The 43,385-nt window shown below is 38.7% G+C and carries 2 protein-coding genes; both read right to left on the bottom strand.

Annotated elements, in window-relative coordinates:
* The coding region (locus tag Q0W26_RS00330; protein WP_298521341.1) for an Ig-like domain repeat protein at window positions 1-26,904 on the bottom strand (26,904 nt) is incomplete at its 3' end.
* Between the two features lie 962 nt (window positions 26,905-27,866).
* On the bottom strand, window positions 27,867-42,836 hold the full coding sequence (locus tag Q0W26_RS00325; protein ID WP_298521340.1) for an Ig-like domain repeat protein: 14,970 nt from the start codon (window positions 42,834-42,836) through the stop codon (window positions 27,867-27,869).
* Window positions 42,837-43,385: the final 549 nt, after the last annotated feature.

The following is a 43,385-nucleotide window of genomic DNA, read 5'->3' as shown; positions in this document are numbered from 1 at the left end:
GAATGAATCGCTTGCAGAGGATTCACCATATTTCTCATCACCAGTGTATGTTGCGGTTACGTCATGGTTTCCGCCTGCAATATCAGGTATGACTAATTGTCCTTTACCGTCAGTGATGTTTACGTAGTATCCTACACCATCCACATCAACCAGAACTTGTCCGGTAGCGTCCTTAGGTGCTGTCACATCAATCACCACATCATCGCCATCTGTGGTAATGTTTAGAGACACATCAGGTGTGACCTTGTCAACATTGAAGTTGGCTGTTGTGTGGTTTGCAGCGTAATTGGCATCACCTGCATAGTCGACTGTTACTGTCTTAGGACCGCTGGTCAGGTTGTCGATAGTGAATGTTGCTTCACCATCCTTGATTGGAGCGGTGTATGTTACGCCATCGATTGTGACTGTCACATTACCTTCAGCGTCCTTAGGCAGGGTTACTTTTACAGTTGCCTTCTCGCCGACTTTACTGTCATCTACAGTGACGGATATTGGAGCGTCCTCTTTAGGAGCTGTTGCAGATCCGTCTGTAGTTGCACCTGTGTGGTTTTCATCACCGGAGTAGGTGACTTCAATGTCATTGACGCCAGGAGTTGCGTTTGTCAATGTTACTGTGGCCACGCCGTCTTTGACCTGTGCAGTGTATGTGTCGTTTCCGACTTTGACTGTCACTTCACCGGTTGCGCCTTCAGGAACAACAACTGTGACAGTGCCATTTCCTTGATCAACTACCTTGATGTCCTCAGGAGCGACGACCGCTTTGGATACTTCAAACTCAGCAGCAGTAGTGCTTGAGTTATACTTGTCGTCACCAGAGTAAGTCACATCAACAGTGTGGTTTCCTGCTTTGAGGTCAGGAACAATGACTGTTGCTTTACCGCCTGTTACATTGGCTGTGTAATCTTTGCCGTCAACTGTGACAGTTACAGTGCCTGTTGCATCTTCAGGAACAGTCACTTCAACAACAGCCTTATCGCCGTAGGTAATGTCATCGACATTGACTGACACGCTTGAAGGAAGATCGGATACTTTGAATGAATCGCTTGCAGAGGATTCACCATATTTCTCATCACCAGTGTATGTTGCGATTACGTCATGGTTTCCGCCTGCGACATCAGGTAGGACTAATTGTCCTTTACCATCAGTAAGGTTTACATAGTATCCTACACCATCAACATCAATTAAAACTTGTCCGGTTGCATCGCCAGGGGCAGCTACATCAATTGTTACATCATCACCATCAGTCTTAATGTCAATTTCAACTTTTGGAGTTACTTTGGATACTGCAATTGCAGAGGTTGTGTGGTTTGCGACGTAGTTGCCGTCACCTGCATAGTCGACTGCAATTGTTTTAGTGCCATTGGTTAAGTTTTCAATTTCAAATTTAGCTTTGCCGCCGGTAATGTTGTCTGTGGTGTATTTCACACCATCGATTTCGATTGTTACAGTACCAGTAGCGTTTGCAGGAACGTTTACAGTTATGATTGCCTTATCTCCAACATTGATGTTTTCAACATCCACGCTTATTGGAGTTATGGATTTTTCAGTTGATACTTTAGCGGTTGTTGTGGCATCGGTATGGTTATCGTCACCGGAGTATGAAACCTCGATTTCGTGAGTTCCAGGAGTCAATTTGTCCAGTGTGAATACTGCGGTACCGTTTTCGATTGTAGCGTTGTATGTGTCATTGCCGACTTTGACTGAGATTTCACCGGTCATGTCGGATGGAACGACCACTACAACAGTGCCGTTTGTTTGATCAACAACCTTGATGTCATCAGGTGAGACAGTTGCTTTAGCCACTTCGAATTTGGATGAATTGGTGCTTGGAGCGTATTTGTCATCACCATTGTAAGTTACATCAATTGTGTAATTGCCCACAGCCAATTTAGGAATGGTTAATGTTCCGTTTCCTCCACTGACTGGGACTGTGTAAGTTTTACCGTCGACTACAACAGTGATATTTCCTGTTGCATCTTCAGGAACTGTGAATTTAATTACTTCGTTGTCTCCAACAGTTATGCGCTCTGAGGTTATGTTGACTGCTGAATTGTTTCTTGTTACTTTGAACCTGTCGGATGCTGATTTTGCAGTGTAGTTTTCATCACCAAGATATGTTACGTTAATGTCATATTCATCAGCAGGCAAGCTGTCAAGTTCAAGTTTTGCAATGCCATCAGTTACGTTAGCGTAGTAGTGGTTGTCTCCTATGTCGATTAACACTTGACCGGTAGCGTCTTTAGGAACTTCTACAGTGATTGTCTGTTTGCCTCCGACAGTATTATTGTCTATTGTTACGTTCATGTCAGCTTCAAGTTTGCTTACTTCCACATTGACTTGAGTCCAGTTGCCGGTCAGGTTGCCGTCACCATCATATACGACAGTTATTGTGTGGTTTCCGCTTGCCAGTTTAGGAGTTGTGAAGTTGGCTTTGCCGTCTTTCAGCTCGGCAGTGTAGTTTTTACCGTCAATGCTGATTATGACGTTTCCGGTTGCGTTTTCATTGTCGACTGTAATGTTGATTACCTGGGTTTCGCCAACAGTGATTGATGTGTCAGCCTCAACGTTGAGTGTTGTATTTGCTTTAACGACATTGAAGTCATCGGTTGCTGTGTATTTGTTGTAGTTGTCTGCGCCATTGTATGTTACCTCAACAACATGGTTTCCGGCATTCAGATTGCTTACATCAACGGTTGCTTTGCCGTCGTATGGAGTAAGTCCTCTGGAAGCCATCAGTACTGCTCTGTATCCGTTTGCCAAGGTGAGTTCAACTACTTTGACTTCACCATCGATTATGACAGTCACGTTTCCAGGAGCGTTTGAGGTAATTACAATTTGTTCCACATCACCGTAAACGATGTCTTTGGTTGTGACAGTGATTATAGGATCTGCTTTGGCCACACTGACATCGACTGTAGCGGAAGTTGCGTTATGGTCATCGTTTCCTTCGTATACAGCTTCGATTGTGTAGTTGCCTGCATCTAAAGGAACTTCAAAGACAACTTTGCCGTTTTCTAAAGCTTTGGTTTCAACAGGAGTGCCGTCCACTTTAATGGTTACTTTACCTTCAGCGTCAATGAACACTGTTACAGGCACATATTCACCGTATGTAACGTTTCCGGCTACGACATTCATTTCAACAGCGGATTTTCCGACTGTGAAGTTGGCTGAATCTGTGCTGGATGTGAATACTCTGTCTCCGTTGTAGGTTACAGTGACTGTTTTGTTTCCGGTAGTCAATCCTGGAACGATTACGCTGAATTTACCGTCAACAACACCGACAGTCTGTTTGTATTCGCTTCCAATTTCGATTGTCACATTACCTGTTGCATTTGTGATTACAGTAATGTTGACTGCTGCAGCATCACCATATGTGATGTTTGCAACTTCAACTTTGATTGAAGATGTTAATTTTGATACGTTGAATGTAGCTGTACCAGTTGATTCATTGTATTTTTCATCACCCAAGTATTTTACTTGTACAGAGTATGTTTTATTTGTAAGGTTGTCAAGTTTCAATGTAGCATATTTGCCGTTGATTGCAACATAATAGTCTTTGCCATCAACAGTGATTACTACTTGACCAGTAGCACCATCAATTACGTTGACTTTTATGGTTTCGCTTTGATCGGCTGTGATGTCAGTCACGTTGACTGTCACTTCTGACTGCAGTTTGACAACTTTGAATTCTTTGGTATCTTTTGAACCGGTGTAGTTTTCATTGCCTTGCAGGACAGCGCTGACAGTGTAGTTGCCTGCAGCAAGACCACCAGTGATTGTTACCTTATTGCTGCTGACTGTGTATTCTTTGCCGTTGATTGTTACAGTCAAATCAGTTGAGTTTTCAGTAGTCAATGTGATAACGATATCTTCACCGACATTATATACTGATTTTACATCAATTGAAACACTGGTTGCGGCCTGTTTAACTTTGAATGTAGTTGAGTTGACAGCATCTGTGTAGTTTTCATTGCCTGCCAGTTTAGCGATAATTGTGTATTCGCCGGCTGTGATGCTTTCAATTACAACCTGTTTATTGACTACCTCATATGATTTGCCGTTGATTGTTACATTGATAGCGCCATCAGAGCCAGTAGTTGTTAAATTGATTGTGATTTTGTCATTGTAGAGGTAGAAGTCATCAACACCAATGACAACAGTTGAGTTTGCTTTGTTTACAGTGAATTTAGTTGTTGCTGTTGCGTCGAAGTTATAGTCATCTGTTGAAGTGAACTCGACTGCTGCAACTTTGCTTCCTGCAGACAGGCCGATTAAATCAACACTTCCGACACCGTTGCTTACAGTTGTGTCGAACACATCGGTTCCAACAGTGATTTTTACAGTACCGTTTGCCTTATTGTCCACATTAATAACTGCAACAGCCTTATTAGGATATGTGACATCATCAATTGAAACCACAATTGCAGGAGTTACTTTTGTGACATTGAATTTGACATTGTCCAGGGTTAACTTATTGTAATTGTCGTCTCCGTAGAATACGACTTCTGCAGTATATTCATCTGCAGTCAATTGAGCTGCATTGATTAATGTTTTGACGCTTCCGTTGTAGAGTACTTTATCTCCCACTTTGATTGAAACGTTTCCTTTGAAGTCGTCTGTGACATTTATTGCAAAGACAGTGTTATCTTCAACTGTGACGTTGAGTGCAGTCACATCAGCGACCAATATGGCAGCGCCTATGTTGAATGCTTTATCGTCATCATCACCATCGTATTTGTCATTTCCTGCAAATACCACTCTGACATTATGATCACCGCTACTTAATCCGGAAGCGTTGAATCCACCTTTTCCGTTAACAATAGCAACATCATATACTTTACCATCAACAGTCAGTTTGACAGTTGTGTTGATGCTGGCATCCAATTCGACTGTGATTACAGCATCGTTTCCGTAAGTTACAGGAGTTTTGACAGTTACAGTGACTTGAGAAGCAAGTCTGCTGACAGTGAACTGTTTTTGAGCAGATGATTTGTTGTTGTACTTATCATTTCCTGTGAATGTTGCAACAACTTTCAGGGTAGCGTTGTTGACCGGAGTGAAGTCATAAGTAGCAACATTAGCATCTGAAACATGTACAGTGTAGTTTGCACCATTGATTGTGAATACAACATCACCGGTCACTTTCTGATTCAAGTTGGCAGTGAAAGTCACAGGAGTGCCGACAACAATATCAGCAGGACTTGTACCATCAGCAACCTCAATAGTTAAATCGTTTCTGACAACATCAAATACAGTGAAGTTGTATGAAGCAGCGTAATTAGCATCACCAGTCAGGTTAGCAACAACAGTGTAAGTGCCGGCAGCCAAACCACCAGTGATTGTAACCTTATTGCCACTGACAGTCTGAGGCACACCATTAATTGTGACATTAACAGCACCAGTTGAATTTACAGGAGTTAAAGTGATTACAATATCCTCACCAACTTTATAAACATCATTAACAGCAATGCTGATTCCGGAAGATGCTTTAATGATATCAAATGTTGCCCTAGCAGTTGATCCACGATAGTTAGCAGATTCAGCAACAGTGGCAACAACTTCATATTTATCAGTCACATTAGCAGTGAAAGTAACCCTATTACCGGTTACAGTGTAATCCTTATTATTGATTTTGACAGTAGCAGTACCGTTGACCGGAGTTAAAACAACAGTCACAGTATCACCAATGACATAAACATTATCTACAGTGATTCCAACACTGGAATTGGCCTTACCAACATTGTAAGTAGCATCAACACCAGCATTATCAGCATATTTACTGTCATGACCATAAGTTACAGTGACATGTTTTCCAGCGACAGGTGACTCTTCAGCATCTAAAACAATAGTTGCTTTACCGTTTTCAACTTTAGCTGTTTTAGTGCCGATGGTAATGTTACCGTCAGCATCGCTAGGCATATATACAGTCACAACTGATTTGCCACCAACAACAGTGTCAGTAGCGGTAACCTGGAAGTCATAGACAGATACTTTATTTACATAAACTTTATGAGCAGTATCCTGGCTTTCGGAGTATTTGTCATCGCCAAGATATTTTACAGTAATTGGATAAGTGTTATTGAGTAATCCGGAAACATAAACCTTAGCCTTGGAATCAACAAGACCAACACTCTGGGTTTCACCATTAACAGTTACGTTGACAACACCAGTAGCACCATCAGTAACGGTAATGCTGATTACAGCCACCTTACCAACTTCAATAGTTACATCACCAGATACGACAGTTGAAGCAAGCCTGCTGACAGTGAACTGTTTTTGAGCAGATGATTTGTTGTTGTACTTATCATTTCCTGTGAAAGTTGCAACAACTTTCAGGGTAGCGTTGTTGACCGGAGTGTAGTCATAAGTAGCAACATTAGCATTTGAAATGTGCACTGTGTAGTTTGCACCGTTGATTGTGAATATCACATCACCGGTTACTGATTCATTCAGGTTGGCTGTGAATGTTACAGGAGTGCCCACAACAATTGTTGCAGGAGATGTAGTGTCATCAACGCTGATTGTTAAGTTATTTTTGATAACTTTGAATGAAGCAGTTGTAGTGTATCCAGTGTAGTTTTCATTACCAGCTAACTCCGCGGTTATAGTGTAATCACCTTCACCTAAAACAGGTGAGATTTCTAGTGAAGTGGAGAGTGTGGTATAGTAGTTACCATTAATATAAATTTTTATATCTCCAGTGGAGTTAGTTCTAATAAATTTAATGTCAATGCCTTCGCCAACCACATAGATTGCTTTATTTCCAGTGACTGTGATAAGTGAATTGTTTGGATATACAATGAATTTAACAATAGCTGAAGTTACATTATTGTTGTAATCATCATTTGTGAAGAATTTAACTGTAGCATTCTTAAAGCCTGCAGATAATCCAGTTAATTTGACACTGGCAACACCGTTCTCTACATTTCCAGTGAATGTTTTTTTGCCGTCAACTGTGACATTGACTCTGCCGTTTGCATTATTTCCAATGACAATATTGGCAACAGCATCCTTAGGATAAGTTACATCACCTATTGTTACATTAATTGAAGGGGTGACCCTTGTTACATTGAATTTAACGGTTACTGATTTATTGTTATAATTATCATCACCGTAGAATGTTACGTTTGCAGTGTATGAGCCGGTTTCGAACTTGCCTATGTTGATTAATGGGATTGCAGTATCGTTGTATCTGACATCACCGGATATGTTAACTGATACGTTACCTGTGAAGTCTGAAGGAACAGATATGACAATACCGACATCTTCTTTGACGGTTACGTTCAATCCGACTGCACTTGCGGTTAAATCTGCAGGAACAACATCGAATGAAACTGAACCGTTGCTGCTTTGTACATATTTATCGTCACCTGCATATGTTACAGTTACTGGGTAGTGTCCGACATTTAGGCCAGTAGCATTGAATTTGCCTTGGCCGTTGACAATGGCAACTGTGTAGTCCTTACCTGCGACGTTGAGAACAACATAATCGTTGATTGCAGGATTCATAGTAACAGTGATTGTTGCAACATCTTTATAAGTTACAGTGCTTGCAACGCTGACTCCAATTGATGTGGCAATCTTATTGACTTTCAAGGTTACCCTATTGGATGTGCTTTGAACGTATTTATCATCACCGGCGAATACTGCATTGATAATGTAAGTGTCGTTTGCAAGGCCGCTTAATGTGAATTTTCCTTTACCGTTGACAAGACCAACTGTGTGGTTTGATCCGTTGACTTTGACAGTGACAATAGCATTGATTTGAAGAAGAGCATTAGTCTTATTGCGTAACTCAATCATTACAGTAGCATTATCACCAACATTTATGGAATCCTTATCGATGCTGATGACTACGTTTGTAATAACCTTATTGACTTTTAGAATTACTTCATCGGCAGTGCTGCTTTCATATTTACCGTCACCATCGAATACTGCATTAATATGATAAGTGTCATTTGATAAATTGCTTGCAACATAAATTCCAGTGCCGCCTACAACAGCAACATTATAATCTGATATGTGATTATCACTATCACTCTTAACTGTTAATCTTACAGTTCCAGTAATGTCTGGAGACATAGTAACTGTAATTGTTGCATCATCGCCTGCAACAAGAGGAGAATAAACACTGATGCGTACAGTTGTTGCGGTTTTTGTCATTTCAAATGTTTCTGTATTATTTTCTTTAGTATTATATTTATCATTGCCTAAGTAAGTAGCATGGACATAATATGTGCCGTTTCCTAAACCTGTGATATTAACTGATCCTTTACCGTCATTTCCGAGTTTGATAGTGTAATTTGTACCGTTGACATTAACATTTACATAACCGGTTACACCATTTCCTAAATCAACAGCAACAGTAGCATTATTTCCAACAGCAGCACCTGTTGCTACAACATCAAACTTGGTTGGGTCATATTTATTTACTGTGAATTGCTCAGTAGTTGAATTAAATACATATTTGTAGTTTCCACCATAAGTTGCAACAACAGTCTTATCACCATAAGTTATGGAATTAACAGTGAATGTAGCAACGCCATTAGCATCAGTTGTGGATTCTTGTTTTGCACCGTTGATTTCAAGGGTTACTTTTTCACCAGCACCAACGCCGGTTAAAGTTACTGTGATTGCGACATTGTCTCCAACTTTAATGTTATTCTTATTATCAACAGTAATTACCATTGGTCTTTCATGTTTGACTACATTGAATACGCCATAAGCGGTCTTATTCAGGTATTTATCATCACTGAAGTAAGCAGTAATATTGTATCTGCCGGCAGTTAAACTGATAACATCATTGAATACTGCTTTACCGCTGCCTGCAACAATAGATGCAGTGTAATTAGTATCATCTACTTCTAAAATGACTTCACCTGTAGCGTCTTTAGGAACATTCACAACAACATTAAGTCCTTCATCGACTTTAATGTCAACAGCAGTGATGTTCATTTCATATTTGTCTGTCTTAGCAACATCAAATGAGGATTCCTTGTGAGCTACAGTGTAGTTGGTATCACCTGCATAGTCAACAACAATAGCATAAGTCTTATTGACCAATTTAGCAGTTGTTACTTCTACTTTACCGTCAGTTATCTTCTTATTAAATGCAACTCCATCAATTGAACCGGTTAAGTTACCTGTAGCAGTGGAGTTAATGTAGAATGTTACAGTAGTTATCTGATCAATTTCAACATCTCCAACTTCAATTGTGATTGTTGGAGTTGCCTGTTTGACTTCAAATTCTTGAGTAGTACCGGTAACGATTGCAGCATATTTGTCGTCACCTGAGTAAGCGGTTGTGATTGTGTATGTGCCTGCAGCCAATCCGTCGACAATCCAATTGACTTTGCCTTCAACAATAGGCAATCTAACTGATTCGCCGTTTTCGATTCCAACAGTGATGTATCCTGTTGCATCAGCATTATTAATGGTTACAGTGACATTAACTTTATCGCCATATTTGATTGCTGTCATGTCCTTGACGGTTATGCCTAATCCGGCGTTTACTTTAGATACTGTGAATGTTTCACCATTGTTAATGCTTTGTTTGAATTTGTCATCACCTGAGTATGTGGCATGGACATAGTAGGTTCCGTTTCCTAGTCCTCTGATTACAAGATCAGGGTAATTGATACCTGAGGAAATAATTGAGACATAGTAAGTTCCATTTATATTAAGGTATACATATCCGGTAGCGCCTGCAGGAACTTCTACATGGATAGTCACTTCACCGCCAACATCAGCATTACTTGGAGTGATGTGTACAAATGAATCATGTTTGTCTACATTGAATGTGGCAGTAGTTGCATTATCATAATATCTATTAGTGCCGTTGTATAATGCTGTAACTGTCTTATCTCCATAAGTTACGGAAGGAACAGTGAATGTAGCGATGCCCTGAGCGTTTGTAACATTATCATAGGTTTGACCGTTAATCTCAATAGCCACTTTCTCACCGGCACCTGCACCAGGTAGGGTTACGTTAATTACGACATTATCGCCGACTTTAATATTGTCTTTATTTTCGACTGTAATAGTCAGTGGCATGTCATGTTTTGTTACTTCAAATGCTACTGTCTTATTGGCAGCATAGTAAGCATCATTTTCTGTGGTTTTGGCCACGATTGTGTAAATTCCTGCATTTCCTACATTGTATGATATAATTCCATTAGTTATTCTCTGTTTTACTCCGTTAATCCAGACGGTTAAATTATATCCTGCAGAACTTGCTTGGATGCTTATTGTGTCTCCGACTTTAACATTGTCCGGAACAATGATTGTGATTTCAGGAGTCTGTTTAGCAATGACTTTGAAAGCAGTAGTTGTGTTGTTGGAGGCCTTATGCTCATTGTCACCTTGGTAGAATGCCCTTGCGATGTAACTTTCATTGATTGGCAATGCGATTTCTAGGACAGCGACACCATTGCTGTTGATGTCAACAGTGTAGTTGTAGCCGTTGACTTCGATTAAGACTTTACCTGAAGTTACATTTTCCATTGTGACTGTGATTGTTGTTTTTTGACCGACAACAGCTTCTCCAGGAGTTGCAACAACAGTTAAACCTGTAGAGATTTTGTCAACATCCAGAGTAGCTGCACCATATGCAAATGTGTAGTTTTCATTTTCGTTGAATACCGCAAAGACGGAATTGCTTCCTATTGTTAAATGTCCTTTAATAGTGGCAACACCAGCATTATTGGTGGTATTGGAATACCATGTTCCTCCAACGTATACTGACACAGTTAAACCTTCAACATGAGGGTTAAGAGTGACAATTACATCTGCTCCGTTATTTTGAATAGTTAAAGATGTAGAGTTCTTGATAACATTAAATGAAGTGTCAATTTCAACATCATTATTAAATGAATCTGTAGCAGTGAATTTGACAGTTACTTTTTTGTTTCCTCCAGCCAGTTGAACTAATGGAACTGTAGCCTGACCGTTAGTCATTTGAGCAGTACCTATAAGTGTGGTGCCCATATACACATTAACAGTACCGTTGGCTTTGTTTGAAACTGTGACTTGAGCAGATGCTGCATTAGGATAAGTCACATCAGCAATAGTTACTGCTATGGTAGGAGTGAGTCTTGAAACAGTGAAGTTAACTTTAATAGTTTTCTCATTATAGTTTCCATCGCCATAAAATGTTACATTGGCCTTGTAGTTTCCAGGGGCCAATTTGCCTGTATTGATTATAGTTTTTACAACATCATCATAAATGACGGATGAAATGTTGATCATTACTTTTCCTTTGAAGTCTTTGGTGGTCATGTCCACAATGAACTGTGTGCTGTCATTTACTGTTATGTTGTTGGCTATGACGTTTACGGATAAATCTGCAGGAGTTATTTTGAAGTAGGTATGATTTGAACTTACGTTGAAAGTGCTGTCACCATAATAGGTTACATTAATTCTATATATTCCTGCATTCATGTCTTTAAGTGTAAATATTGCTCTTCCAGTAATATTATCGACTTTTGCAATGTCCATGAATACAACAGTTCCTGTTACATTGTTTATTACATCAATAGTTACATATCCGGTTTGGTTTTTGCCGACTTTAACAGTGACTTCAACAGGGTTTCCGTATGTTTTGTTCTCAGCAGTCACATTTACTGTAGAATTCTCCTTGCCGACATTGACAAGGTATTTTGTCCTTACGGAGGTGTAATTAGCATCACCGTTATAGATTGCTATAATACCGTTAGTGCCTATTTTCAATTTATCTGCGGTTAATGTTGCGGTTCTGCCTACGAGGTCAATTGTGTATTCAGCACCAGGCAGGTAGAATGTGACATTACCTGTTGCATTTCCGGTAACTGTGGCAACAACATCTCCATTGACTACGGATATGGAAATTGCAGGAGTTGCCTTAGCGATTTGAGGACGGAATATCTGGGTCTTGTTTGCATGGTTTGCATCGCCTGCAGTTACGTTTGCGCTGTGGGTTCCTGCGGAAAGATTATTCAGGGTTAAATTGGCAACATGGTTTGTGACATTAACCACATAAACTTTGCCGTCGATTCTTATTGTCACGTTTTTGGCCATTACATCGGAAGGCAATTTAATAGTAATTGTGGTATTTTCACCATAAGGATGCTCATCAGTGGTTATGTTCATCTTCCAGTCTTCAGCAGGTTTTACTGTGAATTCTGTTCCGTTGAAATCTTGAGGACCATATGATGCGTCACCTGCGTAAGTTACATTAACAACATGTTTTCCACTGACCAATCCGCTTATATTTGTCAGCACCGCAGTACCTTCAACAATACTTACATTTTCATATTTATGATCATCAACCCAAACGGTTACGTTTCCGGTAGCGTCAGTTGGGAGTTTTACCCTGACTGTAGCGTTTTCATGATAGAATATGTCATCGACTTTCACATCCATCACATATGTGGATTTCTTATTGACAGTGAATGTGATTTTGGTAGAGTTACTGTTATAGAAACTACTGTTAGAGTAATATGTTACAGGAATGTCAGTATAAGTTTTAGCGGCCAATCCGGTAATGTTAATCCTTGCGATTCCATCATGGACATATGCTACATAGAGTTCTTCTCCAATACGTACTGCAACGAAACCTGGTGCGGTTTTGTTAACAGTTACGTTAATCATTAAAGTATCTCCGAATTCAATTGGAGTGGTTACGTTTGCAGAGATGTTTGTCTTGAATTTCAGCACATTGAAATTGGAGAAATTCAATTTGTAATCGTAATATGTACCATTATTGAACATCACTGAAAGTGTGTATTCACCGGTAGCGTTTATCATGTTCTTATACATTTCAGGAGTTATATGAATTACTTTAGAACCATCCTTCTCAAGTTTGTTATCAGGTATGGTCACATCCCTACCGTTGATTCTTATGTATATGAATCCGTTTTCAGTATTTGTAGCATTGGAAGTTACATAACAAATCAAGGTTTGGTTATAGTAGATGTCTGCAGCCTCAATTGCAATCCAGATTTGACGTGCATCCAGCACAACTAAAGTTGAATTTGCAATGCCGAAGTGGTAATCATCACCATCGAATGTTGCGGTAACTGTGTAGGTTCCTGTATGCATATGATTCAATGTGACATTTGCATAAGCTGTAATCCAATGTTTATTGTCTGTTGAAATACATAAGATATTGCCATAATAATCTTTACCGCCAATTACAAAGTGGACTTTGTCGTCCTGATTAATAGTGTAGTTACTGTTAACTCCACCATATGGAATGGTTATTTTAGCTGTAAATGTAATGTTTTCATCTTTTTCTTCACTTCTTGTTATTTCCATGTTAGTGCGCATTTTAACTTTCAGAGTTCCATTGCGGTATGTACATTTAGCCAAACCTGTATCGTTTCCACTGAGCAGGAATACGTCCTGAATATATGCAGGAAGAGGAAGTCTGTTATAGGTCAGATTATATTTTACACCGGAGTCATATTCAGGGTGATTGTTGTAAGTACCTAATGAACGTACAGAAATTATTGTATTGTGATTGTCATCTGTAATGTTTGCAAAGAACATGAAAGTTTTATTCCATTCCACTTCATATGTATCATTATCGAGCATGTCGAGATAGGTTTGAGTCATGATTGTACCGTTGTTGAATACGACATAACTGAAGTTGTTTTTCTCAAGATACATTACACCGTCGTTCCATACAGCATAATCGATAGGATTATATTTGGAATCATAATCTCTTTCCAGATATGTCATGTTCCTGTTTGGATTTTTACCTGTAATGTTGTTTTCAGTTAAGTATACGGTAGAATACTTGTATGCCCAGATTGCATCCATGCCGTCAAATGTGCTGTTGACAACAGTGGAAGTTCCGTTGTGGATGTATAAAGATGCGCCCCAGTCACTATATGCCTCATAATCTGTAAATGTACTGTTGTCTATTGTGACATTACCATCAATGTAGATTGTTCCACCATTTGCTTTAGTTGCACGGGTGTTATTGAATTTTGAGTCTTTAACTGTGATATTATCAATGCCGACTAAATTAATTGCACCACCATTGAATAAAGCTTCAGATTTTATAAAGGTACAATTGTCAACTGTACCGTTAGTGGAATTAATCCATGAGATTGAACCACCACTTCTAATTGAGAATGAATCATTGAATAATGTGTTGTAGAATCCTGAATTGTTACAGTTCAAGAGATATACTGCACCGTCAGCGTGGGATTCTGTTTTGTAGAATGTTGTGTTTGATATTGTAAGATTATCTGAATTAATCCAGTATATTGCACCACCTTGACCAAAGTCCTTATCTTCAGGAGTGATGTATCCAATTGCCGCACTGTTGTCGAAGTAACAGTCGGCAATTGTTGCGTTGTTTGCATGGTCACCAAGAATTGATCCACCGCGTTGTAAGGTAATTGCATATGAGAAGTTGGATTTGGTAATGTTCATGTTATCTGAAGCAATGTATAATGCACCGGCCACTACAGCATAGGAAAGGCCGAATGTGGAATTGTAAATAGTACCGTTAGCTCCAAGCCAGTCAATAACTCCTCCTCTACCTCCTAAAACATCAACTACATAATTTAAATTAAAGGTAGAGTTAATTACTTTACAGTTTGGACTGTTTTTGTTTACATATATTGCTCCACCACTCTTATAAGCAGAGTTGTTGTAGAATGTGTAATTTCTGATTGTTATTTCATTAACATCAAGCCATGCAAGAGCAGCACCTGCAATTCCTGCATAGTTTGAATTGAATGTGTTGTTTCCACCATAACCGTGTTCGGCACCGGCTTCCCTACATAAAGCAGCACCATATTCACCGGCGTAGTTGGATTCGAATAATGTATTTAAAAGACCCATATAACTTGCATTACAGTCAATAGCACCACCATTTTTAGTAGCCCTATTTTCTTTAAATATTACATTGACGATTTTACTGCTGCTTGAAATATGGTTCAAGTAAATACCTCCACCGTAAACAGCGGAGTTGTTTGTAAAGTTGGAGTAATATACTTCTCCGGAATATGCAAGCCAGTTAATAGCACCACCATGATCTCTTGCAGTGTTGTTTTCGAAAACGGTGTACCAGATTACGTTACTTGTACCTTCACCGCCCACATAGATTGCACCACCAGAGTCACCGGCAAGGTTATTGTAGAAGCGAGTGTCATTTAAAGTCACTCCGGAACCGGTAATGACAATTGCACCACCATCCACATTTGCCCAGTTATCGTCAAATGTTACATTTGATATGTTTGTATTACCTGAGGATTTACCTGCAAATATAGCACCACCATAGAATGCATGGTTGTCTGTGAAGTTGGAGTTGACAATGGTAGCATTATCTCCAACAACATAGATTGCACCACCATGTCCACCAGTATCATTGGTTATGTAATTTCCTTTGAAGGATGAATGATTGATTATACAATTGTCACTGTCATCGGAAACATAAATTGCTGCCCCACCTTCATTTGCAGTATTGTTTATGAAATAGTAGTAGTTGATGTTAATGTTGTCAACACCCATCCATGCAAGAGCTGCACCTGCGATTCCGGCATGGTTTGCTATGAAAGTGTTGTTGGTACCATGACCACTGGTTGCGCCTTTTTCTCTGCATAAAGCAGCACCATATTCACCTGCATAGTTGGATTCAAATGTAATGTTGTAAATTCCAATGTTGGATGCGTTACATTCCATAGCTCCACCGTTTTTGGTAGCATTGTTGAATTTGAATGTTGAATTGATAATATTTGTATTATTTGATACGCCATTCAAGTAAATAGCACCACCATAGATAGCACGGTTATTGGTGAAGTTAGTTCCTATAATTTCACCTTCATATGCTTTCCAGTAGATAGCACCACCATGATCAGTAGCATTGTTTCCTTCAAAAATAGATTCATGAACCTTATTAGCTGTTCCAACACCACCAACATACAGTGCACTACCGTTAACAGCAGTGTTATTATAGAATTGAGAGTCATCAATGTGTACTCCTGAAGCATGTAAGTTGATAGCTCCACCTATTTCATAAGCAATGTTGGATGTGAATACTGAACGATTAATATTTGTATGTCCTTCATAAGAACCTACATACAATGCACCACCTTTATTTGCAGTGTTATTTGTGAAGTTGGATCCTGTAATTGTAGCGTTGGCTGCAAGACAACTGACAGCTCCACCAACACCCATATTCTCTTTACCTGCTTCCTCACTAGAACTATAGAATACAGTATCCACACCAATCACAGTTGTATTAATCAGTGAAGTATCGGTAGTTACTACAAGACTGAAACTCATAAGTTCGCCATCCCATGCTGTCCAATAGAATTTATTACCATCCCAAGTGGATGTTGCATTAGTTACATAGTTATTTTCAAAGTTTGAAGTAATAATTGAACAGTTATGACTGGATCGACTTACATAAATTGCTCCACCACATACCTCAGCAGAGTTATTGATAAATGTGTAATTTGTAATTGTAATATTTACTGAACCCATCCATCCAAGAGCGGCACCTGCAACATATGCATGGTTATTTATGAAAGTGTTGTTTGCACCGGAACCTCCTTTTGCATTAACTTCCCTACATAAAGCGGAACCGAATTGAGCGTAATTGGAATCGAAGGTAGTGTTGGATAAATACATTTTAGAGGCATTACAATCAATAGCACCACCTGTGAACTTAGCATGGTTATCTGTGAAACTACAATTTAGAATTGTACTTTCAGCGGAATCACCGCCCAAGTATAAACCTCCACCATAATCGGCGCAATTGCTAGTTATGTTAGAGTCATAAATATAACTTGAGGAAGCTTCCCAATAAATCGCTCCACCAACACCATCTTTAGCTTTATTTCCTTCGAAAACAGATGAGTATACATAATTAAGATTGCCTGCACCACCTACATACAATGCACCACCATAAGTAGCATTATTATCATAGAAATCAGATGCATTAATGGTAACTTTGGATGCTTCAATACTGACAGCACCTCCTTTAGTGCCTGCAGTGTTTATGCGGAAAGTGGATTCTGATATGTTGATTTCTTCTGAACCGTGACCTACATAAATTGCACCCCCATCATGCGCATGGTTGTCAATGAATGTGGAATTTAAAACTGTACCGTTACCAGCATACCATTCAATAGCACCACCATGACCTGTAAGCACACCATATTCATTAGTTACATTATTTCCCTGGAAGTAAGAATTATTAACTACACAGTTACCACTGCCTTTACCTACATAGATGGCTCCACCACTATTGCCTGCAACATTATCAATGAAAATGTAATGATTAATGTTAATACTTTCTGCACTTATCCAAGCAAGAGCTGATCCATTGGTTTTAGCCCTATTTGAAGTGAAATTATTATAGTTTCCGAATCCACCTGTAGCGGTTATTTCCCTACATAAAGCGGCACCGGTATCGGCAGTGTTTTTATCGAATAAAGTATTGGTAAGATTCATTTTTGGAGCATAACAATCGATAGCACCACCGAAGGTATCTGCATCATTTTGTCTGAATTTACAGTCTGAAATCTTATAATTTGAAGCGGATTCATTTAGATATAATGCTCCACCCCTTTCAGCATAATTATCAACAAAGGAACAATTATTTACAGCACCATTTGCACCGGACCAGTAAATGGCTCCTCCATTATATACTCCATCATTATATTTGCCGCTTGCATTACCATTAACAAATCTTACATTAACAAAAGTAACATTGGAACCAGTGATGTTAAATATTCTTGAATATCCTTTTGCATCAAGAGCCCAACCATTACCATAAATTATTAATGGCCTATCAAGAGAGGTAATGTTCATACAACTGTCATCAGATTTTGCATATGGAATATCTTCCCACCTAGTAAATGTATATGAATCCTCTAAATACACCACATATACATCACCTGGAGATTGTGATTGTTCGGTGATATTGCCCATAATTTGTTTTTGAAGAAGTTTGAATTCACCGATTAGACTGCCCTCAGCAGTTGCAGTTGTGTAATTTTCTTTATACATATAATTTGTATCATTAAATCCGACATTAATCCTATAGGTTTGCTCATCCATCAAACCTTCAAAATTCACGTATACATAGTCATAAACTGCATTATAATGGTCATAATAGGTAGTTGAATTTACGACTATTTGTCTTATAAACGTATTATCAGTTGCATTAGTTAAATTAACAACCCAATTAATTTTAGTTTCAGGTCTTGAATCTTTTGGACGATTTAAAATAACTCTAATGGTTGGAACCAAAGTATTTGGAATCGCTTGAACAATCAATGGATAATCATTATTGTTTTCAAATAAAGAATTTTTAATGAACTGAACTCCTGAATCAATAACATTGGTTCTTCCTGCTGAGGTGGTCTGTCCAAGGTTATCGAAGTTATTATAATCTCTATATTTCTTAGCAGCAGTTACATATAAAATAGCTCCACCATTATAACGAGCAGTGTTATTAATAAAATCATCATGATTAATTGTAAGAGTTAAAGATGAACCATTGTGATATACTGCACCTCCATCTTTACCAGCATATGAATTTTTAAATGTGGAATCCTTAATAGTTGTTGATAAATCATCTTTAACATAAACAGCCCCACCATTTCCTGATGCATTATTTCCATCAAAGTTACAAGAATTAATATCATAATATGGATTTGCAACATAGATTGCCCCACCATCACTGTTAGCAACGTTTTTGATGAAAGTAGAATATGAAATAGTAATATGTGCACTACCAGAACCAGCAGATCCAGCATAGATTGCACCACCATACTTAGCATGATTTAGAGTGAAATTTGAATATGTTATTTTTCCTCCACTAACTGAAGTATTAGTATATATTGCACCACCCATCTCTTTAGCAGAGTTGTTTGTGAAATTATTTTTGGTAATTGTAACACTATTTGCGCCAACATAAATTGCACCACCATTAGTTGCATTGTTATTTGTGAAATTACAATTTTTAACTGTAGTACTCTCTTTAGGAATATAAATAGCCCCACCATTAGTTGCATTGTTATTTATAAATACCATGTCACTAATTGTTACAGAGGCTTTATCCCAATATAATGCTCCACCACTTGTTGCATTATTATTTATGAAAGTTAAATTATCGTATACAATATTACCAAGAGTGTATATTCCTCCACCCAAAGAGGCGTTACCATCAGAAATTGTAACATTATACAACCTAAGAGTTATAGGATTTGCACCGGTATAAGAACCTGACCATATGCTTCCACCATTTTCTGTAGCATTATTGCCTATAAAAGTACAATTTCTAAAGTAATTATTATCATTTTTACTAGGTCTAATCATGGATACTGCTCCACCTTTATCTGCAGTATTGTTTATAAACCTAACATCAGTAAAGTAAATATTACCAACTTGTTTAACTAATACGGCACCCCCACCACAGTCATAATCAGCTGAGTTATATTCACCTTTAGCACTGTTATTTATAAAAGTACAATTAAACACATGAACATCAATAGGAGACAGGAACACATTAGTATTTTTATCGTTAGCTATATATAGCGCACCACTATCCTTTTGAGACCAGCAATTCTCAAATGTACACCTACTAATTGTAACATTATTGGATCTCATGTAAACAGCTCCGCCCTGAGTCCAAGTAGTCATTGTACTTGTAACATAATTTGAATCAAAAGTACAGTTGTCAAGTATACAATGTTTATTTGTATCCCATAAAACCGCACCACCGTCAGCCTTATCCTTAGTAGCAATCACAGAATTATTTATGAATTTGGAATCTCTGATAACACCATAAGATCCTTTTTCTGACCAGTAAACGGCCCCTCCACCTTTAGTACCTTGATCACCATATCCACAAGCAGTGTTGTTTATGAATATACAACCCACAACACTATTCTTTGTTGCACCGAACCAGTAAAGAGCCCCTCCATTATAATATGCATAATTATTTGTAAAGTTTGAATATTTAACCATAGAATATGATCCAGTGGAGAAAATAGCGCCACCATCTGAAGCGGAATAACCATTATCAAAGGAAGAATTTTCAACATTACCATAATTACCTTCTAAGTAAATTGCTCCACCTTTATATGAACCATAATTTTCAAATTTAGATCCTGAAATATTAGCATAAATACCTTTAATATATATTGCGCCTCCATGGTTCACATCCTTAATATACTTGGAGCCGGAAATAGCATAAGTCTTATTAAATGTTGAATTAATAATAGATGCATGTTCACCATAAATATAAATTGCTCCACCCATATTGGAAGCATTGTTCATGTTGAAGTTGGAGCCTGAAACGACAGCATTCTTAGCTTCAATATATATTGCTCCACCATTGGTATTTGAGGTGCGTGTGAAATTGGAGTCAATTACTTTTGAATCGTCCCCTTTAATATAAATTGCACCACCTTCCTTTTTAGAGTTGGAAGAATCGAAATTAGATTGATTGATGATAGTGTTTTTACCCTCAACATAAATGGATCCACCATAACCATTACTTGAACGAGTGATATTTGAGTTAATGCCTGAAATTACAGTATTTTTACCACCAATGTAAATTGCACCACCGTCTCCGGTTAACACAATGTCGATTGTGAAGTTACAGTCTTTAATCTCTGCTAAATCACCTTCAACATCGATAGCACCACCATTGTTTGTAGCATTATTCAATTTAAATGATGATTTTTCAATAGTTGCATTAGTACCATTTACATAGATTGCACCACCACTAGTAACTACTGAACTCATACTGAATGATGAACCGTTAATTACGGCATTAGGTCCTTCAACATAAATAATTCCTCCAATAGTAGCATGAGATTTTGTGAAATTAGAATCTAAAATCTTGGTATTGTTACCACGTACAAAAATAGATCCCCCAGCTTGGGAAACATTATTCATTTCGAAAACTGATTTTGAAATTGTAGCATTAGTACCGTTCACATATATGGCTCCACCATCAACTAAACGAGTACTGGAAATATCCTTACCACCAACACACCTACCAAAGTAAGACTCTGAAATGTTTGCATTTGCACCTTGAATATATATTGCACCACCTGATGAAGTTGTGGAGTTAGCCATTGTAATGTTGGATTTCAGGATAGTAGCGTTTTCACCTGCGATATACATTGCTCCTCCTGCAACAGCATAGCTACGTTTAGTGGAAATATTATTAATTGTCACATTATGACCTTGGACATAAATAATTCCACCTTCTTTACCGTTGGCCATATCGAAAGTACAATTTATTATATCTGAATTATTACCGAATACATAAATTGAACCTCCACCAGTGGTATATGCTTTGCCCTCTTCCACTACAGTATGGGAAACGTTGTTTCTTTCAAAGTAGGATTCTGAAATGGTAACATTGTTACCGGTAGCAAAGATTGCACCACCAGCGATTAAAGCACCGGATTGGGTGAAACTGGATTTTGTGATTGTAACATTATTACCGTTAAGGGAAATTGTACCACCGTTTGAGTGTGAACCGTTGAAGCTTATTCCGTGGTTGTTGAAACATGTAATGTTATATACATAACCGTTGTCACCTTTCCAGTTAATTGCACCACCATCGTCTCCGGCAGTGTTGTGTCTGAAAGTGGAATTGTATATTTCACAGTTCAATCCCTGTACATATAATGCTCCACCGTCTTCGGTAGCATTACATTTTTCAAAAGTACAGTTGGTAAGTGTAGCGCGGTCCCCGACTATTTCGATTGCACCAGCATTATTCGGAGCGGAACATCTGTCAAACAGGGTGTTGGTAATGTTTACATCATCACCGGCCAGGAATATTGCACCACCATCTGTTTTGCTGATATTTGCACCTTCAGTGGTATTTGCATATGATCTTCCTAAAATGAATTGAGAGTCGGAAATTGTAATGTTTGAACCGACAAGACAGATTGTACCCCCTCTAGTTGAGGAATTGAATCTGCCTAAACCTGTGTTGTTATAGAATATTGAATTATAAATTGAACAGTAATCTGCACCACGGTCGTAGTTGATTGCACCACCGTCATCGTAAACTGTGTTGTTGTCGAATCTGCAGTCCCTGATTGTGTTGTTAGTGGAACCTTTATCGAAGTTGATTGCACCACCATTACGGCGAGCAAGGTTGTCTGTGAAGTTGGAGGATAAGATTTTACAGTTTGTAGCATTTACATCAAATGCAATTGCACCACCGTGACCTGTTAAATCTTCAAGGTCTTCAGTGGAATTTTGTGTAATTTTTGATTCCCAGGTGTTGCTTGCAGTACCTTTTGCATAGTTATGTTCAAATTTACATAATTCGAATGTAACATTGGTGTTGTCCTGCAAGAACACTGCTCCTCCACGGCCTTCAGTTGTACAGTTTATGAAGGTAGCGTTATAGATGTATTCGTGGTTTCCAGTAAACATTATAGCACCGGCATCTCCACCAGTGGTATTTCTATCCCAGTGACTTGCATCCCAACCGGCATATTTTACTCTACCGTCTCTACTTGCAGGTAGAGTGCCACCATATGAAGTAGCATTAATAATTGTGATATTTATCATTTGACCGTAATCACCATCGTAGTAGATAGCACCTGCTGAACGGGCAGCTCTAGTATTATTGAATGTACAGTTGATTACCCTACCGTAGTTTGCACCTGCCAACCAGTCTACACCTCCACCGTTGGTACCTGAAGTACAGTTAGTGAAGTTACAGTTGGAGAATGTTATGTTGTCTGATCCTGTCATGTATGCTGCACCACCACGACGATTGGAGTTGGATTCTATAAAGTTACAGTTATTAGCAATACCATTGTCTCCTCTCCAGAAGATGGTTCCTCCATCTCCACATAAGTATTCGTCAGTTGCCCAGTCTACAGGGGATGGGCCTGTTTCGGTAGTGTTTTTCATTAGTGACCAGTCATATCCACTAGTGGCACTACCTACAGTTATTGCCATGGTGTAACTAATCTTCTTACCAGCGTTCATTTGCACAATAACATATAGATATCCTAATGTATCTGCACTAGGGGTAGGGAGTGCAGTTTTATTAACTATCGCATTTTCAGTAGTTACATTTCTAATTTTGCTTAAACTGGTTAAGTCAAATATGCTTCTGTCAAGGTCTTCAGCGGTTGCTGAGTTGTTTGTGAAATCACAATCTTCAAATCTAGCATTTAAACCATCAACAGATACAGCTCCACCGTTACGTTTAGCGGTGTTGTTGTCAAATGTTGAATTGATTATGGTTGCATTTGATGAACCTTTGGCAAAACTGATTGCACCACCCATACGTTGAGCGGTGTTGTTTATGAATTTGGAGTTCTTGATAACTCCTAATGTAGCACCGTTATCGAAACCGATAGCACCACCGTTACCTGACAGGAACCTGTTCTTACCACTGCTTAGATTTTTATCATCATTCCATGTGTTGTTGGCAGTACCTAATGCCTGGTTATTTCTGAATTCACATAAATCAAATGTTACGTTTTTATTATCTTGTAAAAAGACTGCTCCTCCACGACCTGTAGCGATACAGTCTGTGAATGTAATGTTATAAACTTTAATGTTTGAACCGGTAAACATGATTGCACCGGCGTCACCACCAGTGGTATTTGTATCCCAGTGGCTTGAGTCCCAACCGGCATATTTTACTCTACCGTCACTGCTGTTGTCAAGGGATCCACCCCATGCTTTGGTACCTATGATTGTGATGTTTTGAAGGTCACCATACCAACCGTCATAATAGATTGCACCCGCTGAACGGGCAGCCCTTGTTTGATTGAATACACAGTTGTAAATCTTACCGTAGTTAGCTCCTGCCAACCAGTCTACTCCCCCACCATTGGTACCTGAAGTACAGTTAGTGAAATTACATGAATCGTATGTTACGTAGTCACTTCCAGTCATGTATGCTGCACCACCACGACGAGCGGAATTGGAATCTGTGAAAGTACAGTTATATATGTAACCAATGTCTCCACTCCAAAGGATAGTTCCACCGTCACCACCGTAGTATTGGTCTATTGCCCAATCTACAGGAGAAATGATTGATTCAGATACTGGAATGTCAATCTCATCCAATTGTTTCCATTGTTTTTTATTAGATGAATTGATGAATGCGACCCAAGACTCAAAGTGAGCGATTTTATTTGTAGTTGTAATGTTGAGAATATATAATCTATTTAATTCAGCACTTGAATTGGATGGCAATTCAGTGCAGTTGGTAACATTACCTTGAGGCAATGTTAAATCATATTGAGAAGCCGCTTCACTTTCACTAATTTGCTTCCATTCATGTATACCAGTTGATGAATTTACTACAATTATGTAATATTCTGAAGTGTAAGTGGTTTTTGTAATAGTTTGGTTTACTACATACAATTTATGAACCTTAGCATCCTGTATGTCCGGACGTGCAGTAACAAGTATTACATCACCTGCAGTCATGTTAATGTCAAAGTTATATTCACGGTGCTCACCTGTTGCCCTGTTGTTGGTGAATCTTGAATTTTTGATTATACCATTGTGTCCGTACCAGAAGATTGCACCACCATTACGTTGAGCAGTGTTGTTTATGAAAATACCGTTTTCTATCATACCGTCTTCCGCACCTTCGTGCCAGTCAATAGCACCACCATTAGTACCTGCAATATTACTTTCAAAGTAAACGTTGTGGAATGTAGTATTCTTATTACCATGTGAACAATTTTCAATATATACTGCTCCACCACGACCACCGTTAACATAATTAGGATTTTTGACAGCTTCATTTTCGATGAATCTGCATTGATCTACAGTACCGTTAATACCTGCCCAGAAGACTGCACCACCATCACCAATATTACCATAACTACCAGGGTGTTCACCTTCAGCCCTATTGTTGGTGAAGTTGGAATAAAATATGTCACCATGGTGACCTCTCCAGTATACAGCACCACCATTCGATTTTGCAACATTGTACTCAAATGTGGAATGAGTAATCTTACCATCATGCGCACCAGTGTGCCAATCAATAGCACCACCATTAGTACCTGCAATATTACTTGTAAAGTTACAGTTACTAAATGTAGCATTGGTACAGTTATCAGTAGCACTGCCTTGCAGGTATACTGCACCACCACGACCACCTTGATTTACAGCAGCATTATAGTGGGCTTCATTAGTAATAAATCTACAATTGTCTATAGTACCGTTAGGACCTGTCCACATTACAGCACCACCATAACCACCATAGGTCATATTACCATAAGTATCATTAGCTTCCTTAATACCTAATGCCTTATTGTTAGTAAAGTTGGAATATTTGATTTCACCACCAATACCAGACCAGAATACAGCACCACCAGACCTATTAGCAATATTATCCTCAAATACAGAATTTAGGATATGACCATTTCTAGCACCACGATACCAATCAATAGCACCACCATTTACACCAGCAATATTACCGGTAAATGTACATGTATCAAACTTAGTATTATTACAAAGACCTCCACTGCTACCTTGCAGGTATACAGCACCACCTTTATTAGTAGCATTGTTAGTAGTGAATGTACAGTTATATACTGTACCATTTGAACCTACCCACATGACAGCTCCACCATTACCGCCATATGTAAGGTTACCATAAGAGTCCTTATCCTCTACGATACCTAAAGCAGTATTGTTGGTAAAGTTGGAATGCTTGATAGTACCAGTAGTACCGAACCAGTATACAGCTCCACCACTACGGCCAGCAGTATTGTTGGTAAATGTTGAGTTAAGTACATAACCATAATGAGCACCTTTAACCCAATATAGCGCACCACCATTAACACTGGCAGTATTGTTAATGAAGGTACAAAGCTCATACTTAGTATTGTTATTGGTAGGATCAGCAGTAGTATTTGATAAGAATGATGCACCACCATAAAGTGCAGCAGTATTGTTGATGAAAGTAGTATTATATACATAACTGTTATGTGCTCTGACTACTATTCCACCACCATTACCAGGATAGTAAGGTGTAGTACCTGTCTTATTAAATAGTCCTCTAGCTTCATTATGCTTGAAGGTAGAGTTATACATTTTAAAATTAGAACTTTGCATACCCACTGCACCAGCAGAACCATTAGCAGTGTTATGCTCAAAAGTACAATTGATAATAGTACAGTTAGTGATACCATCTTTACTTGCAATAGCACCACCATTCAAACCAGCATAGTTATATTCAAATATTGAATGGCTAATCTTGACATTATTAGCATCAACTATGAATAATGCACCACCTGGACCAATACTATCTTTACCATTATTGATAGCACGATTACCCTTGAAGTAAGAATTGGTAATAGTACTGCCACTGCCTTTGATGAATACACTACCCCCATTACCGTATGTAGCAGTGTTATCTTGGAAATTACAATTGTCAATATGGATTTCACCATTTGCTAATATAGACCCTCCATGACCTGTTGCAGTACCATCTGGTAAAGCAGTAGCATTACCATTAACAAATGTAATTCCTTTCAATGTTATATTAGCGCCTGGTACAATAACGAATATTCTAGACATCTGATTCGCATCAATGATTACATTACCATTACCGTTGATGGTTTTAGTACCAGTTAAAGTAATTCCTTTATTGCCTACGCTAGCTATATCTGAATCTAAATACGTATAGTTCTTATCCAGAGTTATATCTCCGGTTTTATCAAGGTCTTTTTTCAGTTGATCAAATGAAACTGCATTATCGTACCCCAACAAGTCATTAGATTCAGAATCTGGGAGAGTGTATGCAGAGACATTATTATCAACTGACAAGACATTACCGTCAGTGCTATTTGATCCACTGTCAGCAGCAGTTACTGCCTGCAGTGAGAAAATAACACATATTAATAATATTATTGTCAATATCTCTTTTCTATTCATAATACACCCCCTCCATTTTATAACACCCGTTAATTTTTTTAACGGATTATGGAGAGTCTATAGTGATATTTATTTTAGATTCTTATAATATATAAGGTTTACTTTCAAACCTTTTGAAAAAATAATTAAAATCATTTCAGAAATTTATTAAAAATTATGAACATTTGTTCATCATTATAATCAAAAATTAATACCTTTTTAAACACAACACTAAATCTTGGATATTATTAATTTAGGCATACCTAAAACTAAACAAAAGAAATAAAAAAGATATTATTCTAAATATATTCCAATACTTACGAACAATTACCAAACAATAGATGCAATATCAAAAATAAACTAAACATTTTTCAATAAAATGGTAAAATTTAGGTACATAATGAGTACGAATTTATAAAATACTAGATTAAAAAATACTAATTTTACAAAATATTAAATGATGTAATCGATGAAAGCAAAATATATGCAATTTAATTAACCTATTCCAAATTATTAAACAGCAATACCACCTATAAATAAAATACTTTCAACCATACTTTTTTTCAATATATACGAACAAAAATCATGCCTAAGGAATAGAATTTAAAAGCGAAGAGTTGAAATAAAAAAATCTAAGAAATTATTTCACGAAAATAACAAGAGACAACAAAGCAAAGCTTAAAAATTATGTGAAAATAAAAAACGATGTGAAAATATGTTAATATTGATTTATTTCGACTAAAACAAGAAAATTCACAAACAGCCCATTAAATGAATTATAAACCTGGCCTCAAAATAGGGTTTTCACATTACCCTCAAGAAAATATCATGACAAACCTGACCTATTTGTACTGCTCACCCCATATGAGTTTATCGAAATAGTGCCATGTCTATGTGAGAAATTTCATAAAAAAGTTTGAAGATGTTTGAAAATATAAGTGAAAATAAGAAGTTTTAAAAAAAAAGAAAAGAAAAAAGAAGATTTATTTTCTAAATCTTCTAAAGCGCACAGATCCGATTGACAGCATTGCCAATAATGCAATCAATATCGGATTTCCTGTTGGATAACCTGACAGTTCCACTCCAGCATGTGCTGAAATGTTTGTATCGTTTCTGTCATGATTATCATTTACAATGACATGGGTCACTGTTTCGTTTGCAGGATAATTGACATCACCTGAGTAGTAGACATTTACAATATAGATTCCTTCACTTAAACCTGGAATCACAAATACTGCTCTGCCGTCACTCACGTCAGTTGTTAGTGTTTTTCCGTCAATCCTGATTGTCACTGTTCCTGTTGCATCGCTTGGAAGGTCAATTACAACAACAGCATCTTCACCCACATCAATCTCATCGCCGAAAGCGGAAATTGGAGTTGAAGACGGACTTACCTTGAATGATGTTGTAGTGTTGCTTGACAGGTACTTTTCATCACCTTCATAGGTTACTTCTGCTGTGTAGCTTCCAGACTTGAGGTTTGGAACAATCACATTGGCCTTACCGTTTTCAACAGTTCCGTAATAGCCGATGCCGTTGATTCTTACCAGTACCTGACCTGTTGCATCACTTGGAAGAGATGCGACGATTACCTCATTTTTACCTGCTTTGATGTTTTTGGAAACTGCACTGACCGTAGAAGGTCTTTTCATCACTTCAAACTGTCCGGTGGTGAAGTTTTCAAGATAGTTTTTGTCGCCATGATATGTCACTGCAACTGTCTTGTTTCCAAATGCAAGGCCTTCAACATTGAAGATTGCTTTTCCATCACTGATTTTTGAGGAATATTCAACACCGTTGATTTCAATTGTAACATCACCGGTTGCGTCATCCGGAACTGTTACTGTAACGACAGCAACATCATCTACATAGATGTCATCGGCTGAAACTGAAATCGGAGTTTCATATTTTGGAATGTCAACTGTTGCGTTAGATGTCTTGCTTGAATAATCATTGTCACCGGAGTATTTCACCTCAACGTCATGGACTCCCGGAGTAGTCTCATTCAATGTGATTGTTGCTGTTCCGTTTTCAACAGCTGCAGTGTAGGTTCTGTTGTCCACACTGACAGTAACGTTTCCGGTTGCATCATCAGGCAGGATCACTTTGACTGTTCCGTTGCCCTCATCAATCACATCCATTTTTGTATCAATTTTTGATACAGTAAATATTGTGGAGTTTGTTGACGGCAGGTACTTGTGATTTCCATTGTATTTGACGCTTACGAAGTATTCTCCTTTAGGAAGACCTGAAATTGTTATTTCACCGTTTCCTCCGCTTACTGCAACTGTGTATTTTTCACCTTCAACATATGCGGTTCCCAATGCACCGTTAGGAAGGGAGAATGTGTACTCTTCTGTGTCAATCACTAGTGTGACATTTCCGGTTGCATCTTTAGGGACGAACAGCTTGATGATTTCGTTTTCACCGACCTTGATGTTTACTGCCTGCGGAATTACGAATGATTCGAGTTTCTGGACTTTGACGGAAGTCCTGTTTGAACCCAATACGTATTTCTCATCACCGCTGTAGGTCATGTTCACGTCATATGTTCCGCTTGGCAGATATGGGATGTAGGCGGTTGCCACACCGTCAGTTACATTTGCATAGTATCCGATGCCGTCAATGTCAATGAGGATTTGTCCTGTTGCGTCATCCGGAAGGGTTATTGTAACGGTTACGTTTTCACCGACATGGACATCATTGACTGTGACATTGAATGATGTTTTGACTTTGGACACGTTGAACTGTGCTGAAGCATAGCTTTCGCGATAGTCCTCGCCTCCGTTGAATAGAGCAAATACTGATTTTTCACCTGCAGTGAGGTTTTCAACTTCGAATGTTGCGGCGCCGTTTCTTACCTCTTTTGTGTATTTCACACCGTCGATTTCAATTGTGATTTCTCCTGTGGCTTTAGGGTCAACTGTCACTTTAACGATTGCCTTTTCGCCAACATTGATGTTTGAAACTTCAACTTGTGTTGATGTTTTGACATTTGAAACGTTTATTGTTGAGTTTGCAGTTGCATTGCTATGTTTGCCGTCACCTGAATAGACTATTTCAATTTCATGGTCTCCAGGAGTGACATTGTCCAATGTGATTACTGCTGTTCCGTTTATGACAGTGGCATTGTATTCCTTATCCCCTACTTTAACAGTGATATTACCTGTAGCGTTATCTCCAACGACTATCACTACAGTGCCGTTTCCATGGTCAACCACGGTAATTTCTGAGATTTCCTTTGCCTTTTCAACTGTAATGTTTGAGATTGTGTAGTTGGCTGAGTAGTTGCCGTCACCTGCATATTCAACAGCGATTGTGTGATTGCCTGGTGAGACATTATCGACTGTTACAATTGCTTTTCCTGTTACCTGATCGATTGTTCCGGTATGGTTTTCACCACCAACATTAACAATGACCTCACCGGTAGCACCAACAGGAACTTCAACAGTAATTACAATAGGCTCACCCTCTTTGGCTTCACCAACAGTAACGTTCATCTGTGAATCATACCTAGGAGCAGTAATGTTAGCATTAGCGGTAGCATTGGTATGATTGCCGTCACCTGAATAAATCACTTCAACCTCATGAATACCCGGAGTCACATTATCGACATTAACGACAGCAGTACCGTTAACCACAGTAGCATTGAACTCATTATCACCGACCTTGATAGTCACATTACCGGTCGCATTATCACCAATAACCACAACAACAGTGCCGTTACCATGATCAACAACAGTAAGGTCTGATTCGACTTTGGCTTTCTCAACAACCATATTGGAGATTGTGTAGTTGGCTGAGTAGTTGCCGTCACCCGCATATTCAACAGCGATTGTATGATTGCCCGCTGAAACATTATCAACTGTTACAATAGCCTTGCCTGTTACAGGATCGATTGTTCCGGTATGGTTTTCACCACCAACATTAACAATGACCTCACCGGTAGCACCAACAGGAACTTCAACAGTAATTACAATAGGCTCACCCTCTTTGGCTTCACCAACAGTAACGTTCATCTGTGAATCATACCTAGGAGCAGTAATGTTAGCATTAGCGGTAGCATTGGTATGATTGCCGTCACCTGAATAAATCACTTCAACCTCATGAATACCCGGAGTCACATTATCGACATTAACGACAGCAGTACCGTTAACCACAGTAGCATTGAACTCCTTATCACCGACTTTAATAGTCACATTACCGGTCGCATTATCACCAATAACCACAACAACAGTGCCATTACCATGATCAACAACAATGATTTCAGATTCAACCTTGCCTCCTGCAACAGTGAAGTTTTCAACTGTGTAGTTAGCTGAATAGTTTCCATCACCGGAGTATTCCACAATTACGGTTTTTGGTCCAGCAGTCAGGTTATCGGTTGTGATTACCGCTTTACCATCAGTAATGTTGTCAGTAGCGTAAGTTTTACCGTCAATTGTCACTGTCACAGTACCTGTTGCGTTTACTGGCACATAAACTGTTACTGTTGTAGGTTCACCAGCTTTAACCTCAGTAATTTCAACTTTGATTTCTGAGTCATACTTAGGAGCAGTAATGTTAGCATTAGCGGTAGCATTGGTATGATTGCCGTCACCTGAATAAATCACTTCAACCTCATGAATACCCGGAGTCACATTGGTCACATTAACAATAGCAGTACCGTTAACCACAGTAGCATTGAACTCCTTATCACCGACCTTGATAGTCACATTACCGGTTGCATTATCACCAATAACCACAACAACAGTGCCGTTACCATGATCAACAACAATGATTTCAGATTCGACCTTGCCTGGCGCTACTGTGAAGTTGGCCAAGGTGTAGTTTGCAGTGTAGTTTGCATTACCTGAGTATTCAACTATCAATGTTTTGTTTCCAGCAGTTAGGTTTTCAATTGTAATTGTTGCCTTACCGGAGATAATGTTGTCTGTTGTGTAGGTTTTACCGTCGATTGTAACTGTTATTGTACCTGTTGCATTTACAGGAACTTCAACTGTTACAGTTGCATTGCCTCCTGCTTTGGCTTCACTGACGATTACTTTCATGTCTGAATCGTATTTTGGAATTGTTACGGTTGCATTTGTTGTTATTGTATTGTTTCCGTCAGTATATATTACAGTAATGTTGTTTTCACCAGGAGTCATGTTTTCAAGGGTTACTATTGCACTGCCGTTTTTAATGACAACAGTCTTGTTGGTTCCGTTTGGAAGAACCACAGTAACGTTTCCGGTTACGTTTTCAGGCACTGTAACGACTACTGTTGTGCTGTTGACTACAGTTGTTACAGGAAGAGCATTTTCGGATTTTGTTATGTTGAATGTCACGTCAAATGCTGTGCCTTTGTAGTTGTTGTCGTCTGCAAATACCACATGAGCTGTCTTTTCACCGACTGTGAGTTTAGTCATTTGAATTATTGAATCTGCATTGCCTGTGTATGTTTCACCATCGACTGTGATTGTGAGCTGGCCTTCATAATCATCCGGAACGGAGATTACGAATGTTGAATTCATTGCATCGGTCACATTGACTCCAATTACTGTTGCTTTTAAGCTGATTTGAGTTACTTCGAATTTTGTTGAATTGTCCTTGACAGTGTAGTTTTCATTTCCTTCATAGGTTACGTTTACAGTGTATTTGTCGACTTTCAGGCCTGTGACGTTGAACTTTGCCACACCGTCTTTAAGTTTTGCAGTGTAGTTTCTGCTGTTTACTGTGATTGTCACATAGCCTGTTTGGGCTTTAGGAGTTTCTACAGTAATTTCAACAACTTCATTGTATGGAACTGTAGAATCAACAGTTACGTTTACTTTGGAATCATGTTTTCCGACGGTGAATGTATGGGAAGCGGATGAGCTTCTGTAGTTGGTGTCCCCTGGATAGTAGACAACAACAGTGTGGTCTCCAACGCTTAAGTCGTTTTTGTTAAGAACAATTCTGTTATTTGAAAGAACATCCTTATTTTCCTTGCCGTCCACATATACTATTACGTCTCCTGTACAGGATACGGTAATGTTGAGTATTACATCATCACCTGATTGTAAACCGGATTCAGGAGTTACGTTGATGTCTATATGGGAATCTGTTTGATTAATGAAGAATTTATATGTTGTATTTACATTGGTATTATAGTCATCAGCGCTTGTGAATTTTACAGATGCCTCTTTAAGACCTGCATCAAGACCAGTTATAGGAATTGTAACTTCACCGTTGTGTATTTGCCTTGTGTATGTGTTTTCTCCAACTTTGATTTCAACAGTACCGTTTGCATAGCCGGATACCTTAACGATTGCGTTTGTATCATGAGGATATGTTGCATCAGCGATTGTTACGTTGATTGTAGGCTCTACTGCAGATACGTTGAAGTCAACCAATACTGATTTATCTGTGTAGTTGTTATCACCGTAGAATGTCACATTGGCAGTGTATGTGCCTTTTGGCAATTTGTTGATGTAAATCAGGGATTGCAAGCCATCATCATAATGGGTTGTTCCTCCAATTACGCTGATTTTGACCTTACCTTTGAAATCATCGTTTACGGATATTACAAAGCTTGCATTCTCTTCGACTGTAACGTTTTGAGCAATAATGACCGGTGTTAATGTTGCTTTTGTAATGTTGAAGTAAGTGAAGTTCTTCTCGGTTGTGTGTGAATCATCACCAAGGTAAGTTACATTGACGATGTATCTGCCGACTCCTAAGTCTCCAACATCAAATTTGGCTTCACCATTTTCAATTTTAACTGTTGTGTTTATAAGAGTGTCATTGACTGTTATTGTCACATAGCCTTTTTGGGCTGTAGGAACTTTTACAGTTATTGTTGAATCCTTGCCGTAAGTCTCGTTTGTTGCAGTCACATTTACAAGAGCTGGATTTTTGGCAATCGGGAATTTAGTGGAGTTTTTGGATGAAGTGAAGTTGATGTCCCCATTGTAAACCACTGCAATTGAATTGTTTCCGATTGTCAGGTTGTTCCTATTCAATGTTGCCACGTTTCTAACCAGATTGACTGTGTAGTTTCTTTCATTGACAAAGAATGTCACTGTTCCGGTAACGTTGGTCGGAAGCACGGTAGCAATCACATCACCGTTTGCGTTTTGTGTCAGTGTCACTGTGGATGCTGCCCGTTCAACCAGGAATTTGGTTGAATTTGTTTTTGTAACGTACCTAGCATCACCAGTGTAGTTTGCAACTACACTATGCAATCCTCCGGAGAGGTTGTTCAGTGTCAGTGTGCCCACACCGGCATTGTTTATGCTGACCGGATGGTATTCACCGTCGACTGTCAGGTTCACCATTTTGGTTGCAACATTGCCAGGAAGTGTTACTGTAAATACTGTGTTTTCACCGTATGGGCGTGAGACAACATTGAGGTTGAGTGTCCAGTCATCAGTTGCAGTGACATTGAATTTATTGCCGTTATTTTGTTTTAAAGCGTAAACTGAATCTCCAGGATAGGTTACATTGACAACATATCTTCCAGGATTGTTCAATACAGTAGTGTTGACATTGACAATAGCCAGACCATCTTTTACAGTCACATTTTCATATTTTGTATTATTGACAAAAACAGTCAAATTGTTAGTGACTGATATAGGTAAGACGATGTAAATAGTGGCATTTTCACCGAGTTTTACATCATTGACTTTAACTGTTATGTTATAGTCATCGTCACCATCGACCCTGAATGATACCTTTGTGGAATTTCCATTAAATATGCCGTCACCTTCATATTCAACTTCATAATTATTGTACTCGCCTTTGGCAAGATCATAGATATTCAGTGTTGCCTGACCGTTAGCGTCCAATTTCTTGTAGTGTGTTTCACCACCTATAGCGATGTTGACAAAACCTGTAGGGTTTTTAGGAGCATATGTGTCATGCACAGTAACTGTGATTACCTGTTTGTCACCAACCTGAATCACTGCAATTCTTGTTGCGCCAACTGTTGTGTTGAGCTTGCGAACCTCGAAGGATGTCCTGTTGGTGTTGAATGCATAATATTCGTTTTCAGCGAGAACCACGTCAACGTCATGCAATCCAGTTGTTATGTATTCTGCAACTGTTGTATCTACTCTTCCTTCATAGTATCCGGTAGTTGGGTTTTTGGTCATTGTAACCGGAATGACTATGTTTCTTCCATGGAAAGTGAAGTTCACTGTTGCATTTGAGTTTGTGGTAATCAATGCTGTGGCGGTTTCACCATAGTTGATGTTTGCAATTGCAACCCTTATCCATGATTCACGGAAGTGGACATCGAATGTTGTCCAGTTTTCAACTCCCAGGTGGTAGTCATCTTCCTTGAACTCTGCAGTTACCATATGAGTTCCTGCAGCAAGATTTGCCAATTCCCATTGGGATCTGCTTATTGTCCAGTTTTTAGGATATTGAGAAGATATTGGACCTGAGAAGGTTAAACTACCTAATTTGAAATAGACGAACTTGTCTGTTATTGTATGGTTGCTCTTATATTGCGGAGTCAATGTTGCTGTGATTACCACATGGTCAGGATTTGTGGCATCAGCTGTCAAACTTAGATACACTGGCATTTTGACTCTTATCGTACCTGACCTGTTGACACAGTTGGCCAGTCCCGCATCGCTTCCGTAAATTATGAATACGTCCTGGAAGTATGTGTTGAGCTTCCTTTGGTTGTAGGACATGTTGAATGTTCCGCCCATGTCGTGATTGTTCCAGGTTTTCAGGGATTTTACTGAAATGATTGAGTTGTTGTTGTCATCTGTAATGTTTGCCCTGAATGTGAATGTCTCATTCCATGTTACGTTCCAGGTCTGATTATATAATACATCCAGATATGTTTTGGATGTTATTGTTCCGTTGTTGAAAATCACATAATCGAAGTTGTTCTTCTCAAGATAGAGCTCACCGTCGTTCCATATGGCGTATTTTGTCTTTTCGACCCCAACAGTGGAATTATCCTCAAGATACTTAAGTGTTTTGTTCGGGTCGTCCGCTGTAAGGTTGGTTCCCTTAATTGTTACATTAGCTTTTGGAGCAATTCCGATTGAGTTAAATGAATTGGCAAATTTGGAATTTAATATATTTGATATTCCTGATTTGAAATATATTGCAGTTGCATTGTCCTCATCACCGTGAGTGTCGTTGAATGTCACGTTGTTTAATGTGACGTTTCCATCAACATAGAGTCCTCCACCACGGCCCCAGGATGCCCATGTGTAATTTACAAGAGTATCCTTGATTGTAGCGTTGACGCCAGCCATATAGAGTGATCCTCCATTATAGTTGGCACCGGAATCGTTGAATGTGCTGTTCTTGATTGTTACATTGTTGGAGTTAAGCCATGCCACAGATCCTCCGTTTCTGAATGCTGTTTCATCCTGAGTTGTGATGTTGCATACCACTGAATCGCTACAGTTATTGGCAGATATTGAACCTCCTGAGAGGTGTGCGGCATTGGATTTGAATCTTGAATCTTTAACTGTCAGGTTTTTGGAGTTTTCCCAATATATTGCTCCACCTTCACCATAATAGACTCCTTGCGGACTGATACGGATTCCAACTGTATTATATTTGAAGTAACAGTCAGTGATATTGCCGTTGTTGGAGGTGAAACCTGCTATTGCACCACCATAATCATTACCTGAACAGGAAATGAAAGTAGAATTGTAGACTGTGACATTATCACCGTTCAATACAAGAGCTCCACCGTTGGTGAGGGAATTACATTCTGTAAAAGTCGAATTTTTAACTGTGAAGTTGTCTGATTTCTCATCAACATATATTGCACCTGCATTTATGGAGATACATTTGTTGAAGGTAGTGTTCTTGACTGTACCGTTGTTTCCAATCCAGTCAATAGCTCCTCCACGACCGCTGATAGCATTGGAGATGTAGTTTTCATCAAATGTACAGTTATGCACTTGACAGTTGTCACTTCCAGGACCCACAAAGATTGCACCACCGCTGTAATCTGCAGTGTTGTTTGTAAATGTATAGTTGTTGATTTTGATGTTTTCAACACCTAACCATGCAAGAGCCGCACCTGATTTGGTAGCGTGGTTTTTATCGAATGTGTTGTTTACACCAAATCCTCCTTTAGCCCCTGATTCTCTGCATAAAGCCCCTCCAAACTCAGCAGTATTTGAGGCGAATTTGGTATGTGTAAGATTTACAAGAGTTGCGTTACAGTCAATTGCTCCACCGTTTTTAGTTGCTGCGTTGTTTTCAAATATCAGATGGGACAGTACGCTTTCACTTGATTGGCCGTTTAAAAATATTGCACCACCTGATTCAGCGGAGTTTCTGGTAAAGTTGGAATAGGTTATTTCACCTTTTTTGGCCAGCCAGTCAATAGCTCCCCCACGGCTTCCCGCTTTGTTGTTGTCAAAGAGAGTGTTGTTAATGGTATTTGTAGTGCCCACACCACCGACATAAAGAGCGCCACCATTCTTAACAGCAGTGTTGTTGTAGAATTTGGTGTCGTTTAATCTTACACCAGATGCATCCAGATTGATAGCTCCACCATCATTTAGAGCTCCGTTTTTGGTAAATATTACATTTGTGATGTTGGTGTGACCTGAAGCACTTCCAATATGCAGGGCACCTCCATCAAATGCATTGTTGTTTGTGAAATTGGAGTTTTTGATTGTGTTATTATCTGAATCTATGTCGATTGCACCACCGTGGCCTGCAGTGTCATTTGTCACGTTGTTTCCTGTGAAAACACAGTTATTTACTGTGAAGTTGTTACTGCCCACACTGGCATAAATGGCACCACCGTTTTGATTTGCAATGTTGTCTGTGAAGCGGTAGTGGTTGATGTTGATGTTTTCCACATCAAGCCATGCCAAAGCGGCACCTGCAATGCCTGCGTAATTTGAAGTGAAGTTGTTGTATTCACCGAAACCGCTTGTAGCTCCTTTTTCCCTGCATAAAGCAGCACCATACTCATCAGCCCAATTGGATTCGAATAATGTATATGAGAGATTCATTCTGGTGGAATTACAGTCGATTGCACCACCGTTTTTGTATGCATAGTTATTTCTGAAGATTACATGAGTGATGTTGGTGTTGCTTGAAACTCCATTAAGATATATTGCACCACCATTTATTGCAGTGTTCCAGTTTGTGAAGTTTGAATATGCGATATGGCCCGCATGTGCACGCCAATAGACTGCTCCACCGTTATTTTCTGCCCTGTTATCCTCAAATGTGGAATTATAAATCACATTGGTTGTACCTTCACCGCCAACATATAGGGCACCACCGTTTCTTAAAGCATTGTTTGAGTGGAATCTGGTGTCATTTAACCTTACACCTGATGCCTGCAGGTTTATGGCTCCACCATCCACATTTGCATTGTTTCTTGTGAATGTTACGTTTGTGATGTTTGTGTTACCTGATGCGCTTCCGACAAAGACAGCTCCACCATAGAATGCATTGTTGTTTGTGAAATTGGAGTTCTTGATTGTAGCATTGTCTGCAACTATATCAACAGCACCCCCGTGTCCTCCTGTTAAATTGGTGACGTTATTACCGCGGAAGGTACAGTTGATTATGTTACAGTTGTCACTGCCTGCACCGATATAGATTGCTCCACCGCTCCTATCAGCAGTGTTGTCAATGAATGTGTAGTTATCAATTGATATTTTGTTTACATTTATCCATCCTAAGGCAGCACCGGCAATTCCAGCATGGTTTGAAATGAAGGTGTTGTTTTTACCTCCTCCACCGGTAGCTCCTGATTCCCTACATAATGCTGCACCGTATTCGCCTGCATAGTTTGAAATGAAGGTAGTGTTGTAAAGCTTACCTCCGGTAGCGTTCCAGTCTATAGCACCACCATTATATGTGGCGTTGTTTTTGGTGAATCTCACATTGACGATTTTACTGTTGTCTGAACTTCCTCCAATATATACCGCACCACCATAGTCAGCATGGTTTCGTGTGAAGTTTGTGTCATAAATCTGGCCAGCGGAAGCGTTCCAGTTGATAGCTCCACCACGACCGTTGGTTGCGTTGTTGTCTGTGAAATATGAAGCGTTGATGAAGTTGTTTTCACCTGTTCCACCAACGAATATTGCTCCACCGTTTGAAGCTGTGTTTTCCCTGAAGTAACTGTTGTTTACGGTAACTGAAGATGCTACAAGGTCAATTGCCCCACCTGAGAGAATCGCATGATTTCTCAGGAATCCTGATTGGGTGATGTTGATGTGGCCTGATGCACCGCCCACATAGATTGCACCGCCGGTAGGCGCATTGTTGTTTACAAATGTGGAATTTATGACGTTACCAGTATCAGCATACCATTCAATAGCACCACCGTGTCCATTACTTGAAGATGTGACATTATTTCCGCTGAAACGGCTGTAAGCCACAGTACAGTTTGTACTGTCTTCACCAACATAGATTGCACCCCCACTGAATCCTGCAGTGTTGTCGATGAATGTGTAATTGTTGATGTAGATGTTTTCGGCTTTCATCCATGCAAGAGCCGCACCTGCAATCTCAGCCTGGTTTCTGATGAAAGTGTTGTTGTAACCGAAACCACCTGTGGCGCCGGATTCCCTGCATAATGCAGATCCGTTTTGAGCATAATTGGATTCGAATATTGTGTTTGTAAGGTTCATTTTAGTGGCATTACATTCAATAGCTCCACCGCTTTTGGTAGCCCTGTTATTGGAGAATGATGAATTAGCGATTTTACAGTTTGAAGCTGTTGAATTGTAGAATATGCCTGCACCGTATTCAGCAAAGTTATCAAGAACATCAGTGTTGTTTAAGACACCATTTTCACCTGCCCAGAATATTGCTCCACCTTTTTGAATACCGTCACCATATGCTTTGGTTTTACCTTGGTGTAAAATAGCATCATTGTATATTCCGCTTGTATTACCGTTGACAAGCTTGACATTGTTTATTACGACATTTGCGCCGGTAATGTTGAATATTCTGGAATATCCAAGCGCATCAATACTGTTTCCCTGACCGTTGATTGTAATTGAACTGGTAATGTTCATGCACCAGTCATCAGGGAAATTTACCATAGTTCCCCAGTCTTCAGCTGCAGTGAAAATATAATCCCTTTCCAATGTGACTATTCCATTGCCTGCAATTGCCTCGTTTATTAAACGCTGAAGGATTTTAAAATCACCGTACGCGAAAACATTAGCGGTCTTAAAGCTGGATTTGGCTTCCTTGTACAGGTAGGTGTTATCTTCAAAACCTACGCTCACATTATATTCTGTATCTTTTGTCAGGTTTTCCCTGGTACTTATAATGAAACGTTTTTCGGCAGGCCTGAAGTAATTCTGATAATCCAAAGGAGTGCTTAAAATCAATTGAGTGACTAGCCGATTTCCCTGAGTGATATTTACAACAACTCTAAAGGAGCGTGAATTTGGATCCTGCGGACTGGATATGGTTACAATACCAAGCACAGTATCGGTAGCGCTGCTGGCGGCCATTGTAAATTTATAATCATTGTTGTTTTTGAAATAACAGTCATCTATACGTTTTGCATATGTAGAACCAGCACTGCTTCTCATGGTAAGAGTGGTTCTGCCTGTACTGTTGTCACCTTCACCATCAAAGTTATTATAATCCCTATAGATTACCTTATTGTCACTGCCTGTATCATCAACTACAACATAGTATACTGCACCACCGTTGTGGGATGCATTGTTGTTTGTGAAAGTGGAATTATGAATTGAAACCACAGTACCTAAACTACCTGCATAATAGAAAGCACCACCGTTATATGCATATGAATTGTTGAATATTGAATCGTGGACATATATGTAAATGTAATTGCCTATGTAAACTGCACCACCGCAATTGGTAGCGTTACATCCTTCAAAAGTGGCGTTTCTGATAGTCTGATGATCACTGTTGATGTACATCGCCCCACCGTTGGAAGTGGCAATGCTGTCGTTGAATCGTATTTTTGTGAAAGTGTTCTCACTGCTGTGCACGATTATTCCACCACCGTTGATAGCGGAGGACTTTGTAATGTTTATATTATTTAAGTTGGAATAATCTCCATTCAGATAGATTGCTCCACCATATTGCGCTTTGGAATTGGTGATATTTATATCAGTTAAAGTCACCCTGGCAGGAGAGCTTCCGTAGTTAGCTGAAACAGCAATGGCACCACCATAACTGTCACATGTAGTATTAATTATAGTTGCATTTGCAAAAACAGAATCCTTATCCCATATCATGACCGCACCACCGTAGGCGGATGCAGATGAATTGATAATGGTGATATTTTCAAATTTACATCCTACAGACCATTTGATGGACATTGAACCACCTGATTGGGATGAACAGTTGATAAATGTAATGTTTTTCAAACTGCTGTCATAAGCGTTGAAATACATTCCACCACCCCATGCATTAGTCCTCTTTTCTGTAGTACAGTTAATGAAAGTACAGTTTTCAAAATAGAAGTATAATCCTTTCTGGTTGTGTGAAAATGCTCCACCTTCATCCCTGGCGTGATTGTCTATGAAATCAACATTATAGATGTAGAAGTACTTGAAACCGTTTTCACTGCCGTCAAAACGAATCGCACCACCACGACCCGCATTGCTTTTAGTAGCAGTATTAGAGATGAAAGATGAATTCAAGAGATGCACATTTTCTGATTTACTGTTGAAGTGAATAGCTCCACCGAATTGACCAACAACATAATTCTTTTTGAACGTGTTGTTGAACATCATAAGATTGGTTGGATTTTCGAAAAACAAAGCTCCACCACTGGCCGCATAATTTTCTTCAAAACGGGTGTTGTTAATGGTAATATCCCTACCATTTTGAGAAGATATAGCTCCTCCATGGCTCTTTTCAGCATGATTCCCTGTAAAATTACAGTAATTTATTGTAGTATTTAAAGCAGCAGATCCAATTTCAATAGCCCCACCACCGTAAGCGTTTGAGCTAAATGTAGCATAATTGTCTATAAATCTGGAATTGTTTATCAAAGCATTACGACCGGATATGTAAACTGCTCCTGCACGACCTGTGTTGGTTTGAGTAGCTGAATTTGATATGAAAGAACAATTGTCAATTTTCAACCCTTCAACGGAACATGAAAGAGCTCCAGCCATTGTATATGCATTATTAGATTCGAAAGTACAGTTTTTGATTAAAGTTCCGACACCACCACTTGCAAGATGGATTGCTCCACTGTCAGATGCCAGTGCCTTATTGCTCTTGAAAAGAGTGTCAGTGATTTTCAGATTGTTTACGTTATTCCTAAGTCTTATGGCTCCACCACCAATCACAGTAGCAGTATTGCCTTCAAATGTACAATTTGTAATGTTTACAAGATTATTGTAACTGTATCCCATTGACAATGCAGCAGCACATGGCGCCCTATTGTTTAGAAAAGTACAGTTTTCAAGCAAAAGAGTGCTCTGCGCATTAGCATCACCATAAAATTCTATAGCACCAAAACCTTCATTCTGGTTACCTTCATTACTGAATGCATTTACGAATATGATATTCTTTAAAGTGACCGGACCATCAGTACCAGGGTGTGTTATCTGATTGTTAGCGAAACGTGTCCCAATACCGAATATCCTTGCCAGATTGTTTCCGTCAATGGCATAGCCGTGACCGTCTATGGTCATTGCTTTTGTAAAGAATATTCCCTTTTTATAATCGCCGTCTTTAGAGTTATCGTATGTGTAATTCTGAGGCAAGTCAATTGTAGGATTGCTTGCAAGATTTGGGTCATTTATAAGGTCATTCAAATCTTTAAATGATCCCCCTCCTGTTGCTAAAACTTCCACATTTGGACTTGAACCTAATGACAACTCATTACCTACTCCGACAACTTCCCCCTTTGAGGTCGTCAAAGTATCATTTGCATCATCCGCACTCGTATCAACGGCAGAAACCGTAGAAACTGAGCAGACAATGCATAATATTAAACAAAATATTAAGATTCTTTGCCAATTCATTTTTTATTTCTCCATAATAGTTATGTAATACATTTTTAACATCATAAAATGTTTATAACTGAAATATATTTTAGTATACCATAATATATAATTATTACTATAACCACAATATTGCAAAATTATAGAACGATATACATTATTTTAAAAAAAAACATGAACATTTATTAAAAATAAATTTATATATTAAATATTTTATATCAAATTCAATCAATATGCAAAAATAATTGAACATTAAAAAAATTTAAATGAACATTATTATAAAAAAATATACTCATAATGAATAATATCAACAATTGAATTAGATAATTAAATCAGGCTCAATATTAATATAATATTATGTACAAATCAGATAGTTACATGAGAAAATATACAATAGATATTGCCCCATTTTAAGGGCTGTTTTTAACTCACTCAAAATCGCCAAATTAAATAGAATCCCACATTGAAACTCAATATTTTCCATGTCATGATTTTCAATGAAATTAATCTGAAAAATAGTCGTTAAAATTTTCAAGATGAAAAAATAAAAGCAAATAAAAAAAAAGGGTA

The organism is uncultured Methanobrevibacter sp., assembly GCF_947169325.1.
Classification (GTDB): Archaea; Methanobacteriota; Methanobacteria; order Methanobacteriales; family Methanobacteriaceae; genus Methanocatella.
The sequence above is the reverse complement of the archived record's forward strand: the minus strand, read 5'-3'. Positions and strand labels throughout refer to the sequence as shown.

Coding starts and splice junctions, on each gene's coding strand:
- Q0W26_RS00325 (WP_298521340.1), bottom strand. CDS start 42,836: ATGAATTGGCAAAGAATCTTAATATTTTGTTTAATATTATGCATTGTC.